At 61.0% G+C, this 57,671-nt stretch carries 49 protein-coding genes (2 of these 49 only partly in view); 7 read left to right on the top strand and 42 right to left on the bottom strand.

The features are described from left to right. The 16 genes from DLM86_RS19175 to pxpB form a co-directional block, all read right to left on the bottom strand. Positions 1 to 1,293, bottom strand: the 5' portion of a protein-coding gene (locus tag DLM86_RS19175; protein WP_158289566.1) for a helix-turn-helix domain-containing protein. It extends 1,029 nt beyond the left edge of the window; 1,293 of the gene's 2,322 nt are visible here — the first part of the coding sequence; it begins with the start codon at positions 1,291 to 1,293; the stop codon falls past the left edge of the window. 149 nt (positions 1,294 to 1,442) lie between these two features. Further along, a complete protein-coding gene (locus DLM86_RS19170) occupies positions 1,443 to 2,081 on the bottom strand; it encodes a YcnI family copper-binding membrane protein (RefSeq protein ID WP_110841659.1) in 639 nt (212 codons plus the stop codon). Positions 2,082 to 2,166: 85 nt separating this feature from the next. Further along, complete coding sequence (locus tag DLM86_RS19165) at positions 2,167 to 2,841, bottom strand: response regulator (RefSeq protein ID WP_110841658.1); 675 nt, start codon at positions 2,839 to 2,841, stop codon at positions 2,167 to 2,169. Then, positions 2,838 to 3,653, bottom strand: a complete 816-nt coding sequence (locus DLM86_RS19160; RefSeq protein ID WP_110841657.1) for a sensor histidine kinase — start codon at positions 3,651 to 3,653, stop codon at positions 2,838 to 2,840. Before DLM86_RS19160 ends, DLM86_RS19165 begins: the two co-directional genes overlap by 4 nt. A gap of 116 nt (positions 3,654 to 3,769) precedes the next feature. Next, positions 3,770 to 5,404 (bottom strand): copper resistance CopC/CopD family protein, encoded by a 1,635-nt coding sequence (locus tag DLM86_RS19155; RefSeq protein ID WP_110841656.1) that lies wholly within the window; start codon positions 5,402 to 5,404, stop codon positions 3,770 to 3,772. A gap of 55 nt (positions 5,405 to 5,459) precedes the next feature. Then, entirely contained in the window at positions 5,460 to 5,858 is a 399-nt protein-coding gene (locus DLM86_RS19150; protein ID WP_110841655.1) for a DUF2203 domain-containing protein, read from the bottom strand. 104 nt (positions 5,859 to 5,962) lie between these two features. Further along, on the bottom strand, positions 5,963 to 6,781 hold the full coding sequence (locus DLM86_RS19145) for a metallophosphoesterase (RefSeq protein ID WP_158289565.1): 819 nt from the start codon (positions 6,779 to 6,781) through the stop codon (positions 5,963 to 5,965). A gap of 225 nt (positions 6,782 to 7,006) precedes the next feature. Next, complete coding sequence (locus DLM86_RS19140) at positions 7,007 to 8,746, bottom strand: response regulator (protein ID WP_110841653.1); 1,740 nt, start codon at positions 8,744 to 8,746, stop codon at positions 7,007 to 7,009. Beyond that, entirely contained in the window at positions 8,739 to 11,768 is a 3,030-nt protein-coding gene (locus tag DLM86_RS19135) for an ATP-binding protein (protein ID WP_110841652.1), read from the bottom strand. The genes DLM86_RS19140 and DLM86_RS19135 overlap by 8 nt, the downstream gene beginning before the upstream one ends. Positions 11,769 to 11,795: 27 nt before the next feature. Continuing rightward, positions 11,796 to 12,173: a response regulator gene (locus tag DLM86_RS19130; protein ID WP_110841651.1), complete on the bottom strand. Its 378-nt coding sequence runs from the start codon at positions 12,171 to 12,173 to the stop codon at positions 11,796 to 11,798. A gap of 168 nt (positions 12,174 to 12,341) precedes the next feature. Beyond that, the gene (locus DLM86_RS19125) at positions 12,342 to 12,758 is read right to left on the bottom strand and encodes a gamma-glutamylcyclotransferase family protein (RefSeq protein WP_110841650.1); all 417 of its coding nucleotides are present in this window, start codon (positions 12,756 to 12,758) and stop codon (positions 12,342 to 12,344) included. 65 nt (positions 12,759 to 12,823) lie between these two features. Further along, complete coding sequence (locus tag DLM86_RS19120; RefSeq protein WP_110841649.1) at positions 12,824 to 13,114, bottom strand: CD3324 family protein; 291 nt, start codon at positions 13,112 to 13,114, stop codon at positions 12,824 to 12,826. Positions 13,115 to 13,559: 445 nt separating this feature from the next. Beyond that, positions 13,560 to 14,732 (bottom strand): M20 family metallopeptidase, encoded by a 1,173-nt coding sequence (locus tag DLM86_RS19115; protein ID WP_110841648.1) that lies wholly within the window; start codon positions 14,730 to 14,732, stop codon positions 13,560 to 13,562. A gap of 47 nt (positions 14,733 to 14,779) precedes the next feature. Continuing rightward, a complete protein-coding gene (locus tag DLM86_RS19110; RefSeq protein WP_110841647.1) occupies positions 14,780 to 16,519 on the bottom strand; it encodes a dihydroxy-acid dehydratase in 1,740 nt (579 codons plus the stop codon). Positions 16,520 to 16,820: 301 nt separating this feature from the next. Then, on the bottom strand, positions 16,821 to 17,573 hold the full coding sequence (locus DLM86_RS19105) for a LamB/YcsF family protein (protein WP_110841646.1): 753 nt from the start codon (positions 17,571 to 17,573) through the stop codon (positions 16,821 to 16,823). A 52-nt stretch (positions 17,574 to 17,625) separates the two neighbouring features. Beyond that, positions 17,626 to 19,623: a 5-oxoprolinase subunit PxpB gene (pxpB, locus tag DLM86_RS19100; RefSeq protein WP_158289564.1), complete on the bottom strand. Its 1,998-nt coding sequence runs from the start codon at positions 19,621 to 19,623 to the stop codon at positions 17,626 to 17,628. Between the two features lie 292 nt (positions 19,624 to 19,915). Between pxpB and DLM86_RS19095 the strand changes: the two genes are divergently transcribed. Further along, positions 19,916 to 21,187 carry a methyl-accepting chemotaxis protein gene (locus DLM86_RS19095; protein ID WP_146250252.1) on the top strand — a complete coding sequence of 424 codons (1,272 nt, stop codon included), beginning with the start codon at positions 19,916 to 19,918 and terminating at the stop codon, positions 21,185 to 21,187. Between the two features lie 47 nt (positions 21,188 to 21,234). Here DLM86_RS19095 and DLM86_RS19090 read toward each other — a convergent pair whose 3' ends face one another. Continuing rightward, entirely contained in the window at positions 21,235 to 22,893 is a 1,659-nt protein-coding gene (locus DLM86_RS19090; protein WP_110841644.1) for a bifunctional metallophosphatase/5'-nucleotidase, read from the bottom strand. Between the two features lie 150 nt (positions 22,894 to 23,043). Here DLM86_RS19090 and DLM86_RS19085 point away from each other — a divergent pair, with 150 nt between their 5' ends. The 3 genes from DLM86_RS19085 (at position 23,044) to DLM86_RS19075 (ending at position 26,485) form a co-directional block, all read left to right on the top strand. After that, entirely contained in the window at positions 23,044 to 24,012 is a 969-nt protein-coding gene (locus DLM86_RS19085; RefSeq protein WP_110841643.1) for a phosphate/phosphite/phosphonate ABC transporter substrate-binding protein, read from the top strand. A gap of 146 nt (positions 24,013 to 24,158) precedes the next feature. Next, positions 24,159 to 24,977, top strand: a complete 819-nt coding sequence (locus DLM86_RS19080) for a glycosyltransferase family 2 protein (protein WP_245954718.1) — start codon at positions 24,159 to 24,161, stop codon at positions 24,975 to 24,977. Next, entirely contained in the window at positions 24,974 to 26,485 is a 1,512-nt protein-coding gene (locus DLM86_RS19075; protein WP_110841642.1) for an ArnT family glycosyltransferase, read from the top strand. The genes DLM86_RS19080 and DLM86_RS19075 overlap by 4 nt, the downstream gene beginning before the upstream one ends. Positions 26,486 to 26,558: 73 nt before the next feature. On the opposite strand, the gene DLM86_RS19070 is transcribed toward DLM86_RS19075, so the two are convergent. The 9 genes from DLM86_RS19070 to DLM86_RS19030 form a co-directional block, all read right to left on the bottom strand. Further along, positions 26,559 to 27,044, bottom strand: a complete 486-nt coding sequence (locus DLM86_RS19070; RefSeq protein WP_110841641.1) for a DinB family protein — start codon at positions 27,042 to 27,044, stop codon at positions 26,559 to 26,561. 75 nt (positions 27,045 to 27,119) lie between these two features. Continuing rightward, positions 27,120 to 28,433: an ABC transporter substrate-binding protein gene (locus DLM86_RS19065; RefSeq protein ID WP_158289563.1), complete on the bottom strand. Its 1,314-nt coding sequence runs from the start codon at positions 28,431 to 28,433 to the stop codon at positions 27,120 to 27,122. 372 nt (positions 28,434 to 28,805) lie between these two features. Beyond that, positions 28,806 to 29,159: a VOC family protein gene (locus DLM86_RS19060; protein ID WP_158289562.1), complete on the bottom strand. Its 354-nt coding sequence runs from the start codon at positions 29,157 to 29,159 to the stop codon at positions 28,806 to 28,808. 28 nt (positions 29,160 to 29,187) lie between these two features. Continuing rightward, complete coding sequence (locus DLM86_RS19055) at positions 29,188 to 29,568, bottom strand: VOC family protein (protein ID WP_110841638.1); 381 nt, start codon at positions 29,566 to 29,568, stop codon at positions 29,188 to 29,190. A gap of 62 nt (positions 29,569 to 29,630) precedes the next feature. After that, a complete protein-coding gene (locus DLM86_RS19050) occupies positions 29,631 to 30,380 on the bottom strand; it encodes an alpha/beta fold hydrolase (RefSeq protein ID WP_245954715.1) in 750 nt (249 codons plus the stop codon). 159 nt (positions 30,381 to 30,539) lie between these two features. Beyond that, positions 30,540 to 31,436 (bottom strand): aminoglycoside phosphotransferase family protein, encoded by an 897-nt coding sequence (locus tag DLM86_RS19045; RefSeq protein ID WP_245954714.1) that lies wholly within the window; start codon positions 31,434 to 31,436, stop codon positions 30,540 to 30,542. Between the two features lie 123 nt (positions 31,437 to 31,559). Further along, entirely contained in the window at positions 31,560 to 32,717 is a 1,158-nt protein-coding gene (locus DLM86_RS19040) for a cytochrome P450 (protein WP_245954712.1), read from the bottom strand. Positions 32,718 to 32,741: 24 nt separating this feature from the next. Next, complete coding sequence (locus DLM86_RS19035; protein ID WP_110841637.1) at positions 32,742 to 34,100, bottom strand: cytochrome P450; 1,359 nt, start codon at positions 34,098 to 34,100, stop codon at positions 32,742 to 32,744. Between the two features lie 212 nt (positions 34,101 to 34,312). Then, a complete protein-coding gene (locus DLM86_RS19030; RefSeq protein WP_110841636.1) occupies positions 34,313 to 36,370 on the bottom strand; it encodes a helix-turn-helix transcriptional regulator in 2,058 nt (685 codons plus the stop codon). A gap of 140 nt (positions 36,371 to 36,510) precedes the next feature. Between DLM86_RS19030 and DLM86_RS19025 the strand changes: the two genes are divergently transcribed. Beyond that, positions 36,511 to 36,846: a hypothetical protein gene (locus tag DLM86_RS19025; RefSeq protein ID WP_146250251.1), complete on the top strand. Its 336-nt coding sequence runs from the start codon at positions 36,511 to 36,513 to the stop codon at positions 36,844 to 36,846. Positions 36,847 to 36,918: 72 nt separating this feature from the next. Beyond that, positions 36,919 to 37,989 carry an HD-GYP domain-containing protein gene (locus DLM86_RS19020; protein ID WP_158289561.1) on the top strand — a complete coding sequence of 357 codons (1,071 nt, stop codon included), beginning with the start codon at positions 36,919 to 36,921 and terminating at the stop codon, positions 37,987 to 37,989. A 50-nt stretch (positions 37,990 to 38,039) separates the two neighbouring features. Here the strand turns inward: DLM86_RS19020 and DLM86_RS19015 are convergent, their stop codons facing one another. The 13 genes from DLM86_RS19015 to DLM86_RS18955 form a co-directional block, all read right to left on the bottom strand. Beyond that, the gene (locus DLM86_RS19015) at positions 38,040 to 39,767 is read right to left on the bottom strand and encodes an extracellular solute-binding protein (protein ID WP_110841633.1); all 1,728 of its coding nucleotides are present in this window, start codon (positions 39,765 to 39,767) and stop codon (positions 38,040 to 38,042) included. 88 nt (positions 39,768 to 39,855) lie between these two features. Further along, a complete protein-coding gene (locus tag DLM86_RS19010; protein WP_110841632.1) occupies positions 39,856 to 40,755 on the bottom strand; it encodes a carbohydrate ABC transporter permease in 900 nt (299 codons plus the stop codon). A gap of 15 nt (positions 40,756 to 40,770) precedes the next feature. Further along, positions 40,771 to 41,718 carry an ABC transporter permease gene (locus tag DLM86_RS19005; RefSeq protein WP_110841631.1) on the bottom strand — a complete coding sequence of 316 codons (948 nt, stop codon included), beginning with the start codon at positions 41,716 to 41,718 and terminating at the stop codon, positions 40,771 to 40,773. Positions 41,719 to 41,901: 183 nt separating this feature from the next. Beyond that, positions 41,902 to 43,479, bottom strand: a complete 1,578-nt coding sequence (locus DLM86_RS19000; protein WP_110841630.1) for a response regulator transcription factor — start codon at positions 43,477 to 43,479, stop codon at positions 41,902 to 41,904. Then, complete coding sequence (locus DLM86_RS18995) at positions 43,454 to 45,286, bottom strand: cache domain-containing sensor histidine kinase (RefSeq protein WP_110841629.1); 1,833 nt, start codon at positions 45,284 to 45,286, stop codon at positions 43,454 to 43,456. The genes DLM86_RS19000 and DLM86_RS18995 overlap by 26 nt, the downstream gene beginning before the upstream one ends. 82 nt (positions 45,287 to 45,368) lie before the next feature. Continuing rightward, positions 45,369 to 46,925 carry a sialate O-acetylesterase gene (locus DLM86_RS18990; protein WP_110841628.1) on the bottom strand — a complete coding sequence of 519 codons (1,557 nt, stop codon included), beginning with the start codon at positions 46,923 to 46,925 and terminating at the stop codon, positions 45,369 to 45,371. Continuing rightward, positions 46,922 to 48,652: a right-handed parallel beta-helix repeat-containing protein gene (locus tag DLM86_RS18985; protein WP_146250250.1), complete on the bottom strand. Its 1,731-nt coding sequence runs from the start codon at positions 48,650 to 48,652 to the stop codon at positions 46,922 to 46,924. Before DLM86_RS18985 ends, DLM86_RS18990 begins: the two co-directional genes overlap by 4 nt. 115 nt (positions 48,653 to 48,767) lie before the next feature. After that, positions 48,768 to 50,660 carry a bifunctional metallophosphatase/5'-nucleotidase gene (locus DLM86_RS18980; protein WP_158289560.1) on the bottom strand — a complete coding sequence of 631 codons (1,893 nt, stop codon included), beginning with the start codon at positions 50,658 to 50,660 and terminating at the stop codon, positions 48,768 to 48,770. Between the two features lie 167 nt (positions 50,661 to 50,827). Then, the gene (locus DLM86_RS18975) at positions 50,828 to 51,805 is read right to left on the bottom strand and encodes a DUF4179 domain-containing protein (RefSeq protein ID WP_158289559.1); all 978 of its coding nucleotides are present in this window, start codon (positions 51,803 to 51,805) and stop codon (positions 50,828 to 50,830) included. Next, on the bottom strand, positions 51,798 to 52,343 hold the full coding sequence (locus tag DLM86_RS18970) for an RNA polymerase sigma factor (RefSeq protein WP_110841735.1): 546 nt from the start codon (positions 52,341 to 52,343) through the stop codon (positions 51,798 to 51,800). The genes DLM86_RS18975 and DLM86_RS18970 overlap by 8 nt, the downstream gene beginning before the upstream one ends. A 106-nt stretch (positions 52,344 to 52,449) precedes the next feature. Beyond that, a complete protein-coding gene (locus tag DLM86_RS18965) occupies positions 52,450 to 53,586 on the bottom strand; it encodes a WD40/YVTN/BNR-like repeat-containing protein (RefSeq protein ID WP_158289558.1) in 1,137 nt (378 codons plus the stop codon). A 157-nt stretch (positions 53,587 to 53,743) separates the two neighbouring features. Beyond that, complete coding sequence (locus DLM86_RS18960) at positions 53,744 to 54,250, bottom strand: RNA polymerase sigma factor (protein WP_110841734.1); 507 nt, start codon at positions 54,248 to 54,250, stop codon at positions 53,744 to 53,746. Positions 54,251 to 54,392: 142 nt separating this feature from the next. Continuing rightward, entirely contained in the window at positions 54,393 to 54,755 is a 363-nt protein-coding gene (locus tag DLM86_RS18955; protein ID WP_110841623.1) for a winged helix-turn-helix transcriptional regulator, read from the bottom strand. A gap of 215 nt (positions 54,756 to 54,970) precedes the next feature. Here DLM86_RS18955 and DLM86_RS32500 point away from each other — a divergent pair, with 215 nt between their 5' ends. Then, on the top strand, positions 54,971 to 55,486 hold the full coding sequence (locus DLM86_RS32500; protein WP_211326555.1) for an MFS transporter: 516 nt from the start codon (positions 54,971 to 54,973) through the stop codon (positions 55,484 to 55,486). A gap of 67 nt (positions 55,487 to 55,553) precedes the next feature. Here the strand turns inward: DLM86_RS32500 and DLM86_RS32495 are convergent, their stop codons facing one another. From DLM86_RS32495 to DLM86_RS18940, 3 genes are all read right to left on the bottom strand, one after another. Further along, positions 55,554 to 55,730, bottom strand: coding sequence for a hypothetical protein (locus DLM86_RS32495; RefSeq protein WP_211326554.1), 177 nt, complete (start codon positions 55,728 to 55,730; stop codon positions 55,554 to 55,556). A gap of 223 nt (positions 55,731 to 55,953) precedes the next feature. After that, a complete protein-coding gene (locus DLM86_RS18945; protein ID WP_281272166.1) occupies positions 55,954 to 56,514 on the bottom strand; it encodes a dihydrofolate reductase family protein in 561 nt (186 codons plus the stop codon). A gap of 151 nt (positions 56,515 to 56,665) precedes the next feature. Continuing rightward, positions 56,666 to 57,671, bottom strand: partial view of a serine hydrolase domain-containing protein gene (locus DLM86_RS18940; RefSeq protein WP_110841621.1) — the 3' portion only. 275 nt of this gene lie beyond the right edge of the window; 1,006 of the gene's 1,281 nt are visible here — the last part of the coding sequence; its start codon lies beyond the right edge, outside the window — the gene reads right to left on this strand; it ends in the stop codon at positions 56,666 to 56,668.

Genomic DNA, 57,671 nt, shown 5'->3' with positions numbered 1-57,671 from the left:
CTTGTAGATGCGCAGGACGGCAATGGCGAAGCGGCTTCCCCGCATGTCCAGCCCGACGTGGGCGAGCATGGCGTGCATGTGGGCGCGGTCGTCGAATTCGCCCTTGAAGAGCCGTTCGATGAACACGGTTTTCAACGTATCCGCCTGCCGCTGCATCACTTGCTTCATCGACCGGTTGTTGTCGATCAGCCGGGTGATGCTTTTCTGCAAATAATCGACTTCGTTCGGCTTCTCGTGCGGTTCCGGCTTGCCGCCGGCATGGTCGTTTCCCCAGAACGCCCGCAGCACCGCGACGACTTCTTTCCACGGCTTGGAATGGCGGTAAGCCATCCACAGCGAGACGACGGTGCCGACGACAAGCGTGACGGCGGCGACGAGCAAGGCGATCGTGCGGATGTAGTAAACGTTGCCCATCACCTGCCCGATCGGCAGCGACGCGACGTAGGTCCAATTATTGTAGCCGGACCGAGTGTACACGAACAGATGGTCTTCCCCCGCTATGTTCGCATGCATGTAGCCGTGACGGTCGGCGGCCTGCCGGATTTCCGGCGGAATCGGCACGTCGGAACCGCCCGTCAGAAGCGCACCCTTATCGTCCAAAATGGCAAACGTGTGGTTGTTCGCCCCGTCGATGCCGGCCAGCTTCATGATGTCTTCCTCCTCGATCGCGAACACGACCACCCCTTGGCTCTCCTGTTCGGATCCGAGCGGCAGCGACGTCATGTAGGTGATGACGGACACATCCGTTCCGTTCACCCGGGCTTTCCGGGAAGGAAGCACTTCGCGGAAATGCGGCTTGCCGAACAAAACCGAGTGCCATTCCTCGTACGTCATCCCGTCATAATGAAACACGTCGTCGTAAAATTCTCGCGTCGAGTCGGTCGTTTGGATTTGGGAAAAGACGAGATCGCTGTTTTTCAGGACGACGAAAAACGTATTCGTGAATGCGCTTCCAGTTACGGCCAGCGAACGGAAATCTTTATAATAATTCCATACGTCGAACAACACCGGCGAATTGTCCAGCGGAGCTTGAACGTTGAACAACCCGATCAGCCGGGAGTCGAACGACAGCTGAATCGAAGCTTCGTCCATATCGGCCCATTGCTTGTCGATCATGTCGCGGGCTTGCTCCAGGACGGACAGCTTGGCGTCGCGGGATTGCGTCTCCACGATATGGACCGCCTCGTAGTAGGTGAAGCTCGACAGCGCGAGCGGGATGATGAGCATCAGCAGGAACGAGACGAGAAATCGTTTGAATACGTAGCTGTCGTTTCGCTCTCCGGGCAACCGCATCCGAACCACCTCATTCGTCGAACTTGCTCCCATGCTAATTTATCGTCCCTTCATTTGTCAAGGCACGGATCGAAAAGGAAAAACCGCCGGGACGGTCATCGTCCCGAGCGGTTTTTCCGAGGCAAGCGAGAGGGCGTTTGCTCCGGGCGTCACTTCGCCCGCTTCGTCAGCGCCACGATCAGCGACAGGACGCCGAGCACGACGGCCGCGATCGACAAGTACAGCGGCGTCTTCGACTCGCCCGCGCCGCCGGCCGCATCCGAGGCCGCCGCCGGAGCCGCTCCCGTATCGTGGCCGCCGCCATGCGAGTCGGCCGTGCCGGGCGCCGCCGCCTTCACCTTCGTGACGGAGGCCGGCTTGTCGGAGCCTTCCGCCCCGACCCACTCGACGACGCTGTTGTCTTTGTACGTCTGGTACGCTTTCCACGACAAATCTTTGGCATCGTTCTCGACTTTGCCCTGCATGCGGAATTCGCCGAATTCGGTCGCGCCGAATCCTTCGCCCGTCGCCGTCCAGACGACGCCGGTAATTTTGCCGGAGGCGTCCTTGGCAAGATCGTATTTCCAGCCCGGCTTCGGCTCGAGGCGCGAGATCGTCACGCCGGCCGGAATCTTCACTTCCACCTTCACGGTGGCGATTTCCTTCTCCGTCGGTACGCGAAGCGTGAACACCTCGTATTTGCCTTGCGTCGTTTCGTTCGGCATTACGGTGACGTGCGCGCTCGCTACGCCCGCGAACAGCATCATGGCGAACAGGCAGACGGCGAGCAGCGATCCGGTTTTTTTCATCGTTTCATTCAGCCCCTTTGGTGCGAGTTTGTCTACACGATTCAATGTATCCAAAAAGCGGACCCGTGAGAATGACTCGACCGGGCTATTTTCCCCCTCGATTATGGCCGATATGTGTCAATCCTTGCCTGACGGCGTAGGCGGTCAGCTGGACGCGGTTTTCGAGGTTCAGCTTGTCCAGTATGTTCTTGATATGGTTTTTGACCGTATTCTCGGCGATGACGAGCCGTTCGGCGATTTGCCGGTTCGTGTCGCCGGAGGCGACCCAGGCGACCAGCTCCCGCTCCCGGGGCGTCAGCGCGCCGATGCCGGGCTCGGACGCGTCCGCTCCCGCCCCTCCCCGGAAATGGTGGAACAGCTTGTCCGCCATTTGCCGCGACACCTCCGAATTATCGTCCAGCAGAGCGCGCAAATAGTGCATCCAATCGTCCGGGTCCATGTTTTTGAGCAAATAGCCCTGCGCGCCGAACTGGATCGCCGTGAACAGGTCGGCCACGGAATCCGAGACGGTGAGCATGACGACGCGGATGTGCGGGTAATGCTGCTTGATGCGGCGCGTCGCCTCCAAGCCGCTGATGTCCGGCATATGGATGTCCATCAGCACGAGATCCGGCTGCAGGTTGCCGCACATCGACACCGCCTCCTCCCCTCCGGCCGCCTCTCCGACCGTCTCGAACAGGGCGTCGCCGTCGAGCAGGCTGCGGATCGCTTGGCGCGCCAACGGATGGTCGTCGGCGATCAGCACGCGATAGACGTTCATCCGGCTCCACGCTCCTTTCTTCCTTCGACTGTCAGCTCCGTGCCCCCGTCCCCGGGCGACCGGACGGTCAGCACGGCGTTCATGTCGGCGGCCCGCTTGCGCATCATCGGCAACCCGTATTTTCTCTCGTCGTCGGCGCCGGATCGCAGCCCTTTGCCGTTATCCTTGACGACGAGCGTCCACCGCCCGCCCGGATCGCACGTCCAGGCGATGGAGGCGCGGTCCGCCTCGGAATGCTTGCGGATGTTCGTGAACGCCTCCTGCACGATCGCGAACAGCTGCACCTCCTCGGACGGGGTGAACAAAGGCTCCGTCTCCGGCCAATCGATGCGCTGCTCCACCTCGACGCCGGAGATGACGCTCCATTCGCGCAGCCACCGGTTCAGCCGGTCGGGGAACGCCACGCTGTCTTCCGGCAGCGAGCGCAGGTTGAAAATCGCTTGGCGCAGATGGTGATCGATCTCCGATACGGCCGAGCGCGCCTCCTCCGTCTTCCCCTGCTTCAGCCGGACGTTGACGAAGAACAGCATTTGCGCGATATTGTCGTGCAGCTCGCGGGCGAGCCGCTCCCGCTCCTCGTAGACGGCGCGGCGCGCCTGCTCTTCGGCCAGCGTCCGGTTCATCCGGTGGATTTTGCGGAACATCCAGTTCGAGAACCAATACGACAGCAGCAGCGTCAAGCCGATGATGAAAAAGTTGCCGACCTCCATCGACAAGTAGTGCAGCAGCAGTTCGTGCCGGATCAGCTCGAAGCCGCCGATGACGATCGCCGGCAGCAGGATCGTGAACCATTTCAACCGTTGAAACGACAACCCGGTCGCCCCCTCCGTACGCTATTTCCCGCGGCTCCGTCCGCTTCCGGCAGCCTTGCCCCCAAGAAAAACTCCCTTGCATGCGGGCAAGGGAGCGTCTTCGATCGCCGACCAACTCAGTACACTCTCGTCTCCGTCGAGTACACGGTTTCGTCGTCGTTTTTGTCCATGATACGCACTTCCAGCTTCCACAAGCCCGGGAACGGAATGTACGGGCCCTCCGCCTTGTAGCTGAACTTCTTGAGCGTGTCGTCCGCCTGGAACTCCTCGCTCTCGCGGTCGTTCACGTGCTCCTCGAGCGGGACGTCGATCGGCGCGATGCCGGACTTGTCCAGCAGATGAAGCTTCAGCAGCACCTGCTTCGGCCGGTCGAGCTCCTTCGGCATCCAGACGTCGACCCGGAACTGGTTGTCGCCCGGCACCTTCGGCGTCACCTGAGCGGTCATATGCACCTTCTCGCCCATAACGTGCCAGTTGAGCGGCTCGTTGGGCGGCACCGGGCTGATGAACGTCAGCAGCCCGACCAGCACGACGATGATGCTCATCGCGCCGAAGTCCATCCGTACCATGTCGTACAAGTCCTTCTCCTTGCGCTTGCGCATCGCGAGGCGAATGCCGATCGCCATCAAAATGACGATGACGACGAAGACGACCTTCGCGATCAGCAGCTTGCCCCATTGGGAGTACAGCAAGTAGTTCAGACCCGGCAAATAAAGCAGCGTCGTCGCCGTGCCCGAAAGCACGAGCGCGATGATCGCGAGCAGGGCGCCGTTCGAGAATCTCGGTAAAAACGCGTCGACCCACGTCCGGTTCCTACGCCATCCCGGCACGATGAGCAGCAAGCCCCCCACCCATACCGCTGCGGCCAGCAAATGGACGAAGTCGAGCGGCACGGTCAGCCATAACGGATCGTTGCCCATCGCATGTCCGTTGACGCTCTTCGCCGCCAGCAGCAGGGCGATCCAGACGAAGTCGCCCGCCTTCGAGCGGCCGAGCGTCGCGAAGCCGACCAGCGCCAGCACGAACGCGATCAGCCACGAGCGCCCCACCCACGTGCCGGTGAACAGGCCGAGCAGCTCGTCCAACCCTTGATCCCCGAGCAAATCCTGATAATGAAAATAGACAAAGGCGATCAACGCCAACAAATGAGTCCGCTGCACGCCGAGCAGGCCGTTGCGGTAATAGTCGCTGATGCCCGACCGGCCGAGTCCCGCGATCGCTCCCCAGAGCACCCAGCCGGCGACGGCGAGCAGGCCGAAGTAATACGCGATTCTCGACAAATATTTGAGCACGTCGTAGACGCTCATGTCGGCGGACAGCTCGTGTCCGGCGTGAAGCGTATCCGGCGCGCCTCCCGCGGAGACGCCCACCTCCGGGCCAATCGTCAGCACGTACGTCCCTTCCACGGGATGGCCGTCCGCGGAAATGACGTGATACGTGAACGTGTATCGTCCGTTGGACAGCTTCGGCAGCTCCAGCGTCACCGTCTTTTGGTCGCCGCTCAGCGACGCTTTCCGATCGGAAATGTCGCGTCCGATCTCGTCGTATACTTTGATGTAATACAGCTGAGATTCGAGCCGCTCGTTGAACGTCAGCTCGATGCGCTCGGGCGCTTGATCCAGCTGGCTGTTCGGCTCCGGAACCGCTTTCGTCAAGACGGCGTGCGCGGAAGCCGGCTTCGGCGCGATCCAGACGAAGGCGCAGGCCAGCAGCAGCGCCATCGTGATCCACCTTGTCAGTTTCGTATTCATGCTTCTGTTCGTTCCCCTCGTATAATAAGACCCGCGGCAGCCGGTCGGCCGGCCGTCATTCCGCCAGCGGCTTCCTGCCGCCGAACCCGTCGTTCATGCCGTGCCAGTGGGTGATCGACTCCTCGCCGAGCTTCCAGCAGAGCAGCACTTCCTCGCCGTTCAGGATGGACGGGAAATCGATCAGCCCCATGTCCAAATCTTTCAGCTGCGCGCCTTTCCGATGAATGCTCTGGACGATGGTTCGGGCTTCGATCTGCATAAACTCCAGCTCGCACTCCAAGGCGAAGAACGGATCGTCGTCGGTACGCCTTTTCCCGGCCAGCTCCTTCAACTGTTTCAAATGCACGTAACGCTCCTCGAACTGCTGCTTGATCGCTTGAAGCGCATGCAGCTCTTGGCGTATCGTCGGAAGCAGCGCGTTGGCCTCCTCCGGCGTGAACCATTTCTTCTCCATCCCCATCGCCTCCCCTACCCCCGATTGTACCAGAACGGGTCGGCCGATTCCAATGAACGCGAGGCGAACTCTACGTTCGGACGGCCGCGATCCGGCTCATCCGCCTACTTGGCGCCGCCGGTTCCGGCGACCCGGATCAGCGCGACTTCCGGGCGGCAGCCGAAGCGGAACGGCAGATGAATCGTCCCCAGCCCGCGGTTGATATACATCGACCGGCCCGGCTCCATCTCCTTCATCCCGGTATGATAGTTGCCGAACCGGACGATCGGCCGTCCGAACAGCCGAATTTGCCCTCCGTGCGTATGTCCGGCCAACAGCAGGTCGTAGCCGATCGAACGCTTGGACATCCAGCGGACGATGCTCGGGGAATGAGCCAGCGTCAGCCGGAAGGCGCCGTCCACGTTCTCGTAAGGCGGATTTAGCCGCTCCCGCCCGACCAGCGAATTGTCGAAGCCGTACACGTAGACGCGGGAGTTCTTCACCTCGATCAGCTCGCCTTCGTTCGCGAGCACCCGGATGTGGCGGATGCCGATGTCGCGCAGCACGCGCACGAATTCGTCCTCGGTGAATTTGCGGCGCCGGAACCCTCTCTTCTCCTCCCGCTCGTGATTGCCCGGCACGAAAAACGTATACGGACAGCCGATGCGCAGCAGCTCCCGCATCACCTCCGGCAGCTGGTCCAGCCGATTGAACAGATCGCCCGTAATGCACACGATGTCCGGGCGCAGCGACTCGACGATCTCCGCGACGGTGCCCGTCCAAAACCGGGTTCGCCCGTGAAGATCGGTGATATGCACGATGCGCAGCTCCCCGTTCACCCGATCGGAGAACACCTTCGTCTCCGTCACCTCCGCATTGACCGTTCCGTAAAACAAATAAACAACGACGGCCATCGCCGCCACGATTACCGCGAAATAAATCATCGGGTTCCTCCGTTTCCGCTCCTGTGATCTTTCTATCGGAACGGGCCGCCCCGGCCCGAACCTGTCTATAATCGCGGGCCGACTCGCCCTCGTCCCGAACTCCCCCCTTTCCTTACTCAACATCATACTACTGGCATAGGCGGCAAGAAAAGGAAAAATGTTGCACGATTCGCCCGCATACAACAAACTCCCTTGCCGAAACAAGGGAGTCCCTGCACCGTTCCGCTACGCGTCCAGCTCCAGCAGCCGCTTCACGCGCATGTCCAGGTCGACGAGCGAAAACGGCTTCGACATGTACTCGTCCGCGCCGAGCCGCAGCGCGAGCGAGATGTCTTCGTCTCGTTTTTTTCCGGAAAGCATGAGCACCCGGGTCGTCCGGAAGCGCTCCTCCGGATCCGCCTTCATCCGCCGCAGCAGCTCGAAGCCGTCCAGCTTCGGCATGACGCCGTCCAGGATGCAAAGGTCGACCCCGTTCCCGGACAAATGGGCGAGCGCCTCCTCGCCGTCCTGCGCTTCCGCTACCCGCACGCCCATCTTCTTCAGCCGCGTCGCGAGAATCGAGCGCAAAATGCCGTCGTCGTCGGCGACGAGCACGCGCTTCGCCGGCGTCAGCTCGTTCTCCGGCCGGCGGGAAGCGGCCGTCTCCGGCGCGCCGTCGGCCAGCAGGACGCGGTCGCGCCCCTGCTGCTTCGCCCGATACATCGCTTCGTCGGCCAGCGCGATCCATTGGGCCGTCGGCAGCCCCGGCGTCCATTCGGCCACGCCGCAGCTGAACGTGATCGAGAACGACTGGCCTTCGTGCTGCACGATCGGCTGGCGGCGCGTCGCGGCCAACGCCTCCTCCATTTGCCGGACCGCCTGCCCGCCGGACGCATTCGGCAGCACGACGACGAATTCCTCCCCGCCGTAGCGGGCCAGCACGTCGGTCGCGCGCAAATGCTGCTGGAGCAAATGCGCAAGCCCTTGCAGGACGAGATCGCCGATCGCGTGGCCGTAGCTGTCGTTAATCGTCTTGAACCGGTCGATGTCGATGAACGCGATCGAGATCGGCGCCGGAAATCGCACGGTCCGGTGCAGCTCCAGCTCGATCTGGTGGTCGAAGTAGCGGCGGTTGAACACGCCCGTGAGCGGATCGCGGAACGCCAGCTGCTCGAAATTTCTCGTCCGGGCCAGCAGGCTGTAGACGCGCGCCGCCAGCTCCTCGTATTGGAACGGTTTCGTGACGTAATCGTTGGCGCCGAGCATGAGGCAGCGCACTTTGTCGTGCACGTCGTTCCGCGCCGACAAGACGATCAGCGGGATCCACCGGAACGTCGGATCCTCCTTCAAATGATCGAACAGCTCGTAGCCGGACTGCGGATGCATCATCAAATCGAGCAGGATCAAGTCGTAGACGTCCTCGTGAAGCATCCGCTTCGCCAGCTCCACCGTGTTCGCGTCATGCACGACATATCCGTCCAGCTCGAACCGGCGGACGAGAAACGAACGCAGCACATCGTCGTCGTCGACGACGAGCAGCTTGCCGCTCGAACCCGAAACCGCGTTCCGCTGCCCTTGGTCGTTCGGGCCTGCCTGCTGCTGCTGCCGCTGCAGGATGAGCAGCTCCATCTTCATCTGAAGCAGGCTCGCCCTGCTGTTCAAGACGCTTCGCCGGGCCGCCGGCTCGTAGGCCGCCCCCCGCTCCGCCTCGTCCTGCGTCCACTCCCATTCGTTCGCCAGCGCTTCGGCGACGGAGCCGACGCTTGCGAAGCCGAATATCGGCGCGCTCCCTTTCAACGTATGGACGTACCGGTAAAATCGCTCCGGCAGACCGTCGTCGAACGCCCGCTCCATCCGGTCGATCAGCTCGTCCATCGCCCGGATGGAACGGGCGAGCTCCTCCACGAACCGGGCTTTGCCTTCCTTCATCACAAGCTCGTTTTGAAGCCGCTTCTCCAGACCGCCCCGCTCCATCGACTCAGTCATCCTTCTTCACTTCCACTTCGATAATATCCTTCTTGATCTTCAAGTCCGCGACGCGGATCCCTTTCTCCAGCAGCGTGCTGGCGATCGCCGCTTCGTCCTGCACGGGGAAGACGACGGGCGGAGACCGGTCCGGCCGGCTCTCCAGCATGCCCGACGCGAGCTCGAGCAGCCGGTCGACCGTGAACGGCTTGCGCAAATATTTTTCCGTGTCCGTCTCGAGGAAATGTTTCGGCGGCTCCAGCACCGTCGAGACGATGACCGGCGTGTGCGAGCAGTCGGGACGGGCGAGCAGCTCGGCGATAAAGTCCCAGCCCGACTTGGCGCCTTCGAGCTGGATGTCCACGATGCACAGCAGCGGAGGCCGGTTCCCCGGCTCGCGCAGCGACAGGATGGCGTCCTCGGCGCTGCGGATTTGCACCGTCGGCACCTGCAGCTTCTCGAACGCGACGGCGATCAGCTTCGACAAGTTGTCGTCGTCCTCGAGCACGACGACCTTACCGCCGAGACCCGATACGCGGTACGTCTTCAGCCGAACCCGGAACGTCGAGCCGCGGCCGAGCTCCGAGTCGAACGACAGCGTGCCCCGGTGGGAATCGACGATTTCCTTGACGATCGCGAGGCCGAGACCGGTTCCCCCGATCTGGCGGCGGTCGGAGTTGTCGACGCGGTAAAACTTGTTGAACAGCTTCTCCTTCGCGTCGTCCGGAATGCCGAGTCCGCTATCCCGCACCTCGATGACGGCGTCCTCCCCTTCGCGCCGGACCGATACGGCGACCTTGTCCGCGCCCGGCGAATATTTCACCGCGTTGCTGATCAAGTTGTGCATCACCTGCGTCAGCCGGTCGACGTCGGCCGTGACGAGAAGGCCTGGCTCGGCTTCCAGCTCGATCCGGTGTCCCTGCTTCCCATGCCATTGCTCCGCCACGTCGTGGACGAGCGCCGAGACGTCGGTCGGCACCATGTGGTACGACTGCTTCCCCGATTCCATCCGCTGCAGGTCGAGAAAGTCGTTGATCAGGTTGGACAGACGGTTCGCTTCCTTGTAAATCGTCTCCATATATTTGTGCTGCTTCTCTTTCGGAACGTCGCGGTTCAGCAAAATTTCCATGAAGCCGAGGACGCTGGCGAGCGGGGTGCGCAGCTCGTGCGAGACGATGCTGATGAATTCGTTTTTCGCTTCGTCGGCCAGCTCCTCGTTGGTCCGGTCCCGGAAGACGAACAGAAAGCTGCGCGTATTGTCGATCGGGTCCGCGATCGAGCTGACGTACAGCTCGAAATGGTCCTCGCGCCCGTCTTCGCGGACGTGCGTGAACCGTTCCTGCAGCTGGTCGAGCGAGCCGCTCATGACCGCCTCCGTAAAATCGCACAGCTGCGATTTGTGCGGGCAAAACTCCTCCAAATGCCGGCAAAAATCGCGGATGTTCGATGCCGCGAAACGGTCGAAGCCGAACAGCTCGTCCATCCGCCTGTTGGAAAAGACGATGCGGCCCGCGGCGTCGCACATGATCATCCCCTCGTGGATCGACTCGATGATCCGGCGCACCAGGTCGCGCTGCTGCTGCAAGCCGTCCCGCTCCTGGGACAGCTCCTCGTTCAGCTCCTCGAGCAAATACGCCTGTCTGCGACGTTCCTCGTTCGTCGTCTGGGCGAGATAGGCGAGCGCGAATTGGCGCACGAGCCCTTTCGTCTGCCGCAGCAGCGCGTCGTTCGTGTCGCATGCGCCGTATGCGGTAAGGAGCAGCAGGCCGATCACCTGCGAATGCTCGTCGAGCAGCGGGTAATATTGATCCAGCGCCGTATCGTAGCCGCCGTGAATGCCCCTCTCGTCGGACGCAAGCGTTCGCTTGCGGTAGATCGGCTGCTTCTCGTCCAAGACTCGCCGGCCCGGTCCGAACAGCTCGCCGTAAGAGGAAGGAAGCGCTCCGGGCGGGTAGCCGTATGAATACACGACGTCGTATGCGCCCGTCTCCGGATTCGGCGCGACGAGAACGGCCGCGTCTTGGCGAAGCGCTTGCAGAAGCGCCGCGATCGAGTGGTGCAGAAACGATTTCATTTCCACGAAGCCGGTCAGCTTCTCCTGGTATGTATTGATCAGCTCCAGCTCGCGCTCCCGGTCGGTCAGCTTGAGCAGCATCTCCTGCTGCTCGAGCTGCTGGGCGGTAATTTCCTCGTTTTGCGCCTCCAGCAAATCCCGCTGCATCGTCAGCTCCTTGTTCGTCTCCTGCAGCGCCACGTGGCGCCGCTTCAGCTCGTTCGACATGAAGTGGATGCCGCGCATGAGCCGGCCGAGCTCGTCGTTGCGTCCGCTCGGCGTCACCTCGACGTATTCGCCGCCGGCGATCCGGTTGACGGCCGTATCCGCCTCCACCACCGGGGCGAGCACCGTCCGGCGCAAATACCGGACGAGCATCCAGCCCATCATCGCCGCACCGGCGACGACGAGGACGGACAGCCAGACGAGCGATTCCGTCCGCTTCCGGTTGTCTTCGAGCAGCCGGTCCACCGCTTCGCTTTGGCCGGCCAATATGCTGCCGAAGTGCTGGGCCATGTCGTTGACGCTGGAGGTTGTGCTCGTCCGCGACATGTTGGCGATTTCGTCCATATCGCCGCGCTTCTTCAGGTCAATGACCGTATCGCTCGTCTGGACGTAGCTCGACCACGACCGGCGAATGGCGTTCCATTCGTCCGCGAACGTTTCGCCGTAGCCGCGGCTGTCGAAATGCCCGGCCGCTTCGGCGAGCCCGGCGTCGAGCCGCTTCCGCTTCTCCATGAATTGGGTCAGAAATTCGTCGCGGCCGAACGCCAAATACGCCCGCAAATCGGAGACGACCGACTGCGATTCGGCGTACAGCGTCTGGACGAGCTGCTGGTCCGCCACGTTCCGCTCCAGCTTCTCCCGGCCGTCCGAAATATGGCGGTTTACATATAAGCCGGCGGCGGTGACGAGTAAGGCGAACGCCAGTACGACCGCCCCGATCCACCGGGATACTTTCATGGCAACGCTATTCGTTCGAATGATCATGAATCCGCTCCTGTCCGCCCCGGGCGATTAGCCGCGCTCGAGCAAGCCGTTCACGACGCCGATCAGCGCCAGCGGGCTGAACGGCTTCACGATATACGAGGTGACGCCCGCCGCCATCGCTTTTTCCTTATCCTTCTCGAGCGCCTTGGCGGTCAGCAGGACGACCGGAATGTCCCGGTTCGGCGAATCCGAGCCGCGCAGCCAAGCGCACACGTCGACGCCGGTTTTCTCCGGCATCATGTAATCCAGAATGACGAGATCGTACGGCTCCGCCGCAAGCTTCGCCGTCGCCTGCTCGCCGTCCTCGGCTTCCGTAATGACGTAGCCTTCGTCCGCCAACGTCTCGGTGAGCAGAAAGCGGAGCGCCGTTTCGTCGTCCGCCAGCAAAATTTTCCGATTCCCCATCAAGCTCTCCCCATTCATTCGACAAATATCGCAAATCCGCGTCTTCCCATTATAGCATCCGCCTTCGCCGTTGTATCGGCCAACGCCAATAAAAATAGGAGCTTCAAGGTCGGCGCTGCCGCTTGCGATCCGAAAAAAAAGGCGCTGCGGAGCTCGTCCCGCAGCGCCTTATTCCGTTTGGCCCGCCCGCTCCGAGGCGGCGGCCCGGTGAGCCCGCCAAGAGCCGGAGCGGATTTCGGGGAAGCCCCGCGAGCCGGTCCAGACGTACGCCCATCCGGTCCGGACACCGTCGACGTCGGTCACCGTCACCCGCTCGTAGTCGTTGCGCGGATCGCCCGGTCCGACATACTCCTCCAGCTCGTCCATCGCGGCAAGTCCCTCCTCGTCTACCGTAAACCATTCGCCTTGCACGACCGCGCCGCCGGCCTCGTCCCCGCCCTCGCCAAGGACGAGCGCGGGGTAAGCCCCGGCGTCGTACAGACGTCCGTACACCCCGCCGGGCTCGGCGGACCGGACGTACGGCGCCGCCACTCCGTAGTTCGTCTCGCCCGTCAACAGCGTCCCGTACACGAATACGCGAATCATCGAATGCCTCCCTCGGTTCGAGTGTGATGCCGAAAGAAAAAAAGCAAGACGGTTGACGTCTTGCTTCATTTGGCCACGTTCTGTACGAGCTCCCGGGTTTTGACGATAATTTTGCGGATGCTGTCCTCGGACAGATGGAAGCGCTGGATCAGCTCGACGACCGTCGTACCGCTTTTGTACATTTGATAAATTTCGCGGTTGCGCTTCTCGATCAGCTTCCGCGTTCCGTTGTTTTCGCCCCAGCCGGCCCGGGTTTGCCCGATTTTCGGTATATAGACAAGCTCGCCTTGAATGTAGTTTTGCAGTTCCTTCAATAAGCTAGGCGGAAGAAAATCCTTTCCGTTCTTGTAACTCATTGATGAAAACCTCCTCATGATTGTTTGTTGCCGAAACCGACCCAACTGCAACAGAAATGAGCGCTTTCATCGTTTCACCTCCTCATTAGAATGGACCGGACGCCGTCGTCCGGTCAGCCGCGAGCGGCGGATTATTCCCGAAAAAAGGGAACAAAAAAACACGATAACCCGCATCGTGCCTGTGTCGTCTCATGTATTGTGCGCATCAGGTGAAGGTTAGTTCAGGTCGTATTCGGTTAAAAGCTGGACACCTCTACTGCTTCGTTGACAAACTTTTGCATTGCCGAACGCCTCCTTTCACCTTAGTCGATTGCTTACCGTTTTGGTAACATTACAATTATATGGTATGGATTTCGATTCAGCAAGCCCGGCATACGGAAAAATTATTTATACCGAAACTCGCCGACAAGGAAACAACGCCCCCCCCAAAAGCGCGAAGCGGCCCTTAACGGGCCGCTTTCGCATTCATGAATTCCCGGATAAACCGCACGTACACTTGCGCGGTCATCTCCAGCTCGCGAATCTCCACGTACTCCACGTCGCCGTGAGCGGTGCGCTGATCGGGTCCGTGGCACAAGGCGGGCACGCCGAGCGCGTTGGCGAGAATGCCCGCGTCGGTGACGAGCTTTTTGCCGACGGAAGGAAACTCGACGCCGCGCACCGCGACCGCGGCCCGGCGAAGGGCGGCGACGGCCTCGCTGGTTTTGTCGATGCGGTAGCCGTCCCGCACCTTCTGCATATCGAGCTGGATCGTCACGCCGTGCCGGGCTGCCAGCTCGTCCAAGCCGCTCCTCGTCGCGCGCTCCACGTCCTCGAACGTCTCCAGCGGGTCGTACCGCCGCACCCCGACGAGCGTCGCTTTGTTCGGCAGCTGATTGTAGAACTGTCCGCTATGAATCGAGCCGACGAAATACGACGCATACCCGATATCCTCGATATAACGGCTCGCCAGCTCCGCGTTCCACCGGTCGAGCAGCGCGACGACGTCGCCCGCGATCGATATCGGGTGCGGCGTGCCGTCCGGTGCATGCAGCTGATGGCACGGCTCGCCGTCGCGCTCGATCTCGATTTCGAACGTCGCCGATCCGAGCTGGGCGACGGTGCATTCGGTCGTAGCGCCCTCCATGACGACGACCGCGTCGGCCTTCAGCGGCACCCGCTCCGTCAAGGCGATCAAGTCTTCGCCGCGCCCGCCCGGACTTTCATGCAGGCTGTTGGCGACGACGAGCAGCCGGCCGGGCAGACGCTCGCCCGATTCGTTCAGCACCCGCAGCGTCTCCAGCATGCACGCGAGCGAGCCTTTCATGTCGCACGTGCCGCGGCCGTACACGCGGCCGTCCTTCACTTCCGCCTCGGCATGGCCGAGCGGAACGACGTCCATATGGCCGTTGAACAAAATCGCCGGCCCATCCTCGCCATCGCCGTAAACCGCCACCAGCGTCGGATTGTCCGGCACGAACTCGTACCGGTCCACCTTGCATCCGACTTCCCGCAGCATTTGCTCGTACCGGTCCGCCATCCGGCGGGTGTTGCCCGTCACGCTCGGGATGCGCACGAGCTCCAGCGTGTCCCGCACGATCCGCTCCGCGTCAACCCGTTCCAGCCGATCCGCTGTCATGGTCCGCCCCTCTTTTCTCCGTGAAAATAAGCCGTTCTCTCTTCCTCTTATCCCCGTCCGACGACCGGGGGCACGAACGCCGCGTCCGCTTTCGTCTCCGGCCGCAAAATGTCGAGGTCGCACCCTTCCGGCGCCTGCAGCGCATGCTCCGCGAACAGGCGCGGATAGCCCCGCTTATGCCGCGGCTCCGGCCGCCGCCATTCGGCCATCCGGCTCGCCAGCTCGGCATCGTCCAGCTCGAGACGGAGCGTCGATCGCTCGATGTCGAGCTCGATCCAGTCCCCGTCCCGCACGACGGCCAGCGGGCCGCCGACCGCCGCCTCGGGCGCGACATGCAGCACGACCGCGCCGTAGCTCGTACCGCTCATCCGCGCGTCGCTGATCCGGACCATGTCGCGGACGCCTTGGCGAAGCAGCTTTTGCGGAATCGGGATCGAGCCCCATTCGGGCATGCCGATCGCGACGGGGCCGCAATTTTTCAAGACGAGGACGCTCTCCGGCGCAACGTCCAGCTCCTCGCTGTCGATGCGCGCCAGCATATCGGCGTAATCCTCGAAGACGACCGCCCGGCCGCGATGGCGGAACAGCTCGGGAGAGACGGCCGACTTTTTGACGACGGCGCCCCCCGGCGCCAGGTTGCCCTTCAGCACCGCCAAGCCGGACTGCTTCTTGAACGGCGCCTCCAGCGCTGCGATGACGTCGTCCTCTTCCCCTGCCGCCTCGCCGGGCGCGTCTCCGCCGTACGTCGCGCCGATCGTTTCGCCCGTGCAGCTCAGGCACGACGTATCGAGCAGCGGCAGCAGATTGCGAATGACCCGCCGCAATCCGCCCGCCTTGTAAAAATCGTCCATGCTGTGCGATCCGCTCGGCTGCAAATTGACGATGAGCGGCACGTCCTCGGTCAGCTCCGCATAGCGCTCGATCGGAATGCGGATGCCGAGCCGTCCCGCGATCGCCGTCAGATGGAGCGCCGCGTTCGTCGATCCGCCGATCGCCGCGAGCAGCTTGATCGCGTTATGGAACGCCGCTTCGGTCATCAGCCTGGACGGCGTCAGGCCGGTCCGGACCATCTCCACGATCCGCTTGCCCGTCGCTTCCGCGGCGATTTTGCGCGAAGCGTGCGTCGCCGGGATGCTCGACGTGCCCGGCAGCATCATGCCGAGCATCTCCGAGAGGCTCTTCATCGTCGAGGCGGTGCCCATGACGGGACAGCCGCCCAAGCTGCACGAGATCGACCGCTCCAGCTCCCGCCACTCCTCCTCGGAGAGCAGTCCCGCCTTATAATCGTCCGAGTATTTCCACAGGTCGGTGCCGTAGTTGACCGTCTTCCCCCGGAAGCTGCCCGAGGAGCGATGGCCGGCGGCCAGTTGCAGCGCGGGCAAATCGCAGCTGGCGGCGCCCATCAGCTGGCCGGGTACCGTCTTGTCGCATTCGCACAGCAGCACGACGCCGTCGATCGGCTGGGAACGGATGCTCTCCTCGAGGTCCATCGAGAGCAGGTTGCGGTACATGAGGTCGGACGGCTTCATGAAGTCCGCCGGCGTCGTAATCGTATGCAGCTCGATCGGATAGCCGCCCGCGAGCAGCACGCCCCGCTTCACGTGCTCGACAAGCTCCCGGTGCGGGTAATTGCAGCTGTTGAAGTCGCTCCACGTGTTGAAAATGCCGATGATCGGCTTGCCGACGAACGATTCCGGGTTATGGCCCATCGCCCTCATCGCGGAGCGGTGCTGAAACGTCAGCTCCGCGTTTTCATTCTCGAACCATTCGCTGCTGCGTAATTTCAAGACGGTCTCCCCTTTTTGTACCGGTTCAAAAACGTTTGTCGTTCAATATATTGATCGATAATCACTATATTGATTTTACGAAAAGGAACGGCAAGGGTCAACTTCTTTTTCCGGCTCGGGTCCAGTGACAATCCGCCAGAAGTTCAATATACGGAACCGCGTTCATTATTTCAAGATGAAGAGGGTGCTGGAACGCTCATCGGAGGCAGGAGGGGAAGATGCCGGGCGGGAAAAAGGGGGACGAGCAAAAAGGGCCGGGGGCCCGGGGGCCGGCGGGCGGCCCCGGCCGCAACGTACGCGCCTACGCCGGCGCGAGCCGCCAGCCCGCGTCGAGCAGCGCCCGCCGCACGCACTCGGCGAACGCGACCGCGTGCGGCCCGTCGCCGTGCACGCACACGGTGCGCGCGCGGCCTTCCGCCGCGAGCCGCAGCACCTGCGCGGCCGCCTCGCCGGCGTCGGCGACGAACGCGCCGGGCTCGCGCCGCGGCACGAGCGTGCCGTCCGGGCGGTACCTCCGGTCGGCGAACGCCTCTGTGACGGTGCGCAGCCCGGCCCGTTCGCCCGCACGGACGAGCTCGCCGCCGGCTAGGCCGACGAGCGCGAGCGAGCCGTCGACGCGGCGGACCGCTTCGGCGATCGCCTCGGCCAGGGCGGCGTCCGCCGACGCCATATTGTACAGCGCGCCGTGCGGCTTCACATGCCGCAGAACGGCGCCCTCCGCGCGGACGAAGCCGTACAGCGCGCCGACCTGGTACACCGTCATGTCGTACGCCTCCTGCGGCGTAACCGCCATCTCCCGCCGGCCGAAGCCGGCCAAATCCGGCAGCCCCGGGTGCGCGCCGATCGCCACGCCGCGCTCCGCGCACAGCCGCACCGTCCGCCGCATCGTCGCGGGATCGCCGGCGTGGAAGCCGCAGGCGACGTTCGCCGACGTGACGATGTCGAGCAGCCGCTCGTCCTCGCCCGTCCGGTATACGCCGAAGCTTTCCCCGATATCGCCGTTCAGGTCGATCGTCCGCTCCCGATCCCCGGTCGGCGTCGTTAACGTCGTCATCGTGATCCGAATCCTCCTCTTCCGGAGCGGGCGGCGCCCATCCGCCCCCGCTTCACGTTTCCGTTTCCGTTTCATCGGCCGCCAACCGCATCCGCAGTCCGATCCCCGCCGCGAGCCGCCGTTCGGCCTGCCGCCGCTCCAGCAGCAGCCGCTCCGACTCGGCGGCGCCGATCATCTCGAACCGCACCTCCGTGCCGGGACGCGCCTGCGCGAGCAGCGGCACATCCGCCTCCGCGACCTGCGCGATGCGCGGATAGCCGCCCGTCGTCTGCCGGTCCGCCAGCAGCACGACCGGCCCGCCGTCCGGCGGCACCTGGATCGTGCCGGCCGTCACCGGCTCCGACAGCAGGCCGCCGGCTCCGTCCAGCGCCAGCCGCGGCCCGTCGAGCCGGCAGCCCATCCGGTCGGAGCGCGGCGAGACGACGAACGGCGCGGCGACGAGCAGCCGCCGGACGTCGGGCGCGAACCGGCCGTACTCGGGGCCGGGCGTCACCCGCACGACCGGGCGGTCGGCGTACGCCGGCAGCGCGTACGGGCTGACGCCCCACGGGGCGGCCGCCCAAGCCGCACCGGCGGCGTCCGCCCGGCGGCGCAGCGCCGCGAGCAGCCCGGTTGCCGCCGGAGGCGCCGCGCCGAGCGGCAGGACGTCCCCCGCCCGCAGGGGGCGTCCGTCCAAGCCGCCGATGCCGGCGGGCACGTGCGTGCCGCGGCTGCCGAGCACGGCGGGCACGGCGAAGCCGCCCGCGACGGCAAGGTAGGCGCGGCAGCCGGAGGCGGCCGGCGCGAAGGCGAGCTGCGCGCCGCGGCGGACGAAGACGGCGCGCCACCGCGGCAGCGGCTCGCCGTCGACGGTCGGCGCGGACCCGCCGCCGGCGACGGCGACGAGCGCGTCGGCGGCGAAGCGCAGCGCGAAGCCGCCGAGCGTCAGCTCGAGCGCGGCCGCGTCGGGCGCGTTGCCCGCGAGCGCGTTCGCCGCGCGCAGCGCGAAGCCGTCCGCGGCGCCGCCGGCGGAGACGCCGAGCCGCTGGCTGCCGGCGCGGCCGCCGTCCTGGACGGTCGCGAGCACGCCCGGCCGCTCGACGATCGCCAGCGCGCCCTCGCGCTCCGCGCCGCCGCCCGCGGGCTTCGCCGCCTCCGTCCACGCGGCGCCGCCCGCCCTTCGCCGTCCCGCTCCCGCTTCCGCCGCCGCGGCTGCGGCCAGCTGCTCGAACCGCTCCGGCGTCACCGGCTCGAAGCGGACGCGGTCCCCGGCCCGCAAGAGCGACGGCTGCGCGTCGTGCGGCTTGAACAGCGCGAGCGGCGTCCGCCCGATGACGTTCCAGCCGCCGGGTGTCTCGAGCGGATAAATGCCGGTCTGCCCCCCGGCGATGCCGACGCTTCCGGCCGGAACGGACGCGCGGGGCGTCGCCCGGCGCGGCGTCGCCAGCTCGTCCGGCAATCCGGCCAAATACGGAAAGCCCGGCGCAAAGCCGATCATCGCCACGACATAGTCCGCTCCCGCGTGGAGCGCGACGACGTCTTCGGCGCGCAAACCGTGATACGCCGCTACGGCGTCCAAGTCGGGACCGTACGCCCCGCCGTAGCAGACCGGCACCGTCACGGCTCCGGCCTCCTCGGCGTCCGCGCCGCTCGCGGCCGACAAGACCGCCCGCACGCGATCGCATACCGTCTCGTACAACGATACGGACCGATCCTCCGGCTCCGGCCCGGCCCGCCGTTCCCGATAGACCGTCCACGGCTCGTAATAGACGGCCAGCGCGGCATAAGACGGCACCGCCTCGACGAAGCCCGGGAACGGGGCGGCTTCGAGCCGGTCCGCGGCGTTCCGCACCGCCTCGATCGTCTTCGGATCGATTCGTTCCCCGAAGCGGATCAAAACCGCGGAATCGCCGAGCGGCGAGTAGACGAGCCCCGGTTCGGCTCCGCTTCCGGCAGCCGCCCTCGGTTCCGGGCGAGCGCCCTCCGAATGCCTCTCCTCGCTCGCCATGCCCGCCGCACGAGACGCATCCCCGATGTCCCGTTCCTTTGGCTTGCCGCCATTCTCACGCATGTCGTCTTCCCTCCCGTCGACCGAAAAATCCGTTTCCGTCTCGATTCCGTTCCTCCTGATTGTACCGCAACCCTTTCGCTCGAACCACTGCAGCCGATGGAACTTTCGCCCTTCCCGTAACGCCGACAGGCCGCCCCTCGGGGGACGGCCTGTCGGCGCCTCGTTCGAGCCGCGTGTGATTTTCGTCACATCTCCCCGGTTCGCCGCCCGCTTATAATGATGGCGGAACCGAAGAAGAACGGAATCCGGCCGCTCCCGGCCGCCCGGCCTTATCGTCGAGGAGGAATATCGCATGAAATACGGTCTTGTCCGCAAGCTGGTGCTCGGCATATCCGCCGTATCGATCGTCACGTACGGCACGAGCGCCTTTTTTATTTTCGTCCTGAAGCCGCTGATCGCCCCCGGTCTGTCCGATTGGCTGTACGTCGGAGCGGTGCTGGCGCTCGGCATCGCCTGGACGAGCTTTCTCGGCTGGGGAGCGGCGCGCATGCTGATCCGGCCGCTCGTCCGGCTGTCGGAGGCGGTCGATGAAGCGGCTACCGGCAATTTGGCCGTCCTCGTCCCGGAATACCGCGCCGAAGATGAAATCCGTCGGCTCAACGTCTCGTTCCGGACGATGATCGGCAACTTGAAGCAGATGATCGCCGATTTGTCGGCCAACGTCTCCGTCACCGATCGGAGCGCCGGCGCTCTCGTCTCGGCGATCGGCGAAGCGGCGCGCCAGATCGAGACGATCTCCGTCACGATCGATCGCGTGGCCCGAGGCGCTTCCGCCCAAGCCGCGGCGGCTCACGAAATGGTTCTCGGCGCGTCGCGCGTCACCGCATCGGCGGACGAGGCGAGCCGGCAAGCGGAGCAGGCGATCGCGCTGTCCGACACGATGGTGAAGACGATCGCCGACAGCGGAAGCACGTTTCGCTCGCTCGTCGACGGCATGTCGGACATTTCGGCGACAAGCGAGCATACGCTGGACATCGTCCGCAGGCTGGACGAGCACGCGAAGGAAATCGGCCACATTTCGCACCTCGTCGGCGAAATCGCCGCGCAAACCCATCTGCTCGCCCTCAACGCGTCGATCGAAGCGGCGCACGCGGGGGAGCACGGCCACGGCTTCGCCGTCGTCGCCGACCAAATCCGCAAGCTCGCCTCCGACAGCTCGGCGGCCGGCGAGCAGATCAATCGTCTCGTCTCGCACATGCAAGCGCAAGCCGGCGTCGTCTTCCGCGAGACGGACAATCAGGTGCGGCTCGTCCGCCGGCAGAAGGCGAAGGGTGAAGCGGCGGGCCGCGCGCTGGCCGATGTGACCGCCTCCGCCGACGAGGCGGCGAAGGCGCTGCGGCGCATCGTCGTCCAGATGACCGCCCAGACCGAGCAAATTCGCCATACGTTCGGCGACGCGCGGGCCATCGCCGATATCGCGGCCTCCATATCGGACGACGCCACCCGCGTAGCCGGTGCGGCACAGGACCAGACGGCGGTCATGCAGGAGATCGCGGCTTCCTCGGACTTGCTGCGCGATCAGGCGGACACGCTCCAGCGCAAAACGGTCGCGTTCCGGCTGTAGCCCGTAGACTTCCCCTTGCCTTCCGTCTTCTCGACGGACGCGGCACGCTACTCCCGCTCCGCGTCCGTCCCCGGTGCGCCGCCGACGATCACTTCCCAGTTGCCGTCCACCGTGGCGGCAACCGTTTTGCGTTCGAGAATGTAGTTCGCCAGCAGCTCGGAGACGTCGGTCGGAATATCTTTGACGACCGGCTTTCCTTGGAACATCGTATAATCGCCTCCGCCGCCCGCCCGGTAATTGTTCATGACGACGTCGTATTCCCGATCCGGGTCGACGGGTTCGCCCTTGTGCGTCAGCCGGACGACGCGGCTCCCTTCCGGACGCGAAATATCGAGCGTATATTCGATGCCTTCCCACATGTCGTAATTGTAATGCTGCGGCTTCGGCACGGCGAACTTCGGATTGACCGACACGGCGCCGCCGGCGTCCACCGTAAAATAGGTCGCATTTTGCTCGAGGGCGGCCCTCATATCCGCACCGGTAATGCGAATGACCTTTAACGTGTTCGGGTAAATGTAGTTCGATACGATATGGCGCATCGTGACGCTCGGCGGGAAGCCGGGCGACTCGTCGGTGAACAGCGCCGTATTCGATATGGCCGCTCCCGACGTTTCCATCTGCACCTTGTTGATAAATTCGACCAGCGCATTATCCTTCATCCGCGTCCGCATCGGATCGCGCATCGTCATATCCCCTTCGATCGCCCCGATCGGCGTGTCCAGCCACCGCTGCGTCGCGGCTTCGTAAGGCTCCGCCAACGCCAGCACGTCCGGGTCCGGCTCGATGCCCGCCACCGCCGCCAGCTCCGACGCCGCGTCGGCGACGGCCCACCGTTCGCCTCTTCGTTGGAGAGTAAGGCGGACGATGCCCGCCTGCTGGCCGAGATGGCCCGGCTGGACGATCGGTACGCCGTTCACGCGCTTGCCCGCGATTTCGCGGTGCTGGTGTCCGGTCAGCAGGACGTCGATCCCGGGCACCTCCCGGCAAAGACGGTATCCTTGGTTTTCCCCCGTCTGCACCTCCGTCGGTTCGCCCGTGTCCACGTCGCGCTCGAACCCGCCGTGGTACGAAACGACGACGACGTCCGCCCCGAGCTCCCCGCGCAAAAACGCCACCCACCGTTTCGCCGACTCCACCGCGTCCAAAAAGTCGAGCCCCGCGATGTTGTCCGGGTTTTCCCAATTCGGGATATAAGGCGTCGTCAAACCGAGCAGGGCGATCTTCGCCCCGCGGAACTCCTTGATCCGGAACGGCTGTCCGAAATACGGCACTTCCGTCCCCGCTTTGACGATATTGGCCGACAGCCACGGAAACGCCGATTCGCCGACCGCCTTGTTCAGCACGTCCATCCCGTAATTGAATTCGTGATTGCCGAGAACCGCCGCATCGTAGCCGAGCCGGTTCAGCGCCAGCACCATCGGATCGGCCGGACCGTTGTCGATGCGGGCGTGATGATAGGCAAGCGGCGTTCCCTGGATCAAGTCGCCGTTGTCGATGGCGATCAACAGTCCGCCCTCCTCCTCGGCCCGCTTGCGCTCCCGACGGAGCAGCGTCGCGATTTTGGCGAATCCGAGCTCGCGCGGCTCATTGTTTGCATAGTGAATGGGCAACATAGATCCATGCAAGTCGCTAGTTTCCAGCAGCGTGACCGATATGACGTCGTTTCCGTTCGACACTTGAAATTCCCTCCCGAAGCTGTTTCTCATCCCACTATAGCAGGGCGTTTCGGCCAACACAAACGGCGCGGTTTTACGACAATTTAACATGACGCCTGTACCAAGTCTTGTCGTTTTATGATATGCTGATGTTCGGATGTAACATTATTTCGCCATCGATATGGGGGAGGACGACACAACATGATGAAGAAAGCATCGGCCATCGGATTGACGGTCGTATTGGCCGCCGCACTGTCGGTAGGCTGCGCCCAAAAAAACAACCAAGGCGCGACGCCTCCGGCCGGCAATAACGACGCGGGCAAAGCCCCCGCTGCGCAAGGGTACGTGCCGAAGGAGCTCAAAGTCCAGTTCGTTCCGTCGCAAAACGCCGAAACGCTCGAAGCGAAAGCGAAGCCGCTCGAGAAGCTGCTGGGCGACCGCCTCGGCATTCCGGTCAAAGTCAGCGTCTCGACCGACTACAACACGGTCATCGAAGCGATGGCTTCCAAGCAAGTCGACGTCGGCTTCCTGCCTCCGACGAACTACGTCGTCGCGCACGATACGAAGAAAGCGGCCGACCTGCTCCTGCAAGCGACCCGCTTCGGCGTAGACGACAAAACCGGCCAGCCGACGACCGAGCTCGTCGATTCGTACAAAGCGATGATCGTCGTCAAAGCCGATTCCGCGATCAAGGAAATCAAAGATTTGAAAGGCAAAAAGATCGGCTGGCAAGGAACGACTTCCGCCGCCGGCTACACGTATCCCGCCCTTCTCATGAAGAAGAACGGGGTCGATCCCGTATCCGACGTGACGGGCGTCCAGTTCCAAGGCCACGACAAAGCGGTCATCGCCCTGCTGAACGGACAAGTCGACGCCGTCGCCGTCTTCCAGGACATCCGCGCGCAAATGCAGAAGGACGTACCGGACATCATGCAAAAAACCCGCGTGCTCGCGTTCACGGACAAAATCCCGAACGACACGATCAGCGTCCGTCCCGACATGAGCGCCGAATGGAAGAAAAAGATTTCCGACGCGTTCATCGCGATCGGCAAAGATCCGGACGGCCAAAAAATCATTTTCGACGTATACACGCATAAAGGCTACGTGGAAGGCAAAGACGAGAACTTCAACGTCGTCCGCGACGCCAACAAGCAGCTCAGCGGCAAATAAGTCGTCCGCTTCCCCTTCATCCCTTCGCGCCACGCGCGGAGGGATTTTTTGCATGCGCTGCGTATTCGTTACCGGATCGGGGCAGTCTAACCGTAAAACTACCGTTTCCGCCGCCGGGCGGCGGAACGGCTCGGGAGCGAATACGCATGATGAACCGGAGACCCGCCATCGTCATCGGCTTGCCGGTATACAACGAGGAAGCGGCGCTGCCGAAGCTGCTCGACCGCCTCGAGGCGCTGCGGGATAAGCTTGGCGAGCCGCCCCGCGTCGTCTTCGTCGACGACGGCAGCACGGACCGGACGGCGGCGATCGTCGAGCGATTCTCCGCCACGTACCCGTGCGCGGTTCGGATCGCGCATCCGACGAACCGCGGCCTCGGGGCGGCGATGCAGACGATGCTCGCATACGTCGTCCGCCATTACGGAGACGCGGACGTGCTCGTCACACTGGATGCGGACAACACCCACAATCCGGCGCTCATCCCGGCCATGGTGGACAAATTGCGGGACGAGCGGCTCGAGCTCGTCATCGCCTCCCGGTTTGCGCCGGGCGGACGGGAGCTCGGGCTGTCGCTCCGCCGGAAGCTGTATAGCCGGGGAGCGCGGCTGTTTTTCAAGCTGCTGTTTCCGATTCCCCGCATAACCGACTATTCGAGCGGGTTTCGCGCCTATTCCGTCGCGCTGCTGCGCAGGGCGTACCGCGAATACGACGGGGCGCTCGTCACGACGGGAGGCTTCGCCTGTACGGCCGAAATCGCGGCCCGGCTGGCCAAGATCGGGGTCAAGGCCGGGGAATGTCCGCTCGTGCTCGAATATCATTTGAAGGAGGGACGCAGCAAAATGAACGTGAGGCGGACCGTCGCCGGCTACTTCCGGCTGCTGCGCGCGGTCAAGGCGCCTTCGGCCCCGGCCGAGACGGAGCGACCGGCCGGCCTGCTGGAGCGGCAAGGGGAAAGCGGAGCATGAGGTCGCGATCGGCCCCTCTCCCTCTTCGCCGGATCGCGACGGCGCTTTTGTTCGCGTTGCTGCTGGCGCTCCGGCTGCCGCACTTGAACGACTCGCCGTACGGCTACGATTCGTGGCGGCAGTCGGACACGGAATCGATGGCCCGCCATTTCGTCGAGCGGCTCGCCGACATCCGGTATCCGCAGCTGAACTACCAAGGCCCGCCGCCGAATTACGCCCAGCTCGAGCTGCAGCTGACGACGTGGCTCATCTCCTTGCTGTACCGGCTGTTCGGGTACCATTACGCGCTCGCCCGAATCGTACCCGTCCTGTTCTTTATCGGCTCGGCGTGGTTCGTGTACCGGATCGCGCTGCGATATTTCACGCTCGGCACGGCGTGGCTGGCCGTTCTTCTGTACGGCATCGTTCCGCTGAACGTGCTGTACTCCCGGGCGATCATGCCGGAATCGGCGGCGCTGTTTTTTTACGTCGGCGCGTTTTATTGGTTTTCCGAAGCGACGGATCGCAAAAGCTACGGCCGGCTGGCTCTTGCGGCGGCGTTCACCGCTCTGGCCATTTGCGAGAAGGTGCCGACCGTGTTCGTCGGCATCCCGATGCTCGTCATGGCGTTCGCCGCATACCGGCTGCGCGCCTTTTTCCGCTTGGAGCTGTGGGCGTTCGCCGTCGCCGCGCTCGTGCCGCCGTTCGTCTATTACCGCTGGCTCGGGACGATCGCGGAATCGGACTTCGTCTCCGGCATCGCGACGAAACACGTGCTGCCGGACATGGCGACGGCGTGGCTGACGGCGCAGGCGGCGGCGTTTTTTGTCCGGGAGCTGCCGAAAGCGTTTACCCCGGCCGGTCTCCTTCTGTTCGCGTTCGGACTGGCCGCCCTCCGCTGGCGGCGGCACTACGCGCTGGGAAGCTGGGCGCTGGCGATGCTGGCGGAGCTGGCGACGATCGTCGCGGTCATCCGCTTCAACTACTACTTGATCTTCCTCTCGCCGCTCGTCGCGCTGCTCGGAGCCGACGCGCTCGCCCGGGCGGCGGCGCTCGTGCGGCGGATCGGCCCGGGCGGGGCCGGCGGGGCGGCGGCGTTCGCCGTCGTCGCGCTGGCGGTCGGCTTCGTCGTCCGCGACAGCTTCGCGGCGACGAAGCCGCTTCTCGGCCTGCAGCACGGCGACCTGCTCCGGCAGGCGGCCGTCGCGGAGCGGCTGACCGCGCCGGACGACTTGATCGCCGTCGGCACCGACGACCCGTCGCTGCTCAACGCGACGCACCGGGCCGGCTGGCGGGTGACGAACTCGATTCCGGACGATCCGGTCGCGGAGCTCGACTATTTCGTCCGGGAAGGGGCGGCCTACTTCGTGCCGCTGAAGGGATACATCGACGGCGATCCGGAAGGCCGGCTGCGCCGGTATTTGGACGCGCGGTTTCCGAAGATCGTACCGGCGGACCCAGCGGAGGCGGATTACTTCATCTACGATTTGAGGAGAACGCTGCCCGGGTCCGCCTTACCCTCCACATGAAGAAAGGACGCCATTCGGCATGGCGCCCTTTCCTTTCCCCGTATACGGTATAGCCTGTTAACCCCAAATCGCTCTACTCGTCGGCGGTGGGACCGTAAATCCCCGGCAGCGGCACGTCCAGCAGCCGAAGATAAACCGTCAGCTGGCCCCGATGGTGGTACCAATGATTGAAAAGGACCGAACGCACCTGCTCGAGACGAGCCGTTTCGCTTAGAACGGCACCTTGCAGCGTCCAGCGAAACGTCTCGCGAAGACCCTCGTCTCCCCACGAACGAATCCGATCCTCCGCAATGGCTGCTTGCTCCTCCAACACGGCGAGAATTTCCGCGACGGATCCCGCTTCCGGAAGCGGCACGGTCGGCACTTCGCGCTCCAGGGCATTCAACATGACGGCCAACCCTCCCGGCAATCCCGCCGTATGCAACGCCAATTGCCCCAGCGACATGGACTTGGCATGCGGCTTCCAAGTCAGGCTCGCCTCCGGAATGCGCTCCATCACCCGGCGCGTAGACGCCGCCTCCCGCCGCAGCTCCTCCAACAAATGCTGTACAACGCTCAAATCAATCTCCTCCTTGGTCGGCTTACCCCAAGTATAGGGCAAATGGCTGGAGGGGGGTTCTTTTGAATTGCGGACTTACTGGCCGGACGCTTTCAATTTCTCGATCTCCTTCAGCGCGTTCTCCTGCGCCATCCGCAAGGTCGTATTGACGTCAAGCTGGCCCTTCCCGAGCTGATACCACAGCTTTTCCAGCTGATTGTTCGTAATCGCTTGATACGGCGATTGCGGGAACGGGGCAGCCGGCTTGTTTTTTGTCAGCGCTTTCAAGTTTTTCCCTTTTAGGTTCGGATTGTCTTGTCCGAACGCATCTTTGGCCGATTGCGTTTTGATGACCGGAAGTCCCAGCGCCTTTTTGGCCATCTCGGTTTGATACTCGTCGCTGGTCATGTAGGCGATAATATCGAAGGCTTGCTCCTTATGCTTGCTGTTGCTGACGATATAAGCCAAGGTGAGCGAAGCCTGCGAACCGACCCCTCGAAGGTTGCTGAATTCCGGCAAAGTGACCACATCCCAATTCACTTCCTGCGCGGTTCCGGGAATCGAGGCGGCATACATGGCCGCTACTTTTGTTTTATAGAAGAGGTTGTTGATCCCGGTAAAGCTGCCCTCCACCAAGGCGTTGCCCGGAATTTCGTAGAACCGGTTGATGTTCTGGACCACCTGCGCCCATCGTTCGTCGGTATAAAATAACGGTTTATCCGTTTTGGGGTCGGCAAATCCGAGAGACAATTGGTTTTGCCAAGCGATGCTGTACGATTGGGTAATGAAGCCTCTGTATTGCGTGTCTCCTTCTTTCCGGGTGACCCGCTTCGCCAGCTCGTAAGCTTCGTCCCATGTCATGCCGTCCGTCGGATACGGAACCCCGAATTTATCGAAAATGTCTTTGTTGTACAGCAGGGACATGACGTTCATCCGGAGAGGCAGCGCATAAATTTCGCCGTTCGGCGCAAGGGCCTTCACCGCTTCCAGCGTACTGGGCTCAAGACGGCTCAGGTCGTAGCCTTTGGTCTTGATCATTGCCGTCAGATCGTACTGGTATTGAAACGGCGTAATGTACCGGTAATGGTTCGTATCGCCGTTGAGGAAAATATCGATCGGTTCCTGCGAAGAAAGCACGTTGGCCAGATGGCCCGCCACGTTCGTATCCGGGGGGTGGACCGTTTTGATCGTCACATGCGGAAATTTTTTGACGATCGCATTGCCGTACTGCTCCATAAACGTTGCCGTATCCCCGGCATACGGCAAATAGAAGGTAATCGTAACGGGCTCGGCCGCCGGCCCCGCTTGGCCGTCCGCTTGGCCGCCCTCTTGCCCCCCGCTGCACCCGGCCGCCATAATTGCTAGCGCCAGCACCAGCACGATCAAGATCGTCCCATTTCTTTTAGCCAAAATACCCATCCTTTCCGTACAAGTATTCATTCCATCACTCCAGCTGCGACAAGCTCCCCTCCTCGCCGACGAAAATGAGGATGCTGCGCGCAAATCCAACGATGCCCGCTTCATCCGTCACCATCATACGGGGAGTCGGCCCGTGGACGAAACTGCACATCCCATCACATCGATGAAGCTTGCCGCGCTTCGGCACGTATGCCGGAGTGAACAATTCGCACATTCCTTCATTTTGTCTACTTTTCCCGCTTCTCCACAAAAAAAAGAAGCCCTCCGGTACGACGGGGTCGCGCATGAGGGCAAAGCCTCAAAACCCATCGTCCGGGAGGACGCTCAATTTCCTTTCGAGCATGTCGAACCGACACGGTTGCGTTATTCCGTTATATGCCAAAGAACGCCCGCGGGGTCGATCAGGTGGATGGCTCGCTTGCCGTAAGGTTGGATTTTAGGGGGAGTCGCCTTAACGGTATAGCGGTCCAATACACCGGTGCTTCGGATATGCTCCCACCAAGCATCCAAATCGTGCACGCATAATTCCATCATGAAGTTATTTTGCAATTCTTCATGATAGTAATGCTGCAAATGGAATTCCGCTTCGCCAATTCGGAAAATGGCCCCTCCGTCATGGGAGGCTATTTTTTCGAATCCGAGGTCCGTATAAAATTGCAGAGCAACGGAGTAATCCGCGCCGGACGGCACGAACGGACGCAATCGATGCGCTTTCATTCCTTCGTCTCCTTTCATTTCTTTCGGCTCATCCCTTGTATTCCAAAACCAGCAGCACATTCCCGTTGGGATCCAGAAATGTCAATCCTTTCGCAAATCCTTCGTCACTATAGCGAACGATCGTCGCTTCGCCCTTCCTCAAGTCCTCGTGAAGCCTGTCCATATGCTCCGTCACCATAACGAACGCGGGCATAAGCTCCCCATTTCTAGAAAAGTTGATGGTGGTATCGTCGTCGGTTTGCCATAAGTTGATGTGGCTGGTCTCGTTCAGCTGGAGGAAAGCCAAGCTGTCATTGCCGTACCCTTTTAACCGAAACCCAAGATGCTGCTCATACCATGAAACGGACTGCTCCAAGTTTCTCACCGGAATCTGAATATTCTCGATATATTTGACCCGTTTGTATTCCATCTTGCCACCGCCTCACCCCATAATGAAAACCCTTCCAAAAGAGGCATGCAGCCGCATCCCCGTTACTTTGCTTCTTCCAGGAACTGCAGGATCGTATCGTTCACGAAAACCGGATTTTCCCGGATCATGTGCGGCCGATGGCTGCAGCCCGGTACAATGACATAGCGCGAGTCGGGAATAAGCGACGTCACCCGCTTCAGGTCTTCCTCGGGGGCATACGGATCGTGCTGTCCGGCAATGAACAACGTCGGGCGGCGTAGGCCGCGCAATTGTTCGTCCCTCAGCTGCGGGTAGGTGCGCCAATCCTTCACTTTTTGCCTTAAAAAGGATTGCCAATCTCCCCGGTGCGCCTCGAAATGCCGGTCTTTCATCCTCTCGATAAAATCGTGAGCCCCATGCTCCAGCAGCCATTCCGGCTCGAATTGCTCCGACTCCATGGAAGCGACGAAGCCGCTTTGTCCGATGGAGGTGATCGACGCTATTCGCTCCGGGTGATTCACGGCGCAATGAAGGGCTACGCCTCCTCCCATTCCGTACCCGATCAGATGCGCTTTGGGCAGCCGCAGCCGGTCCATGAAAGCGATCATATCTTCCGCGTGCTGCGGAGTGCTCCACTCGAGGCTCTCGCTTCTCGTTCGACCATGCCCCCGGAAGTCGGGAAAATAGCAGGCATACTTGTTTTGAAAATCGAGAATTTGGCTGGCAAACGCCAATATCCCTCTGGAAAATCCGCTGTGCAAAAACAAAACCGGATCGCCGACACCCATTTGCTCGTAGAACATGTCGATGTCGTTACAAGGAATGTGGGGCACGCCTAATCACCTCTCCGATTGAAGATACAACTTTTACCACCTCCAATGTATACGAACAAACATTCGCCCGTCAATCATCAGTTCGACATTGCAGAAAAAAAAACGACGGACCGGACTCCATCGCGTCGTTCCTATGTCTCGCTAATCAGCGCCGGACCGTCAAAACAGCGCCCTTTGTGCGAACCATCGGTCCAAATCGACGGACCCTTGCACCCCCAGCAGCCGGTAGAAGTAACGGTAAACGTTTCGATAGGGCGACAAATCGGGAGGGGCCAGAACGGTCGAGTAGCCGTTGAGGAAAGGGGCCGCCGAAGCCTCATCCAGCACATACTCCAATCCGACAAAATCAAGCTCGCGAGGCCCCAGCGCGTAGGCTTCCACATCGACGACCGCCGAAAGCAGCCCGTCCTGCATGAGGAACTGGGACGGGTCCAAATCGATAAAGACGGGACAGAAGTGATCCGGTACCGGCAACATGCGAAGCTCGCCGATAATGGCATCGAGCCGCGCTTGGATTTTGCCGTCGTTCGCATAGTCCCGTTCGACGAGCGTTTGCATCGTTTGCGACAGACGAGAATGAAAAAAATCCTTTCGCTCGGCTCGCGTTCCGGCCGGGTTGCCGAAATCGTCGCAGCGCCGTTCATGCACGCGGGCCAGCCAGACGCCCAATTGGTGCAGGAGCTCGTCCGATTGCCCGACGAACGACCGGAGCGCTTCCCCGTTCATTTTCTCGACGACGAGGTATTCCCTGCCTTCCAGCGTTCTATGCTCGAGCACTCGCGGCGCCGGGATCCCCGCAATCGAACCGAGCATGGCGGCGTTCGCCGCGAAATGAAGCATCCGTCTCGGATCGATCCCGAACAGATCGTAGCACCCCCACCAAAACTCGCGGCTCGGCGCCTCGGTCCATCTGGACGAACGGACGATCCGTTCCCCCGACGTCGTCTTCACCAACCATACGTCGCTGGCATGCCCGGAATATCCGGGATCGAGCGACGCGATCCGCTCGATCGGGTCTGGGAAAAGGGGCTGAAGGACGGACTCGAGCGTCATCATCCAACACCTCCATATGCAAATTCAGCCGCCTGAAAAAAAAGAGAAACCCGGCGTCATCGAAAAAGACTTGGGTTTCTTTCCATTTTACCTCGATTTGGGTTTAGCCGGAAGTCGGCCGCGTCCTCAAGCGAGCACAAGCGGCAGCTTCTGCAATCCCAGCATATTGAAATTGTTCAACGGAACGAGTTCAGCCTCATCCGGGATTTGCAGCTTCGAGATCCGGGACGCCATGGCTTCCAGCGCGGCGGCTACCTCGATGCGGGCGAGAGGGGCTCCGAGACATTGATGAATGCCGTGTCCGAACGTAAGATGGGGGCTTGGGGTTCTCGTAATATCGAACACATCGGGACGGTCGTACTTCGCGGGATCCCGGTTCGCCGCCCCCATGAACACGACGACCCTGTCGCCGGGCTTCATCTGCGCCCCGCCCAGCTCGACCTCCTTCTTGACGACACGGTACATCAGCTGTACGGAAGTCCGGTAGCGCATCACCTCTTCCACCGCTTTCGGGATCAGATCGGGGCTGCTCCGCAGCAGCTCCCACTGCTCCGGATGCTCCGCGAAGGTGCGAACCGCATTGACGAGCAGGTTCGTGGTCGTTTCATTCCCTGCAACCAAGAGGAGCAGGCAAAAGTTGCTGGCCTCCAGCGGCGTTAACCGGCGTCCGTCTATCTCCGCCGCCGCGAGCTGGGAGACCAGATCCTCCCGGGGATTCGCCCGACGCTCCTCGAGCAGCCGCTGGAAGTAAGCTCTCATCTCGCGGATGGCCTCAACGTGTTTCGGGTCGTCCGGCAGCCCGGTCAGCAGCCGCTCCGACATCTCGGTAATCAGATCGGACCATTCCTTGAAGGTGTCGTAATCCTCCTTCGGCACGCCGAGCATGTCGGATATGACCGCGATCGGCAGAGGAATGGCGAAGCCGCGCACAAAATCGAATTCCTCCCGGTCCTTGACCTGGTCCAACAGATCATGAGCCGTTTGGCGGATCCGCGGCTCCAGCTCGGCGACGGAGCGGCGCGTAAATGCGTGGGCCGCGAGCGCCCGTAGCTGCGTATGGCGGGGAGGGTCCATTCCTTGGATCTGATCGCTGAACGCCAATTCCTCCGACAGTCCGTCATACACGGCGGAAGAAAACGTATCCGGATCGCCGAACACGCGCCTCACCTCGTCGAAACGGAAAACCAGATAAGCCCCGTACTGCGGATGAAACGAGACGGGAGCCTTCAACATGTCCGCATACCAGGGGTACGGGTCCAGCTGCAAATGAATGGGGTTCGACATCGAGATTTTTCCTCCTGATCGTCATTAGGATGATCTTCGCTTCACCGTTACCCGAATGCCTCCTCGGGGAGCCAGCGTCAACAGAGCCTCCGGAACGACGGGCGGATGTCCCGGGGCGTGGCGAAGAACGTAATGCTGCCCGATCTCGGCAAGCAGGATGACCATTTCCAGCATGGCGAAATGATTCCCGATACATGACCGCGGCCCCGCTCCGAACGGGAAATAGGCCATGAGCGGCAGCGTTCGGACATAGTCGTTCTCGAACCGCTCGGGGCGGAACGTCTCCGGGTCGGCGAAATACCGGGGAGACATATGCAGCGGATACGGGCTGATCATCAACGAGTCGCCGCGCCGGAGCTCCAAGCTTCCCAGCCGGGTGTCCCGAATGGCCGTCCGGCCGGTAATGTACCCCACGGGGCGCATGCGGAGCGTTTCCCAAACGACATTCTGCGTGTAGACGAGCTCCGGATAATGTTCAGCCGTCGGAAGCGCCCCGTTCAACACCCGGCTCCACTCTTCGACCAGCTTCTCCTCCACGTCCGGCCTGCGCATGATGAAGTCGAACGCCCAGGCCAGCGTATAAGCCGTCGTCTCATGGCCGGCCAGAAACATGGTCAGCACCTCGTCCCGAATCTGCTTATCGGACATGACCGATTGATCGGATTCGTCCACCGCCTCCATCAGCACGGACAGCAAGTCTTGCCGCTCTCCTCCCTTCATGGCTCTGCGATCCTGTATGATCCCGTATACGATCTCGTTCAACGTCTGGAGAGCGGCCGAATACTCCCGGTTTTGCTGGGTCGGGATCAAGAGCGGAACCCGGATCAGGGCGCGGATCTTATCGGTGGCGATCCGGTTGATCGAATCGAACGCTTGCTCGATCTGCTCCAGTCTCGTCGTGGAATCATAGCTGAACAGCGTCCTCGTCATAATATCGAAGGTGATCCGGAACAGATCGTGGGTCAGATCCCGTTCCTGTCCTTCGGCCCAATTCTCCGACAAGCTCCGCGTGCTGATTCCCATCTGCTCCGCATAACGCTGAATGTGCCCCCGGGTAAACTTTGGCTGCAGCATGCGGCGCTGTCGATCATGGTGCTTCCCGTCGCTTAAGACGAGACCCTCCCCCGTCAGCCTCTTGATTTCATCGAAGGCTCCGGCCTTGCAGAAATCGTCCGACTTGGTGACCATCGCCTCCTTCAGCATGTCGGGATGGAAGATGGCGTAGAAAGATTTCGGCCCAAGACGGAAGCGTGCATAGTCTCCGTATTGGCGGTGAAGCTCGTTCATAAAAGTAAGCGGATCCTCGCGGAAAGCCTTCAGCGATCCTCCAAGCAGCGAAGGCTTCGGCAAAGCGGATTCCGGGGTTAGCTCAGTTTGCGGCATCCATCATAACTTCCTTTCCCGTACGTTTTCGTCCTTCCGATCGGCAATACGGAATACATGGAAAGTATGCCAGCTTGACAAGGAAAACGATAGTATCCTTTCGCATACTTTTGAGACCCGAAAGGATAGCATGACAAAACGCCTATTCCCTCGTTCGGAGAATAGGCTTCAAGAGCGGAGCGATGTCGAGTCTCGGCGAAAAATCCGCACCTCTACGATTCGGTCATCAGCTTGCTGATCAGCTGGGTCCGGGTACTGACGCCCAGCTTGGCGTAAATCGATCTCAGATGCTTCTTCACGGTCACTTCGCTAATAAACAGCTTGCGGGCAACCTCGGAGTTCGAGCAGCCCGACAGTACCTGCTCGATGACTTCCTGCTCCCGGGACGTAAACTGCTTCAACAAGCCCGGCTTCCTCGCTTCGTTCAAGGCACCGTCCCTACTGGAAGCGGGTTCCCGCCATTCCAGCCCCGCCTTCCGGAACAGCATGCCGATAAAGTCCCGGAGCTTGCTTCCCCGGGTATCCATCACATACGTATAGGTCGGCGTACGTCCGTCGTAGTTCGTATGCTCAGCCCCGTCGACGGTCGTAAAGCCGAGCGCGGGGTAGACCTTCTTGGAAATGTCGGTCGTGTAGGGCGAGCAGACAAAGACGCCTCCCCTGCACATATGGGTGTAGAGCAGATAAAGTCCCTGGGTCCGTGCCGTCGAATCCATAAGATCCCGGAAATCCATCACTCGCAGAAACCAACCCGTCGGGCGCTCGCCCGGCACTCCAAGCGCGTTCCGTTCCGCGGGCGTCAAGGCATCCAGGTACGGGCGGCAGATCGGGTCATTCTCCAACCAGGCTCGTGTCCCCTGATGGATCGGGATGATGACCGACAACGAATGCACGCTTCCGTTACCGTCCCGAAGAAGCTTTAGCGCCTCCGGGTCCAAGGCGAACAGCTCTCTCACATCGATCCCGCTTGCGCCAAGCCGGAGAGCATCGGCCGAGTACTCGATCCGGAATTGCTCCCCGGTATCCGGGTCGGTCTCCCAGCCGGATATTCCGTCCACCTGCCGCTGCCGCCATTCCGTATAAGCGACCGCATCCTCCAGCGTGGATTCGGTAACGGGCTCCCAATACAACGCGCCGCCGGCGTCCGTGTCCGAAGCCAAGGCGCGGACCACCCTGACCCCGGCGTAGCGGAACAGCTCCCCGATCTCCCAGCAAACCGAGCGTTGACCGGAGGAGGTTACGATTACCTTCGCATAATAATGGGCGCTCCGCTCCCTGTAGCGGTAATACCGCATCGGGGCTCTCTCCTTCAGCTGCTTCGCCGTAATCTCGCTCACCAGGTCGTGGACCTGCCAGCCGTTGACGGAACGGCGAACGAAGGACAAGGACGTGAGCCTCTCGAACCCCTGGATGGAAAGCTCCCGCTCCATGACGAAGGAGAGCACCTCCTGATCGAACCGGCGGAGTACGGAAGCGGCCTCCACCACGGTGCGGAGCTCCTCGTCCGGCACTTCCCTCAGCCAGAGGGAAGCGATCTCCTCCAACCCGTCCGAGACCGCCGGCACGCCGGGGTCCCATTGGCAGAAATGGGCCGCGACGGCCATCGACAGCGTAAGCGGATGTCCCCTGGATCTTCTCCATATCGATTCGAGGATACGATCGTCATGAATGCCGCATAGGCGGCCATACTCCCGGCTTTCCTCCTGGCCCAGGCTGGAGATCGGAAACTGAGTGAGCCTCTCTCTCCATGCGGGGGAGAGCACCCAAGTTCCTTTCAACGGATGACGTCCGGCCAACAAGACGATGGCGCTGCCGGGAAGCCACGGGATGAATCGGTCGCGAAGCCAAGCCTCCATATCGGCCAATTCCTCGAACGTATCCAGTGCCAGCACGAGCCGGCTCCGCTCGGCCGCGCCGATCAGCCGATCCAGACATCTCCTCCGCACGTCGTGCGGCGAGTTCACGGGACGAGCGCCATCGCCGTCCCGCTCCAGGAGCAACGTCTCCAGAGCGCTGCAAAACCCCTCCTCCGTATGGACGAAGTCGCGGCTGTCCAAGAGGAGGAAGCGGGCGCCTCCCGCCTCCGCAGCATCCTGGCACAGCTTCAGGTACGTGCTCTTGCCCATGCCTCCCGTCCCATATACGTGCAGCATTCGGGCGCCCTCTTCCGCCGGGGCGTCCCAAACCTGTCTGAAATATTGCAGCTCCCGCTCCCGTCCGACGACAAACTGCTTCTCGCGCCTGGCCAACGCATGGTTCTCGAATGCCATCCCGAACTCTCCCTTAGTTGTCGCTTCTTATGTACATTCTATATTCGCCTTTCGTTTCCCTTTTTACGTTTTATTAGCAGGATTCGACACCATCCGTGTCGAAAATGGAATAAAACGTTAGCTCCAATGGGAAAGTGGGGATGATTATGCTGCGCTCGCCTCGTTCTTTAGTCACGTCCATGACCGTTACGATGGTCGCACTTCTTCTGGGATATGCGTATTTCCAAACGTTCCACGGGCACGGTACCATGTGGGAGCTTCCCCGCTTCCACTTTTACGTCATTACTCCGACGCTCTTCGCGCTGGCCGTCAGCGCCGCTGCCGTCGGCTGGACGGGGATTCGGCTTCGGGATATGAACGTGCTCATGCTGGCGTTGGCGATCTTGTCGCTGACCGGATTTTTTCTCATTCACGGGCTTTCGACCCCCGGGTTCATCATTGCGGACCAGCACCACCTGGCTGGCGTCGCCTCGTAAGTCGCGATGACAACCTGTGCCGTCTGGATTTTCCTCTCCTCTCTTCCATCCGACCATTCCTGGATCCGCTCTGTGTCGAAGCGCCGGAGGACGATTGTCGTCGGCTGGGTAGCCCTCATCGTGCTGATGAATATCGCGGCTCTCGTCTGGCCCGGCATTTCCGACTTTATTCCGATCGACGTAAAGCCATTGAACATTTTGATCGCGATCCTTACCGTTCTCCTGTACCTTTGGGCGGCCAAGAGATATTTCCTGCAGTTCCGGCTCATCCGATTTCCTTTGCATGCGGCTATCGTATTCGGCTCCGTGCTGCTCGCCCTCACGGAATGGGTGATGGTCACCACGATGATGTGGACGTTGGCCTGGTGGCTGTACCATGCCGTCCTCTCGGTGTCGGCCCTGATGCTGTTGATCGGCGTCATCGCCCAGTATCGGTCGAACAAATCGGCGGCTCCAACGTTTCGTCAAGCGAGTCGGGTTCCATCCTTGGACCGGCTTCGCATTCGCATCTCCGGCAGCATGCAAAATTTGATCGACGCCACGGAAACCAAAGACGAATATACGGCAGGTCACAATTACCGCGTAGCCATGTACGGCCTGCAGCTGGCCCGGGCGATGAATCTGGACTCGGAACGATTGCGGGCGCTGGCCCGTGGCGGTCTCATTCACGACGTCGGGAAAATACGGGTGCCCAGCGAGATCCTGAATAAGCCGGGAAAGCTGACGACGGACGAAAGAAGCGTGATCGAGCAGCATCCCGTGGCGGGTTACGAAATGTGCAAATATATCGGCTTCATGACCGAAGAACTGTCCGTCATTCGTCATCATCACGAAAAATGGGACGGGACGGGCTACCCGGACAAGCTGAAGGGCGCGGAGATTTCGCTGCCCGCCAGAATCCTTGCCATCGCGGACGTCTTCGATGCGCTGACGTCGCGAAGATCGTATCGGGAGCCTTGGCCGCTGGAACGCGCGCTGCAGGTGATCGAAGAGGGCAGCGGCACCCACTTCGATCCCGAATGCGTAGCCGCGTTTGTACAGCTTTGCAGGAGAGGGGAGCTGGTCGTTCCGCAGGACATGGAGCCATCCTATGAGAGGGTATTGAGCTCCGAGGAAACGGCGGCCGCGCGCTCAGCCGAATGAAAGCCGCATGAAACGCCGAAGGCCGCCGGGATCCCCCGACGGCCTTGTCCTTACTTCGGCTTGCCGACCTTCGTCGTCAAATCGATATATTTGTCCTTGTAGTAGTTGAACACGGCGGCGGCGCCTTTGGAGGTGTATTCCTCCAGAAACTTCGCCTTCGCCTTCTCGTAGTCCGCATCGTTCTTTTGATAGATGACCTTGGCGATGTTGGCGACCAGGTATGCGTCGAGCTGCTGCTCCTTCGCCTGAATATCGCTTCCCGGCACGGTGGACAGGCTGCCGAGAAGCGACGTGTCGAACACGTACTTCGGCACCTTCGTGAAATGCTCGGTTACCGTCTTCTGCTTGTAATGCTCCATAAATTCCTTCTGCACCTGGGTAAGCAGCTTCGCCTGCGTTTCCGGCACGTCGTTGAAGTTGGCCGGGTAGCCATTCGGGTCTTTCTGCGGCGTGTAGCGAAGCAGGTTGTTGTATTTGCCGATCCCCGTTTGGATGTAATGCTTCGGATCCGACTGCCGCGCATTCAGCTCTTCGTCGGTTACCATCGGTACGCCGTTCACCATTTTATAGTGCTTGCCCTCGATGCCGTTCATCATCAGCCTGGCTCCCTCATCGGAGAACAAGTAATTGATGAACTTCATCGCCGCCTCGGGGTTTTTGCTCGTCTTCGAAATGAACATCTCGAATTGGTCCCCGTTGTACGTCGCCTGGCCGACATAGATGTTCTGCTTGTTGTAATCGACCATGAACGGCACGAACCCTTTCTCGGGATGCCCGTCGGCGATAAACTGTTTGTCCGCGCCCCCGAGCGACCAGTAGGTCGTGCTGGCGAAGTAGCGTCCGGTCTTATACTTGTCGGTAATCGTGTTGAATTTCATCGTCGCCGATTCCGGATCGAGGATGCCGCGCTGGTACGCTTTGTTGTAGAACTGCGCCGACTTCCAGAAAATGCTGTTCGGATCGGAGACGCGCGGCACCGGCAGCCCCGTGCTCATGTCCACATAGACGTCGTTGGACGATGCTTGGGCGAAGCCCTGCAGGTTGGCGATCGCCTTGTCGATCATCAGCTGTCCCCACGCGTCGGACAAGTTGAGACCGAGGCCGTAGTTTTTCTTGCCGTCCTTGTTGGTCGGCTCGAGTTCTCCCATTTTCTCCAGCACGTTCAGCAGGTCGTCGAGCGTGTCCAGCTTCGGAAAGTTCAGCTTCTTGTACAAGTCCCACCGCAAGTTCCACGAGTTGTCGTTCACGTTGGGCGAGAACTGGACGTTTCCGACGTGGCCGGGCAAGTAATACAGGCTGCGCGTCTCGTCCGAGTTCATCATTTTCGAGATTTCGAGCGCCTTGCCCGCGTTTTTCTTAATATCGGGCCCGAACTTCTCCACCAGCTCGTCGAGCGGCATCGCCACCTTGGCGCTGTTCACCTTGGCGCGGTCGGTCAGCGCATTGAATACGACGATGTCGGGCAGGTCTTTGCCCGCCAGCATGACGGCCAGCTTCTCCGCACGGTCGGTGACGTTCAGATCCGGCGTAAAATCGAGCTTGACCCCCGTCCGCTTCTGCAGCTCCGTTATGATCTCGTCGTCCTGAAACGGCTTGCTGATAATCGTCGAGTTCGCCACCCCGAAAATGCTCAACGTAACGGGATCCGCGCTTTTTGCCGCATCGCCTCCCGCCGTCGCGCCGCCGTCCTTGCCGGCTTCGCCGCCGCTCGAGCAGCCGGCCGCGGCCAGCGATGCGGCGATCATGAGCACCGGAAGCTTCTTCCACGTTTTGACCATTGTAACCCCCCTGTTTCGATAACCATTTTATATCAAGGCGGTCCGCCCGGATATCGTTTTATGCCCGCGCCATTTCGGCGCCGCCCGGTCACCCTTTGACGGCGCCGAGCACGAGGCCTTTCAGAAAATATCGCTGAAGGAACGGATAGACGAGCAGAATCGGCAAGGTGGCGACCATCGTGACCGTCATCTGCACCGACGTCGGCGTCAGGACGATCATATTTTGCGAAGACATGCTGTTGCTCGTCACCATCGCCATCGCCGCATTCTGCTGGTTGACGAAGCTGTACAGCAGCAGCTGAAGCGTCTGCAGCTTCGGAGTCGATGCGAGATACAGGTTGTCCACCCACGAGTTCCATTGCCCGACGGCGTTGAAGATCGCGACCGTAGCCAGCACCGGAACCGACAGCGGCAATATGATTTTGAACAAAATCTGGTAGTAGCTTGCTCCGTCGACCATCGCCGATTCCTCCAGCGCGGCCGGGAGCTCCTCCATGTACGTCTTGATCAGCACGATATAGAAGGCGACGATCATCCCCGGCAGCACGTAGAGCAGGAAATTGTCCTTCAAGCCGTACGCCTTCATCGTGATATACCACGGGATGAGGCCGGGAGAAATGTACATGGTGACCAGCACGGCTCCGTACATCCATCTGCGGAAGGGCAGAAACGGTTTGCTTATGCCGTAAGAGAAAATCGTGCACCCGAGCAGCGTCAGCAGCGTGCCGACGACGGTACGCGAGATCGATATGAAAAACGCGCGTACAATGTTGTCCTCCCGGAACACCGCCCGGTAGTTGTCGAGACTGAACCCTTGCGGAGTCAAAAATACGCCTCGCGCCGCCTCCGAAGGATCGCTTATCGAATAGATGAAGATGTAGTAGAACGGGTAGAGCGTCAGCAGGGCGAACAGCCCGAGAGCCAGCACGTTCAAGCCGTCCCACGCCCGCTGCCGCCACGGGATCCGGATCGCGCTCTTGGTTGACATGTTCGTTCACCTCCTCTACATGATCGACCGGCCTGTCGTCAGTTTCGTGATGAAGTTGGCGCTGAACAGCAGAATGACGCTGATCAACGATTTGAAGATGCCGGCCGCCGTCGAGTAGGAGAAATCGTTCTGAACGAGGCCCATCCGGTACGTGTACGTGTCGATCACTTCGATCTTCTCGTGAATGAGCGCATTGTGGAACACGTAGTACTGCTCGAAGCCGATGTTCAGCATATTGCCGATGTTGATGAGCAGCAAAATGGTGAACGTAGGCATAATGCCGGGAATCGTAATGTGAAGCGCCTGCTGAAACCGGTTCGCTCCGTCCACCTCGGCGGCCTGATACTGCTCCTGGTCGATTCCCGCGATCGCCGAAATGTAGATGATGGCCGTCCAGCCCGCCGTCTTCCACAGCGTCGCCAGCGTCATGAACCACCACGTCCAGGACGGGTCCGCCAACAGGTTCGAAGGCTCGTCGATCCAGTGCAGCTTGCCGTACAGCAGCTTGTTCACCATGCCGTCGTCGATCGAAAAAAACGAGAAGAAGATCGAGTAGACGATAATCCACGAGGTGAAGTTCGGAAACGATGTGACCGTCTGCACGATTTTGCCGTACAGCCGGCTTCTCAGGTTCGTAATCATGATCGCGAGAAGAACGGGCACGGGGGACAGCAGCAGGTGCAGGAAGCTGAGCACGAGCGTGTTCCGCAGGACGAGGCCGAATTCCGACGTGCCGCTGAACAGCCGCTCGAAATATTTCAGTCCGACGAATTTGGCTTCCGCCAGATCGATGCCGGGCGAATAGTCCAGAAAGGCGATGGACCAGCCCCATAGCGGTACGTAATGGAACAATACCGCGACGAGGAAGAAGGGAACGGTCATCGCGTAGAGCGGGAATAAGCCTTTCCGCCTGACAGGTTTGCGGACGCTGTGCCGTTCGGCGGATAAGGTCGGTTGAGGCATGGGACGGGTCTCCTTCCTTCGCGCTTGCGGGTCGAATTGCTTTCTACAGCGATTATAGCAAGGGGCCGCGAGCACGGCGTTCCACAAACTTTAGTTCCCGATTAGTAAAAATAAAGAAGAAAAAAAACCCGCCGACTTCATCCGGTCGCGGGTTCGTCCCTTCCGGCCGCAACCGTTGTTCCGTTACGGGCCCGAGGCATGCTTTTTCCGGTATTCTCCCGGATTGACGCCGTGAATATGCTTGAAATGCCGGTAAAAATGATCGACGTACTTGTAGCCGACCCGTTCGGCGATTTCCGCTGCGGACAGCTCGGTTTCCGTCAGCAGAGCGGCGGCATGGCGGATGCGGACCTTGTTCATGTAATCGTTGAAATATTCCCCGGTCTCCTTCTTGAACAGCTGTCCCAGATAAACGGCGTTCACGTAAAACATCTTCGACAGCTCCTTAAGGTTGAGCTCGTCCATGTACCGGTTCTCGATATGGCTGACGATGTCCCGAACCCGGCTGTCCGCCCTTCCGTCCGGCGAGGTGCGGACGTACCTGCCGATTTCCATGGAAATGTCGACCAGGAACGTCTTCAGACGCGGAATCGATTCGTACTCCAAAATGCGTCCCATCTCCGCAAGCTTGTCTTTGTAGAACGACTGCCAGTCCCGGTGGTGCTCCTCGAACAGCTTGGCCAGCCGGATGATCGTCGTCATCATATGAAGCTTCAGCTCCTCCAGCTCGACGACCCGGCTCTCCAACGGTCCGAGCAGCCGTTCCGCCTCCCGCGCGATCCGCCCCGCGTCCCCTTCGCGGACCGCCTTCAGAAGAGCGGCGTCGTCCCATCGGACGGTCGGAACGGACGGAGGCGCCTCGCCCGCCTCATGGACGAAGACGTGCTCCGAGTCGAAAAAGAACTTCCGCTCCAGCGCCTTCAGCGCCCCCGAATAGGAGGCGCTTAACTCGCCGGACGAGGACACGACGGGGCCCGCGGCCACCGTTACGCTTTCTTTCACGTATCGCCCGACACAGTCGACAATCGTCTCGGCGAAGCGGCGGATCGATTCGCGCTCCATGGGCGCCGGCTCCGTCAGGAGAAGGCCGAACTGCTGCTCGGACAGCTCGAACAGCTCCCCTCCGCCGTCCAGCAGCTCCTGCAGGACGTTGGCGACGGCGAACCGCTTGAGCCCGATCTCGCGGCCGGACAGCGACAGCAGCATGTCTCCGTACCGGTCCATGCTGACGATCAGGACGCGGAACGATTGGCCGTTCAACGCGATTCCGTATTCCTTCGCCGTCTGCCGCACGTCCCGGCGAACTTCGCCGCGGATCAGCTTGCCGATCATGAAATCTTTGAGCGAGTTCGCCCTCCGCCTCTCCTTCATCTCGTGCTGCAGTCTTTCCCACAGCCGGTCGTACGTGTCGGACAGGATCGGTCCGAGCTCCTCCGGGTCGACGGGCTTCAGCAAATAGTCGGCCACGCCGTATTTCATCGCCTCCTTCGCATAGGCGAACTCGTTGTACCCGCTCAGAATAAGCACTTTGATGTCGGGAAAGCGGCTTTTCAGCTCTTTCGACAGCTCGATGCCGTCCATTCGCGGCATGCGGATATCGGTTATGACGACGTCCGGCACATGCGACTCCGCCCGCTCCAGCGCCTCCGCCCCGTCCTCCGCCTCGGCCGTTACGACAAAGCCGAAGCTTTCCCACGGGATGATCGTGCGCAGTCCTTTGCGGATGTGCGGCTCGTCATCGACGATCATCACCTTGAACATCGCGGTCTCCTTCCTCCTCGTTCATCGGATGGTGCAGCAGAACTGGCATCGTCAGCTCGACGCGGGTTCCCTCCCCGAGCCGGCTCCGGATCGCGACGCCGTAGCCCTTTCCGAAGTGAAGCGCGATCCGGTCGCTCACGTTTTTCAAGCCGATGCTGCCGCTTTTCTTGATGTGCGCCGACTCCAGCTCCCGCCGGATCCGCTCCACCATCTCCTCCGGCATGCCGGCCCCGTCGTCCTCGACGACGATGCGCAGCGCCCCTTCGGCCGTCCGGTCCGCCCGGATCGAGATGCGGCCGCGGCCGCGGATCGACTCGATCCCGTGCTTGACGGCGTTCTCGACAACCGGCTGAACGGTCAGCTTCGGGATATAGACGTCGGCGATGCGGTCCGGCAGCTCCGTTTCGTAGCTGATTTTATCTTGAAACCGGTACTTCTGGATGCTCAAATATTTGTTCACCAGCTCGAGCTCTTCCCCAAGCCGGATAAATTCGCCCTGCCAATTCAGCAAATGACGGAACAGTCTGGACAGATTGAGCACGATGACCGCCGTTTCGCCGTCGCCCTTGTTATGCAGCCCCATCCGGATCGACTCCAGCGTGTTGAACAGAAAATGCGGGTTGATCTGGTTTTGCAGCGCGTACAATTCGGCTTCCTGCTTCTTGATCGTAATATCCTTCAGCTTGAGGTTGACCTCATAGTTGTCGTAGATCGATTGCTGCAAATCGCGGATCATATCGTTGAAGCTTTGGGTCAGGACGCCGATTTCGTCGGGAGGACCGCTGTCGTCCATCACCGTCAGCTCCCCGTTGCGGACGATCCGCATTTTCTGGACGAGCGCTTTGATCCGGGCCGTAATGCGGGTGAGCAGCATCAGGAACAAGCCGAACGACACGAGCAGCCCCGCCGAGCTGACCAGCAGGCCGAGCCTTCGGATCTTCCGCTCGTCGTCGATCAGCCGGTCGAGCGGGATCAGCGTGAACAGATGCCAATCCGGATAAAACGTCCCGTCCCCCAGCTCGATGGAGACGACTTTATACCGATTGCCGGCAGCGCCGTCGGTTACGTCGAACGGCTTCCTCTCGCCGGGCTTGAAGAAAGGCATCGCGCCGACGGAGAAGTTCGGCTGCTCCTGCGTGTTCGAGGACAGGACGTTCCCGGCGCGGTCCGTGATGTACAGCCTGCTGTCGCTCTTTTCCCGCTCCATGATCAGCGCGTACAGACGGCTCTCGGGAATTTGGATCGAGACGACGGCCACCAGATGCTTCTGCATGTCGTACATCGTCCGCGCGACGTAAATCCGCTCCCGATCCTTCCCCCAGACGAGCTCTCCGCCGGCCTGCACCGCCGCCTGGTATTCGGCCAAAGCCCGCCTTTCCTTGTCGGCGTATAGGAACGTATTGGAATCCTGAAGCAGGGTCGAGTTCAGAAAATAAATGTGCAGCTTGGCCGTCGGCTCCTTGAAGTTGAAATCGTAATAAGTAACCGCCTTCAAGTAGAGGGAGTAAGCGTCGATGCTTTCCAGCTCGCTCTCGTACACCCGGGCCGGGTTCAAGTAATTGTTCAGCTGCTGGTCGAGGCTGAGCCGGTTGACGATATCGGCGTATTGGTTCAGCAGCACCTGGATGTTTTTGGCCGTCTGCTGGGAGCTTTCCTGCATAAGACTCGTCGTCTGCTCGATAATTTTTTTGCCGGAGACGGACAAAATAATTTGTCCCATCGCCACGAGCGGCACGAAAATCGTCAGGAAGTACAGGAGCAGCAGCTTGCCCTGCAAATTGAGCCTGGGGAATCGGATCGGTTTCATGGCGGGGCGGGTCACCTCTTTGTGTTACCATTATGGCATCGGACGACTGACCCGACAAGCCGGAAAAAGAAGGGGCGGGCCGCTACCCCGGCCGGACGGGCCCGTACCGGAACGGGGCGACGGGCAGGCCGCCCACCCCGCGCAGCCCGTACGCCGGCGCGTTGCCCCAGGCGTACCGGACGCCGGAAGGCGCCGCCACGTCCGGGCAGCTCGCCTCGACCCGCCCGCCGACGAGCCGGGCGCGGGCGGTCCGGAACACCCCGTCGTTGCCGCACAGCTCGAAGCCGGGGATCGGCTCGGCGTCCGCCGTCAGATCGCCTTCGGCTCCGTCGAAGGAAACGATCGCGAGCGAGCCCCGCGTCTCCATCGAGCGGAACCGGGGGGCGCTCCACTTCGCCTCTTCTCCGTAGACGACGGCGCGTGCCGCCGCCGCGAGCCTTTCCGCAACCGGCCGCTTGGCCGTCGGATGGATGTCCCGCTCGTCGCCGCAGTCGATCGTGACGACCAGACCGGTTCCGGGGACGGCGTCCGCCGCCGCCTGCTGCGATTCGCGCAGGACGGCCCACGTCTCCCCGGTCGGATCGCCGCCGGGCCGGAACGACGGCAGCTGGACGACGAGGAACGGCAGCTCCGGAATGTTCCATTCCTCGCGCCAGCTATGCATGAGAGTCTGCAGCCAGAATCGGTACGCATGCGCGTCCTCCGGCGTGCAGTTGCTCTCCCCTTGATACCAGACGACGCCGCGTATGCCGTAAGGGATCACCGTCCGAAGCATCGAACGGTACAGGCCGGCGGGACGCTGCGGCGCCTTCGGACCGAAAGGATAGTTCGTCCAGTCCAGCGGATGGTCCGCCACCCACCGCAGGTAGCCCTCCAATCCGAGTCGGCGGACGCGGCGCTCCAGGTCGCCGCGCTCCTCTTTCCAGCGGACCAGCTTTCGCAGGTAGTCGTTCCACTCCCGTTCGTACCGCTCCGGGTCCAGCTTTCCGGCCATACGGCGATAGTCGTCCAGCCTCCGCTTCAGCTCCGGATTCCGCTCGAGCGCCCGCTCGCTCATCCACGCCTCGATCGGAGTCGCGCCGAAGCTGCAATCGACGATGCCGACCGGCACGCCGCGAGTGCGCCCCAGCATCGTACCGAAATAATAGCCGATCGCGGTCGTACGCAGCGCGGCGTCCGGCGTGCAGGTCCGCCACTCGGCGTCGCCGGTGAACGTCGCCATGAAATCCCAGCCCGGAATGCGCGCCCCCGGGTACGGCCGCCGCGGCACCGTGAAGAAGCGGACGCCCGGCTCGTCCGCCCGGTCCGCTTCCTCCACTCCGCCCTCCGTGAACAGAAGCGGCATGACCATGTTCGACTGGCCCGACATCAGCCATACGTCACCGACTTGAACGTCGCGCCGAAGAGCGGCGTCCCGCCCGTCGAGCCGCACCCTTAGCTCGAACGGCCCGCCCGGCCGGAGCGGGGGCAGCCAGGCTTGCCATCGTCCGTCCCGGACAACCGTCGACGCGGCTTGTCCGTCCAGCTCGACGGTCACCTTCCCGCCATCGGGACCGCTCCCCCATACGGGAACGGGCTCCTTCTGCTGAAGCACCATATGGTCGGAAAACATCGCCGCCAGCTCGAACGCCGCGCTCATCGCTTCCCGCCTCCGATCGGATATTCGTCCGTTCCGACGAGGGCGGTCCCCGGCCCGTCCGCACAGACGTTATCGGCAATGTCCACGTTCCGCGCCGCAGTCAATTCGATCGCATGCTTCTGGGTACCGCGAGCCGGGTAATGCCGGGGCCGCTCGATCGTATTGCGCCTGAACGTGAAGCCGTCGACGGAACGGCCGTAGACGAGGCCCGTGTCGAACGTGCGGAACGTATTGTCCTCGATCCGGATGTTCCGATGGTAGCAGTCGAACCGTTCCGGCTCTTCGATTTCCGGGTCGATGTCGATGACGGCGCGTCCCCAATCCGGGCAAGTGTTGCAGTCGAGGAACACGTTGCCGCGGATCGTCACGTCCCGCACCGCCCCCGACTCGTACCACGAATTCGCATCCCCGGAAATTTTGATCCCCGCTCCCGGCGCGCTGATCGTGTTGCTCTCCAGCAGCACCTTGCCAGGCGTCGTAATGAGAAACCCTCTGGCCCGGTTCGCCCGGACGGTACAGTGCCGGACCGTCAAGTCGGCGTTCCACGTCGCGTTCTCCAGCACGTCGCCTTCGCCGATCGTGTCCGGCAGCGGTTCCTTGAAGGTGACGGCGACGAAGGTGCCGTTGATGGGGCTCACGTCGTCCACGACGCCCTCCGCGTAGCCGAGCAGCGATTCCCGGCGCACGAAGCGCATCGTGTCGCCCGGCTCGGCTACCCCGATCCCGATCGTCATGCTCTCCAAATATCGGACGAGAACCGTCCGGTCGGACAGCCGCTCTACGATGCCGGAATAGATGCCGTGCACGTTGCACGGATCGTCCAGCTGGTTTTCGAACAAGCAGTGCTCGATCACGATCGCCCCCCGGCAGTTCGTGAAATGCACAGCGTCCGCCGTCGCCGTCACGACCCGTCCGGATCGTTCCCGCAGCTTCACGTCGAAGCGTTCCAGGGCGATGTCGGCGCACCGTTGGGCGACAAGCCCCATGCCCGGCGCGTGATGGACAGTCACCCGTTCGATGCGGATATCTTCGCTGTCCTTCAAAAACACGCCCGGATTCTCCCTCCGGCCGAATCGCATGGCGATGAGGTGTCCCTCCTTCGGCATATGCCGAATCGGTCCGGTGACGCGCGCGACGCCCGGCGCCGCCTGCTCCATGCTCAGCCTCGCGAACGAGCTCCAGCTGATCCGGTCCCCGCTTCCGTAGGCGTGCGCCATCGTGGCGGGATCGATGTCGTGGAGCCCCCAGACCGGCTCCATCCGGCCGCCGAACCGGAAGAAGAGCCGGTTGTCCCGGAATTCGTGCTCCACTCCGTCCCGCAGCCGGATGTCGAACCAGTCGTCCCCGACGGCCGCGACCGTCCCTTGATCGAACATCGGCCGCTCCCAGTCGACAGTCACATTTTTTAGCGTGACGCCTTTGCTGCCTTCCACCAGAAACGGAATCATCGGGCCGTGAAAAATAAACGCCGAGCCCTGACCGTCGATCGTCAGCCCTTCGAACCCGGCGATCGGGAAAGCGATCCTTCTCGTTCCGCCCTGGTCGTGATTCGTAATATAGAGGAACCGCTCCGTCGCCTTCTCCGGCCGGAAATGATACGTTCCTTGCGGAAAACGCAAAACGGCGCCCGGCTCGTTCCGGCACGCCTTCAATCCCCAATAGACCGCGATCGCGTTGTCGTGCTCCGGACCTTCCTTCAGCCCGAAGTCGTGCATGTCGATAATCACCCAATCCGCCTCCAAGCGCAACAAGTTCGAGATTACCATCATTATAGAAACGGCGGCACCGCGAACGCATTCCACAAAGCTTAGAGACGGATTGGAAAAAATATAGAAGGTTGGGCTACGGCTGCGGTTCCGCCGGAACGATCCGGTTCAGCTCCGGCACCCCGATCACCTTTTTCTTTTTCAAATATTCGACGACCGGCCAGGAGGCGATCCGAACGGGATTCGTATAATGAGCCACTTCCGGATAGACGGCCGGGCCCGATATAAGGAGCGTACCGCTCGTCGCCACCCGGTACGTTTTGCCGGGCTTGAGCGGCTTGCCGTCGATGAGCACCCGCTCCGGATCGATCCGGTCCCCGATCGGCCGGCTCTTGTCGTAGGCGTAGCGGACGTTGTACGACACGTTGAGCGGGTCGAACTGCTCCGTCCCGTCCGCCTTGACCGTCCACTGCTGCTCCAAAATGCGGTCGATCTGCTCGCCCGTGTAGGTAACCACTACCTCGGAGCTGTGGGTGCCGTTCGCCTCCGCATATTCGCCGAAGGTGAGCAGGCCGTCCTTATCGGCCGGATTCGTTCCTTTCGCATAGAGCAGGTCGCGCTTCGGCACCCCCGACGTAAGCGCGAAGTCGGCCGGCTGCGGCGTCCCGGTTCGGGCCGTCTCGTAGAAGGCGTCGGCGATGACGTCGGCCAAAGCGCTCTCCCCGTGCTCGTTCCGCACGCGGGTCAAGTCGCCGGTCAGCTCGGCAAGCGGCTCCGCCCATTTCTCGCCGCCCCGTTCCGCCCAGTAGGAGACGATCCGTTCGACTTCCGGATCGGGGGCGATATCCCGGGTGACCGGGTGATTGGCCGCCACGGTGCGCTCCCGGATGACGTCCTTGGTGACCGGGTCGATCGACAGGTTGACCTCGCTGATGAGACGGCCGTGGTTGGACCCCTCCATAACGGGGCGCGGGTTGCCGTCCGGATCGTCGATCATGCAGTTGAACGAGGCGTGCCAGTGACCGGTCAGGATGACGTCGATCGCCGGCGAAGCGTACTTGGCAAACTCCACCGCCGGACCGAACGGATTGACGCAGCCGTTGAAGTAGCCTCTGTGGGAGCCGCCTTCATGCAAGAGCAGAACGATCGTCTCGACGCCCTGCTCCTGCAGCTCCTTGGCGTACCGGTTGGCCGGCTCGAGCAACGCGCGGGCGTTCTCGTCCGCAGGCAGGTTCTCCCCTTCCGGAGGAGCTTCGTCGGCGTACAAAGACCCGACCTGGTACGACATCTGCTCCTTCGTGAAGGTGGCCGCTTCGGTCAGCCCGATGAAGCCGACCGGAATCGTGCCGCCGCGGCCGTCCGGAATGCGCTTGATGAAGTAAGGCTTCAGGACGAGCTGTCCCGATCGGGCGTCCCGGACATTGGCGCTGATGTAATCGAAATCGGATCCGTGGAACGGCTTGCCGGTCGAATCCTCATAGCAGCTGTCTTCGCCGCGGGTGCCGAAGCATTTTCCGTTCATCATATGCTTCGTCAGGAAGTCGGCGGAAATGTCGAACTCGTGGTTCCCCGCTGCGGATACTTCGACGCCGATGGCGTTCAAAAACTCGACGGTCGGCTCGTTCTTGTAGGCGTCGACCTCGAACGGCCAGCCGCTGAAGTTGTCGCCGATCGACACGACGATCGAGTTGTCGTGTCCTTCCTTGAGCCGCTTCAGGTGAGCCGCGTTGTAGGCCGCGCCTCCGACGACGATCGGCCCGCCGGGCGAGTTGATTTTCCCGTTCGAGCTGTCGTTGAGCGCCCTTAAATAGCCGTGAAAATCGGTAATCCCGAGCAGCTGAAGCCGGACCGGGTCGGCGGGGGGAGCTTCATTCCCGTCGTTTGCGGCAAGGGCGTGCTCCTCCGCCGAATAGGGTGCCGGTTCATCGGCGCTCGCCGCGAACGCGCCGGTCCCGGCAAACAGGCTTAGGACGAGCGCCGTTACGGTCGCCGACACTCGTATCCGTTTGCTTCTTGTTCCGCTTTTCATCATGATCCTCCTCGTTTTCCGTTTCGGGGGCATTGCCAAGAAATCGCTTACATCCCCATTATAGAAGCCGAGGACGGACGGGACACCCCATAAACTAAAGAACCGTTTTGGAAAAAGTTAATACGTTTCGCCGCAGGATCCGTCCTCGATTCCGATTGAAGCGCCGCCTACTTCATCGGGATGTCGATCGTCTCGCCCATATCCTTCAAGACGATCTGCACGGAGGTCAGGTTGTCGGGCAGCGGATCGTACCGTAGGGCAAAGGTATACCCGTTATGAGATGGGTTCAGACTGATATCGCCTCGATGTCTCGTTACCGGATTCCCGTTGGCCACGATCTCTGCACCGTTGAGCACTTGATCGAATAAGGCACGGTTCTCCTTCGGTATAGTGCCTTCCACCAATGTCATGGTCGGAGTCGCCGTGATGGAGCCGAATACGATCGAGCTGTCGTCCATAGCGACCGTCCGATGAAGCGTCTGCTTGATCCGGGTCGGCATCGCCTCGTCCGGGCGATAGGAGAAAGTAAGCCGCCCCTCCCGCCTTGGTTCGCCTTTGGCCGTATCGTCCCAAAAAGAAAGGGTCAATTTTTTGGCAAGCGGGCTGACGGGCTCGAACGTTACAATCCCCTTGATCTCGGTCCGGTCTTTGCTCGGCCCCCATGAGCCGGTTTGCATCGCGGAATCCGTCCGAAAGCCCTTGACGCCGATCGGTATAAAACCGTTCCTGCCTTCCTCCTCAAGACCGGTAAGCCCACTCCGCGTATAGTACAAAATAAGCTGATTTTCATCCGACATGAGTCCGTCCACCGTGAGCAGGCTTCCGTCCGCCAGCTCGACTTGCTCCCCGACGGCTTGCCCCCGTCCCTCTTGGTTGAGCTTGCCGAGAGTCCCGTCGACGACCCTGTCAAAGCCAAGCAGCGTCTTGCCGTAATAAGCCAGCGCATGGTACTGGTTCCCCGATACGAGCAGGACGGCGAATACGGCCGCCGCGATTCTCCAGCCGCTCATCCGGCTTCTCCATGCTCTTGTCTTCGGAGCCGCGTTGCTCAGCGCCGCCCTCAGTCTCGCCTCCATGTCTTCCGGCGCCGCAAGTTCGCGCGTACGCGTCTTTTCTTCATGCAGCCAATGTTCAACCTCATTCATTTCCATCCCTCCCGTACAATGCCCGAAGCTTCTTCAGTCCTTGGAAAATTCTCGACTTGACGGTCCCCTGCGATACGCGGGTAATCGCGGCGATTGTCCCATAGTCCAGGTCGTGGTAATACTTGAGACGAATCGCCTCGCGTTGGTCGTCGTTCAGACGGTTCATGAGCGCCTGAAGGTGCATTTGTTCTTCCACCTGACGATATTCGGACATTCCGGCTACCGGGAGCTTCCGCCCCCTTTCTTCCTCCGGACGATCCTCGAGCGGAAACAGCTTCTTCTTTTGCTTCAGCGCCAGCTTGCATCGATTGACGAGAATCGTCTTGCTCCAGGGGTAAAAGGACGCCTCTTTCTTCAGCTGCCCGATCTTCTCGTACAGCTTCACGATCATGTCCTCCAGTACGTCCATAGCGTCCGCTTCATTCTTCATGTACGAATAAGCCAGCCTATAGTACGCGTCCTTCTCGGCCATAATGAGCCGGAGCAAGGCTTCCTTATCCCCTTGTCGGGCTTTTTTCACCTCATCTATTCCATCCATGCGTTCACCTCTCTCTCCTCTGTAAGAGCACCGGGGAACGTAAAACGTTCATTCCGCTACGTTATTTTCGATATCTTCTCTTTTTCTACGATTCGATTCCGCCGTTTCAAAGCTCTTTCCAAGACCTGCCGCCGTCTTCCGTTTGCAGGAGAAAGCCGTCTCCCCGAATCCAGCCGACCGTTTCATCTACCATGCTTAATTCTACGGCGTTCCGCAATTGGGGCGACGTATGCAGCGCTTGCCAATGCCGCCCGGCATCCGATGTCCCGTAGAGGGTTCCCGCTTCCGAATCGATCATCCAATAGTGGGTAAGATCCGAAGCGGCGGTTACGCGAAAACCTTGCGGAGCACTGCCGTCTTTTGAAGCGACGGTAGGCGTCCCATCGGGAGAAGGGGCCGGACTCCAGGAATTCCCCCCATTTTCCGTCGTGAACCAGACAATGCCGGCTTTTTCGTTAGTTGTTGTCGTGTAGGAAACCGGCAGCACGCCTTCCTTCCTGTCGTTCCCAAAAAACTGCGGAGGGCGCTCGGCGAAAAATACGGCGTCCGGAATGTCAGGGGGCAGCTCCAACAGCAGTCGCTTCCAAGTCGTTCCGCCGTCGGACGTCCCGTACAGCTCCGGCCGGCTGTCCCTGGAATTGAAAAAAGTGATGAATCCGTGCGACCGATCGGAAAAGGACATCCCCGACGGGGTGGATTCAAGAACGCCTTCGGGCGCGATGGAGTTGACGTACGTCCACGTCCGCCCGCCGTCCGTCGTCCGGTATATTGCCGTTTTCACCGGACCGCCCGCCGGATCGGAAATAAAAGTTAATATCCCCGTCTTCTCATCGGTAAAGGAAAGAGCAAACGCCGTGTTCTCCTTCAGAACGGACCACGTGTCCGTCGTAGGAAGCGCGGCGGCGCTCCAAGAATGGCCGCCGTCCGCCGTACGATATATCGTCCAATTCGCTTCCTGCCCGGCAGGGCGGACAACGAACCACGCGAATTGCCCGTTCAGCGGGAACGGCTCGAATCGGGAACGGTCGTAGCCGTGCGGCGTCCGGTCCGTCCAAGTTCGACCGCCGTCGTTCGTACGGGTTACGTTCGTTCCGAACGCCCAGCCGTTCGTCCGGTCTATCATTCGAATCAGGGCCGACTTCTCGACGACAGCCGCTTCTGCGGAGGAGGAGCTGGGCGGTACGGGGGACCGGTCCGATCCGCCGCCGGATAAATAACTTGAGATGACGACGAAGGTTCCCACTATCGCCGCCGCCGCAGCTGCTCCGCCCCAATACCGCCTGCTCTTGGAAGGGGCTTTCCGCTCCGTTCCAGCCCGGCTTTTGACACCGGCCGCAAGGCCGCCATGGAAATAATGTTGCTTAAAGGGTTCCTTTCCCGCTCGCTTATACCAATCCGGCTTACTCATGGGCCCCGACCTCCCGAAGCTTGTTCGAAACTTTGGCGCGCGCACGGTGCAGCCTGGATTTCACCGTTCCTTCCGCCACCCCGAGCACGCCCGCCATCTCCTTAGTCGTCATTTCATGCTGAATGTCCAGCAAGAGCACTTCGCGAAAAGGCAAGGGCATATCCAAAATGATCCGCCAAATCGCGTTCGCCGCCGCCTGATCCATAAACTCGTTTTCGGCCGACGTCACCGTCTCCCTGCGTCGTACCCAACCCAATAAAGCGACACGCCGCAAAAAGGCGGAATTTCGGTAATTATAGGACAGGTTGCGGGTAATTTTGAGCAGCCATGTCTTCACCGAAGACTCTCCGCGAAAGTCCTTTACGCTGCGAAACGCCCTCAGGAACACCTCTTGCGAAATATCGTCGGACGCATGGCGGTCCCGCGTCAAAAAATAGGCGTAGTTCCAAACATCCTTCCCGAAATCCCGCATCAGACGATCCAATGCAAAGGATTCCATCCCGGACGATATGTATCTCAGGTACTCGTACTCCTCCACCAAGTTCCCCTCCTACTGAAACAGACAAGGCACCCCCATTCGGAGTTCCCGAAACGGTCCCTTTTCGCCGGGGAGAAAATAAAAACGGCTGCCGAAGCAACCGTTATTCCCGTATCGATCCTTCTTTCCGGCCCCGGCTAAGCCGTCCCTGAATGAACGCTTCCCCCCACTCGCAAAGCTGATCCAATACCCCGCTCAGCGACTCTCCGATCTCGCTCAGCTCATAAACCACTTTCGGCGGCACTTGGTTATAGACCGTCCGGATAATGATTCCGTCGTCCTCCAATTCCCGCAGCTGCTGTGTCAACATTTTTTGCGTGATCCCCGGCATCGCTTTCTTCAGCTCGCTCGTCCGCTTGGGGCCATAGGTCAAGTGGCACAGAATCAGCATTTTCCATTTGCCCCCTATGACTTCGATGGTGGCTTCCGCCGGTATGTTGTACGTACGCTTCGACCGGGCTTCCATCGGGTATGTCCTCCCCTCGATCAACATGCCTTTCATGCGGTCTAAGATACTTTTTGGTGTCTATATCACTTTTGGGTGCGAATGGCACAATAAAGTGCGTTCTTCCACATTCCCATTATAGGGTACATAATTTCCGTATGCCACAACATAATCGAAAGGCAGGGAACCGTTATGCATGTACTTGTTGTAAGGGAACGGAAAGGGGAGGTGTCCGAATGATCGGCGGCGATTCAAGCGCACCACGGAAGGCGGACGTTAACGTGTCATGGGGGCTGCTGCTCGTCCTGTGCGGGGCGATCTTTCTGGAAGGCATCGACGTGTCGATGATGGGGGTGGCGCTGCCGTCGATCCGCGACGAGCTGCACATGACCACCGGCGAGCTAAGCTGGGTCGCCAGCGCCTATGTGCTCGGTTACGGCGGCTTCATGCTGCTGGGAGGACGCGCCGCCGATTTGCTCGGCCGGCGGCGGATGTTTCTGGGGTGGCTTACCGTGTTCCTTCTCTTCTCCGGACTCGGCGGGATGGCGACCGAAGGATGGCTCCTGATGCTCTCGCGGTTCGTTACGGGGGTCGCCGCCGCCTTCATGACGCCGGCCGGGTTGTCCATCTTCACGACCGGCTTTCCCGAAGGACCGTCGCGCAATCGCGCGCTGCTCGTCTATGCGGGAACGGCGGCGGCGGGCTTCTCGCTCGGTCTCGTTGTCGGCGGCTTGTTAACCGCAGCCGATTGAGATGGGTATTTTTCGCTCCGGTCGCTTTGGCGCTGCTCCTGCTGCTCGCCGGCATACGGCTTATCCCTCATTCGGGACGTCCGGAGCGGTCGGCGCACGGCTTCGACCTCGCCGGAACGGTAAGCGTTACGGGAGCGATGCTCCTGCTCGTCTCCGCGGTCGTCAACGCGCCGGAAACGGAATGGGACTGGACGATCGGAACGGCTGCCGCCAGTCTCGTCCTGATCGTCGCATTCATCGCCATCGAACGTCGCTCCGCCTCGCCGCTTATGCGGCTCGGCATTCTCCGATCGGGTGCGCTCGTACGCGCCAATCTGGGAGCACTCTTGTTCGCCGGCTCCTTCTTCGGCTTCCAATTCGTCGCGGTGCTCTATCTCCAAGAGCTGCGCGGATGGTCGGCGCTCGAGACCGGGCTTGCGCTGTTGGCGATCGGCATCGACGCCGTGTATGGGATCCATCCTCCGTCTTTATCGACTCTTTTCGTAGGTCAATGCTACGGCGCCCGAAGGAAATACTTTGGCCTCGTGCAGCTTCAACGGAAGCCGGCCCGACAGCGCCCCGAACAGCGGCGTTCCTTTCCCCAGCACAACCGGATTCACGATCAGTCTATACTCGTCGATGAGTCCGTGCTCCGTCAATTCCCGGACGACACTGCCGCTGCCGTAAATCACCATGTCTTTTCCCGGTTCGTTCTTCAACCGTTCAATCTCCTCCGATAGCTTTCCGCTTAGCGGACGGGCGTTGTTCCATGTTCCCCAAGGCGTTTCCTTCAACGTCCCGGTTACTACATACTTCTGCAATTCGTTTGTACGTGCCGCAAAGGGGCCCGGAGCATACGGCCAAAAGCCGGCCATCATCTCGTAGGTAACCCGGCCGTAAATAATGGCATCCACCGATTCCAGCAGGTTCATCGCTTCGTCATTCAGCTCTTCGTCTTGAGCGAACCAATCCAATCGGCCCCGCTCCTCTTCCATAAAACCTTCCACCGACAACATTTCAGAGGCGATTATTTTCCGCACCACACTCATCCTCCCGATGTACAAATCGACGTATCGTTCCGAAGGGATATTCACCGACGGGATCATCTTCCACTATAGCAGTGTCGGGTACGGTGCGTTTCTTATCGATTGCTCGATAGCGCAGATTTCCGCCGAGACGAATGCGACTTCTGCCGGGTCTTCATTTTCCCGGCGTACCGGAGTCCTCCTTGCTGAACCCGAAAAACGTCATTTGGCCTTTTTCGTTCTCGGCAATCCGGTACGGATGAATCTGGTCGGAGTGTCGGCGTGCAAATCTCCCTTCGCCTACCGGGTAGATCTCGATATGAAGATTGCCGGCGAATCGCGTAAAATACAATTTCCCCTGAATCAGCTCCACTTCGATCTTATCCTTCAAATAAGTGCCGCAATACGCTTGAAGCTTGCTTTCGTCGAGCGGAACCTCTTCATGCTTGGCCGGAGCCTCTACGTCGACCCGATGCAAAATATCCGAAATGGCATGGCCCAGCCGGTATTGATTGATCGCTTCGTTGTTGGAAAGAATGAGGATGCAGCTGTCTTCATCGAAATCGTACCGGACATAAGCGGCGATCCCCAGATGGTCTCCCCCGTGCGAATACTTGTCCGTCCCGTGCTCATGGCGATGTTCCAGCCCGTAGCAGTAATGGTTTTGGTTCACTTTGAAAAACCTCGCATACGCTTGAGGCGACAATAGGCGGCGATCCCGCAAACAGGCGTACCATTTGTACAAATCGTCGCCGTTTGAAACGATGGCACCCGCACCGATGCTGAACTTCTCGTTATAATACGGACTTTTGACGATGGCATCGAAATCCTTCGAATAATTGCACGATCTGTTGCGAATAGGCTTACAGCCGTCGTCGACATCGCTGTTCTCCATGTCCAACGGGCCGAACAAATGGTTGCGAATAAAATCTTCATACTTCTCTCCGGAGACCTGTTCAATCATCCAGGCGAGCAAATGATAGTTCGAGTTATTGTAGTCGTAAGCCGTGCCCGGCGGCTTTGTAGGCTTTTTAAGGATATAGCGCCGGAAAAAATCGCTTCGCGAATAATCCATCCGGTTATAGCCGGCAAAAAAGTCGTTTTCAAAATCATAAAAGTTGTATAACCCGGACGTATGCGACAGCAAGTGATGGACCGTGATCGCCTCGTCGATCTTCAGC

The organism is Paenibacillus flagellatus (genome assembly GCF_003217775.1).
GTDB lineage: Bacteria > Bacillota > Bacilli > Paenibacillales > NBRC-103111 > Paenibacillus_AB > Paenibacillus_AB flagellatus.
The sequence above is the reverse complement of the archived record's forward strand: the minus strand, read 5'-3'. Positions and strand labels throughout refer to the sequence as shown.

Excerpts from the sequence above, each read along its gene's own strand:
- DLM86_RS19170 (WP_110841659.1), bottom strand. The coding sequence starts at position 2,081 with ATGAAAAAAACCGGATCGCTGCTCGCCGTCTGCCTGTTCGCCATGATG.
- DLM86_RS19165 (WP_110841658.1), bottom strand. The coding sequence starts at position 2,841 with ATGAACGTCTATCGCGTGCTGATCGCCGACGACCATCCGTTGGCGCGC.
- DLM86_RS19155 (WP_110841656.1), bottom strand. The coding sequence starts at position 5,404 with ATGAATACGAAACTGACAAGGTGGATCACGATGGCGCTGCTGCTGGCC.
- DLM86_RS19150 (WP_110841655.1), bottom strand. The coding sequence starts at position 5,858 with ATGGAGAAGAAATGGTTCACGCCGGAGGAGGCCAACGCGCTGCTTCCG.
- DLM86_RS19145 (WP_158289565.1), bottom strand. The coding sequence starts at position 6,781 with ATGATTTATTTCGCGGTAATCGTGGCGGCGATGGCCGTCGTTGTTTAT.
- DLM86_RS19140 (WP_110841653.1), bottom strand. The coding sequence starts at position 8,746 with ATGACTGAGTCGATGGAGCGGGGCGGTCTGGAGAAGCGGCTTCAAAAC.
- DLM86_RS19135 (WP_110841652.1), bottom strand. The coding sequence starts at position 11,768 with ATGATCATTCGAACGAATAGCGTTGCCATGAAAGTATCCCGGTGGATC.
- DLM86_RS19130 (WP_110841651.1), bottom strand. The coding sequence starts at position 12,173 with ATGGGGAATCGGAAAATTTTGCTGGCGGACGACGAAACGGCGCTCCGC.
- DLM86_RS19125 (WP_110841650.1), bottom strand. The coding sequence starts at position 12,758 with ATGATTCGCGTATTCGTGTACGGGACGCTGTTGACGGGCGAGACGAAC.
- DLM86_RS19120 (WP_110841649.1), bottom strand. The coding sequence starts at position 13,114 with ATGAGTTACAAGAACGGAAAGGATTTTCTTCCGCCTAGCTTATTGAAG.
- DLM86_RS19115 (WP_110841648.1), bottom strand. The coding sequence starts at position 14,732 with ATGACAGCGGATCGGCTGGAACGGGTTGACGCGGAGCGGATCGTGCGG.
- DLM86_RS19105 (WP_110841646.1), bottom strand. The coding sequence starts at position 17,573 with ATGACGACGTTAACGACGCCGACCGGGGATCGGGAGCGGACGATCGAC.
- pxpB (WP_158289564.1), bottom strand. The coding sequence starts at position 19,623 with ATGCGTGAGAATGGCGGCAAGCCAAAGGAACGGGACATCGGGGATGCG.
- DLM86_RS19095 (WP_146250252.1), top strand. The coding sequence starts at position 19,916 with ATGAAATACGGTCTTGTCCGCAAGCTGGTGCTCGGCATATCCGCCGTA.
- DLM86_RS19090 (WP_110841644.1), bottom strand. The coding sequence starts at position 22,893 with ATGAGAAACAGCTTCGGGAGGGAATTTCAAGTGTCGAACGGAAACGAC.
- DLM86_RS19085 (WP_110841643.1), top strand. The coding sequence starts at position 23,044 with ATGATGAAGAAAGCATCGGCCATCGGATTGACGGTCGTATTGGCCGCC.
- DLM86_RS19080 (WP_245954718.1), top strand. The coding sequence starts at position 24,159 with ATGATGAACCGGAGACCCGCCATCGTCATCGGCTTGCCGGTATACAAC.
- DLM86_RS19075 (WP_110841642.1), top strand. The coding sequence starts at position 24,974 with ATGAGGTCGCGATCGGCCCCTCTCCCTCTTCGCCGGATCGCGACGGCG.
- DLM86_RS19060 (WP_158289562.1), bottom strand. The coding sequence starts at position 29,159 with ATGAAAGCGCATCGATTGCGTCCGTTCGTGCCGTCCGGCGCGGATTAC.
- DLM86_RS19055 (WP_110841638.1), bottom strand. The coding sequence starts at position 29,568 with ATGGAATACAAACGGGTCAAATATATCGAGAATATTCAGATTCCGGTG.
- DLM86_RS19045 (WP_245954714.1), bottom strand. The coding sequence starts at position 31,436 with ATGATGACGCTCGAGTCCGTCCTTCAGCCCCTTTTCCCAGACCCGATC.
- DLM86_RS19040 (WP_245954712.1), bottom strand. The coding sequence starts at position 32,717 with ATGTCGAACCCCATTCATTTGCAGCTGGACCCGTACCCCTGGTATGCG.
- DLM86_RS19035 (WP_110841637.1), bottom strand. The coding sequence starts at position 34,100 with ATGCCGCAAACTGAGCTAACCCCGGAATCCGCTTTGCCGAAGCCTTCG.
- DLM86_RS19030 (WP_110841636.1), bottom strand. The coding sequence starts at position 36,370 with ATGGCATTCGAGAACCATGCGTTGGCCAGGCGCGAGAAGCAGTTTGTC.
- DLM86_RS19025 (WP_146250251.1), top strand. The coding sequence starts at position 36,511 with ATGATTATGCTGCGCTCGCCTCGTTCTTTAGTCACGTCCATGACCGTT.
- DLM86_RS19015 (WP_110841633.1), bottom strand. The coding sequence starts at position 39,767 with ATGGTCAAAACGTGGAAGAAGCTTCCGGTGCTCATGATCGCCGCATCG.
- DLM86_RS19010 (WP_110841632.1), bottom strand. The coding sequence starts at position 40,755 with ATGTCAACCAAGAGCGCGATCCGGATCCCGTGGCGGCAGCGGGCGTGG.
- DLM86_RS19005 (WP_110841631.1), bottom strand. The coding sequence starts at position 41,718 with ATGCCTCAACCGACCTTATCCGCCGAACGGCACAGCGTCCGCAAACCT.
- DLM86_RS19000 (WP_110841630.1), bottom strand. The coding sequence starts at position 43,479 with ATGTTCAAGGTGATGATCGTCGATGACGAGCCGCACATCCGCAAAGGA.
- DLM86_RS18995 (WP_110841629.1), bottom strand. The coding sequence starts at position 45,286 with ATGAAACCGATCCGATTCCCCAGGCTCAATTTGCAGGGCAAGCTGCTG.
- DLM86_RS18990 (WP_110841628.1), bottom strand. The coding sequence starts at position 46,925 with ATGAGCGCGGCGTTCGAGCTGGCGGCGATGTTTTCCGACCATATGGTG.
- DLM86_RS18980 (WP_158289560.1), bottom strand. The coding sequence starts at position 50,660 with ATGAAAAGCGGAACAAGAAGCAAACGGATACGAGTGTCGGCGACCGTA.
- DLM86_RS18975 (WP_158289559.1), bottom strand. The coding sequence starts at position 51,805 with ATGAATGAGGTTGAACATTGGCTGCATGAAGAAAAGACGCGTACGCGC.
- DLM86_RS18970 (WP_110841735.1), bottom strand. The coding sequence starts at position 52,343 with ATGGATGGAATAGATGAGGTGAAAAAAGCCCGACAAGGGGATAAGGAA.
- DLM86_RS18960 (WP_110841734.1), bottom strand. The coding sequence starts at position 54,250 with ATGGAATCCTTTGCATTGGATCGTCTGATGCGGGATTTCGGGAAGGAT.
- DLM86_RS18955 (WP_110841623.1), bottom strand. The coding sequence starts at position 54,755 with ATGGAAGCCCGGTCGAAGCGTACGTACAACATACCGGCGGAAGCCACC.
- DLM86_RS32500 (WP_211326555.1), top strand. The coding sequence starts at position 54,971 with ATGATCGGCGGCGATTCAAGCGCACCACGGAAGGCGGACGTTAACGTG.
- DLM86_RS32495 (WP_211326554.1), bottom strand. The coding sequence starts at position 55,730 with ATGGCGATGAATGCGACGATCAGGACGAGACTGGCGGCAGCCGTTCCG.
- DLM86_RS18945 (WP_281272166.1), bottom strand. The coding sequence starts at position 56,514 with ATGAGTGTGGTGCGGAAAATAATCGCCTCTGAAATGTTGTCGGTGGAA.